The 57671-nt window shown below is 42.4% G+C and carries 52 protein-coding genes and 2 pseudogenes (1 of these 54 running past the window's edge); 29 read left to right on the top strand and 25 right to left on the bottom strand.

Annotated features, from left to right (window positions below):
* A protein-coding gene (locus tag EQU50_RS03895; RefSeq protein WP_130153840.1) for a hypothetical protein crosses the window boundary here: on the bottom strand, positions 1-72 show its 5' end (the start). It extends 441 nt beyond the left edge of the window; the window shows 72 of its 513 coding nt (coding positions 1-72); its start codon is at positions 70-72; its stop codon lies off the left edge, out of view.
* A gap of 177 nt (positions 73-249) precedes the next feature.
* Here EQU50_RS03895 and EQU50_RS03890 point away from each other — a divergent pair, with 177 nt between their 5' ends.
* Positions 250-570, top strand: a complete 321-nt coding sequence (locus EQU50_RS03890) for a hypothetical protein (RefSeq protein ID WP_130153839.1) — start codon at positions 250-252, stop codon at positions 568-570.
* A gap of 93 nt (positions 571-663) precedes the next feature.
* On the opposite strand, the gene EQU50_RS03885 is transcribed toward EQU50_RS03890, so the two are convergent.
* Positions 664-2304: a hypothetical protein gene (locus tag EQU50_RS03885; protein ID WP_130153838.1), complete on the bottom strand. Its 1641-nt coding sequence runs from the start codon at positions 2302-2304 to the stop codon at positions 664-666.
* A gap of 112 nt (positions 2305-2416) precedes the next feature.
* Positions 2417-4747 (bottom strand): hypothetical protein, encoded by a 2331-nt coding sequence (locus EQU50_RS03880; RefSeq protein ID WP_130153837.1) that lies wholly within the window; start codon positions 4745-4747, stop codon positions 2417-2419.
* A gap of 284 nt (positions 4748-5031) precedes the next feature.
* Between EQU50_RS03880 and EQU50_RS03875 the strand changes: the two genes are divergently transcribed.
* A complete protein-coding gene (locus EQU50_RS03875) occupies positions 5032-6189 on the top strand; it encodes a phosphotransferase family protein (RefSeq protein ID WP_130153836.1) in 1158 nt (385 codons plus the stop codon).
* A 154-nt stretch (positions 6190-6343) separates the two neighbouring features.
* Here the strand turns inward: EQU50_RS03875 and EQU50_RS03870 are convergent, their stop codons facing one another.
* On the bottom strand, positions 6344-8263 hold the full coding sequence (locus tag EQU50_RS03870) for an extracellular solute-binding protein (RefSeq protein WP_130153835.1): 1920 nt from the start codon (positions 8261-8263) through the stop codon (positions 6344-6346).
* A gap of 311 nt (positions 8264-8574) precedes the next feature.
* Positions 8575-9723, bottom strand: coding sequence for an ISAs1 family transposase (locus EQU50_RS03865; RefSeq protein WP_130153184.1), 1149 nt, complete (start codon positions 9721-9723; stop codon positions 8575-8577).
* Positions 9724-9990: 267 nt separating this feature from the next.
* Between EQU50_RS03865 and EQU50_RS03860 the strand changes: the two genes are divergently transcribed.
* From EQU50_RS03860 to EQU50_RS03820, 9 genes and pseudogenes are all read left to right on the top strand, one after another.
* Entirely contained in the window at positions 9991-11370 is a 1380-nt protein-coding gene (locus EQU50_RS03860; protein WP_130153834.1) for a rhomboid family intramembrane serine protease, read from the top strand.
* 100 nt (positions 11371-11470) lie between these two features.
* Positions 11471-12139, top strand: a complete 669-nt coding sequence (locus EQU50_RS03855) for a site-2 protease family protein (protein WP_130153833.1) — start codon at positions 11471-11473, stop codon at positions 12137-12139.
* Positions 12140-12197: 58 nt separating this feature from the next.
* Positions 12198-12443, top strand: a pseudogene (locus tag EQU50_RS03850) (type II toxin-antitoxin system Phd/YefM family antitoxin); the annotation flags it as partial.
* A 259-nt stretch (positions 12444-12702) separates the two neighbouring features.
* The gene (gene dut / locus EQU50_RS03845) at positions 12703-13149 is read left to right on the top strand and encodes a dUTP diphosphatase (RefSeq protein ID WP_130153831.1); all 447 of its coding nucleotides are present in this window, start codon (positions 12703-12705) and stop codon (positions 13147-13149) included.
* Entirely contained in the window at positions 13146-13760 is a 615-nt protein-coding gene (locus EQU50_RS03840) for an SH3 domain-containing protein (protein ID WP_130153830.1), read from the top strand. Before dut ends, EQU50_RS03840 begins: the two co-directional genes overlap by 4 nt.
* Positions 13757-14518: an ATP-binding cassette domain-containing protein gene (locus EQU50_RS03835; protein WP_130153829.1), complete on the top strand. Its 762-nt coding sequence runs from the start codon at positions 13757-13759 to the stop codon at positions 14516-14518. The genes EQU50_RS03840 and EQU50_RS03835 overlap by 4 nt, the downstream gene beginning before the upstream one ends.
* On the top strand, positions 14484-15296 hold the full coding sequence (locus EQU50_RS03830) for a metal ABC transporter permease (RefSeq protein ID WP_165380330.1): 813 nt from the start codon (positions 14484-14486) through the stop codon (positions 15294-15296). Before EQU50_RS03835 ends, EQU50_RS03830 begins: the two co-directional genes overlap by 35 nt.
* 135 nt (positions 15297-15431) lie before the next feature.
* Positions 15432-17150: a 30S ribosomal protein S1 gene (gene rpsA, locus EQU50_RS03825; protein ID WP_130153827.1), complete on the top strand. Its 1719-nt coding sequence runs from the start codon at positions 15432-15434 to the stop codon at positions 17148-17150.
* Between the two features lie 18 nt (positions 17151-17168).
* Complete coding sequence (locus tag EQU50_RS03820) at positions 17169-17447, top strand: HU family DNA-binding protein (protein WP_130153826.1); 279 nt, start codon at positions 17169-17171, stop codon at positions 17445-17447.
* A gap of 227 nt (positions 17448-17674) precedes the next feature.
* On the opposite strand, the gene EQU50_RS03815 is transcribed toward EQU50_RS03820, so the two are convergent.
* Positions 17675-18232, bottom strand: coding sequence for a hypothetical protein (locus EQU50_RS03815; protein WP_130153825.1), 558 nt, complete (start codon positions 18230-18232; stop codon positions 17675-17677).
* A gap of 129 nt (positions 18233-18361) precedes the next feature.
* On the opposite strand from EQU50_RS03815, the gene EQU50_RS03810 reads away from it, so the two are divergent.
* Entirely contained in the window at positions 18362-19510 is a 1149-nt protein-coding gene (locus EQU50_RS03810; RefSeq protein WP_130153184.1) for an ISAs1 family transposase, read from the top strand.
* 163 nt (positions 19511-19673) lie between these two features.
* On the opposite strand, the gene EQU50_RS03805 is transcribed toward EQU50_RS03810, so the two are convergent.
* From EQU50_RS03805 to EQU50_RS03785, 5 genes are all read right to left on the bottom strand, one after another.
* Positions 19674-20927 (bottom strand): hypothetical protein, encoded by a 1254-nt coding sequence (locus EQU50_RS03805; RefSeq protein WP_130153824.1) that lies wholly within the window; start codon positions 20925-20927, stop codon positions 19674-19676.
* Positions 20928-21012: 85 nt separating this feature from the next.
* The gene (gene tpiA / locus EQU50_RS03800; RefSeq protein ID WP_130153823.1) at positions 21013-21711 is read right to left on the bottom strand and encodes a triose-phosphate isomerase; all 699 of its coding nucleotides are present in this window, start codon (positions 21709-21711) and stop codon (positions 21013-21015) included.
* Positions 21708-22610 carry a GTPase Era gene (gene era, locus EQU50_RS03795; RefSeq protein WP_242508818.1) on the bottom strand — a complete coding sequence of 301 codons (903 nt, stop codon included), beginning with the start codon at positions 22608-22610 and terminating at the stop codon, positions 21708-21710. The genes tpiA and era overlap by 4 nt, the downstream gene beginning before the upstream one ends.
* Before the next feature lie 61 nt (positions 22611-22671).
* Entirely contained in the window at positions 22672-23133 is a 462-nt protein-coding gene (gene ruvX / locus EQU50_RS03790) for a Holliday junction resolvase RuvX (protein WP_207216307.1), read from the bottom strand.
* A gap of 52 nt (positions 23134-23185) precedes the next feature.
* Positions 23186-23890, bottom strand: a complete 705-nt coding sequence (locus tag EQU50_RS03785) for a 16S rRNA (uracil(1498)-N(3))-methyltransferase (protein ID WP_130153822.1) — start codon at positions 23888-23890, stop codon at positions 23186-23188.
* 29 nt (positions 23891-23919) lie between these two features.
* On the opposite strand from EQU50_RS03785, the gene EQU50_RS03780 reads away from it, so the two are divergent.
* The gene (locus EQU50_RS03780; protein ID WP_130153821.1) at positions 23920-24756 is read left to right on the top strand and encodes a 4-hydroxybenzoate octaprenyltransferase; all 837 of its coding nucleotides are present in this window, start codon (positions 23920-23922) and stop codon (positions 24754-24756) included.
* On the opposite strand, the gene EQU50_RS03775 is transcribed toward EQU50_RS03780, so the two are convergent.
* A complete protein-coding gene (locus EQU50_RS03775; protein ID WP_130153820.1) occupies positions 24734-25096 on the bottom strand; it encodes a hypothetical protein in 363 nt (120 codons plus the stop codon). The genes EQU50_RS03780 and EQU50_RS03775 overlap by 23 nt on opposite strands.
* Before the next feature lie 231 nt (positions 25097-25327).
* On the opposite strand from EQU50_RS03775, the gene EQU50_RS03770 reads away from it, so the two are divergent.
* Entirely contained in the window at positions 25328-26476 is a 1149-nt protein-coding gene (locus EQU50_RS03770; RefSeq protein WP_130153184.1) for an ISAs1 family transposase, read from the top strand.
* Positions 26477-27080: 604 nt separating this feature from the next.
* On the opposite strand, the gene EQU50_RS03765 is transcribed toward EQU50_RS03770, so the two are convergent.
* The 5 genes from EQU50_RS03765 to EQU50_RS03745 form a co-directional block, all read right to left on the bottom strand.
* Positions 27081-27932: a metal ABC transporter permease gene (locus EQU50_RS03765; RefSeq protein WP_130153819.1), complete on the bottom strand. Its 852-nt coding sequence runs from the start codon at positions 27930-27932 to the stop codon at positions 27081-27083.
* Positions 27929-28624 (bottom strand): metal ABC transporter ATP-binding protein, encoded by a 696-nt coding sequence (locus EQU50_RS03760; protein ID WP_130153818.1) that lies wholly within the window; start codon positions 28622-28624, stop codon positions 27929-27931. Before EQU50_RS03760 ends, EQU50_RS03765 begins: the two co-directional genes overlap by 4 nt.
* A 34-nt stretch (positions 28625-28658) precedes the next feature.
* A complete protein-coding gene (gene glmS, locus EQU50_RS03755; RefSeq protein WP_130153817.1) occupies positions 28659-30500 on the bottom strand; it encodes a glutamine--fructose-6-phosphate transaminase (isomerizing) in 1842 nt (613 codons plus the stop codon).
* A 90-nt stretch (positions 30501-30590) separates the two neighbouring features.
* Entirely contained in the window at positions 30591-30902 is a 312-nt protein-coding gene (locus EQU50_RS03750) for a hypothetical protein (RefSeq protein ID WP_130153816.1), read from the bottom strand.
* A 48-nt stretch (positions 30903-30950) separates the two neighbouring features.
* On the bottom strand, positions 30951-31820 hold the full coding sequence (locus tag EQU50_RS03745; RefSeq protein WP_130153815.1) for a hypothetical protein: 870 nt from the start codon (positions 31818-31820) through the stop codon (positions 30951-30953).
* A gap of 238 nt (positions 31821-32058) precedes the next feature.
* Between EQU50_RS03745 and EQU50_RS03740 the strand changes: the two genes are divergently transcribed.
* Entirely contained in the window at positions 32059-32286 is a 228-nt protein-coding gene (locus tag EQU50_RS03740; protein ID WP_130153814.1) for a hypothetical protein, read from the top strand.
* A 167-nt stretch (positions 32287-32453) separates the two neighbouring features.
* Here EQU50_RS03740 and EQU50_RS03735 read toward each other — a convergent pair whose 3' ends face one another.
* The 3 genes from EQU50_RS03735 to gpmI are packed head-to-tail and all read right to left on the bottom strand — an operon-like array spanning position 32454 to position 35503.
* Complete coding sequence (locus EQU50_RS03735; RefSeq protein ID WP_130153813.1) at positions 32454-33638, bottom strand: S41 family peptidase; 1185 nt, start codon at positions 33636-33638, stop codon at positions 32454-32456.
* 3 nt (positions 33639-33641) lie between these two features.
* A complete protein-coding gene (locus EQU50_RS03730; RefSeq protein ID WP_130153812.1) occupies positions 33642-33980 on the bottom strand; it encodes a hypothetical protein in 339 nt (112 codons plus the stop codon).
* Entirely contained in the window at positions 33977-35503 is a 1527-nt protein-coding gene (gene gpmI, locus EQU50_RS03725) for a 2,3-bisphosphoglycerate-independent phosphoglycerate mutase (RefSeq protein ID WP_130153811.1), read from the bottom strand. The genes EQU50_RS03730 and gpmI overlap by 4 nt, the downstream gene beginning before the upstream one ends.
* Positions 35504-35689: 186 nt before the next feature.
* Here gpmI and EQU50_RS03720 point away from each other — a divergent pair, with 186 nt between their 5' ends.
* The gene (locus EQU50_RS03720; RefSeq protein WP_130153810.1) at positions 35690-36646 is read left to right on the top strand and encodes a hypothetical protein; all 957 of its coding nucleotides are present in this window, start codon (positions 35690-35692) and stop codon (positions 36644-36646) included.
* A 65-nt stretch (positions 36647-36711) separates the two neighbouring features.
* Here the strand turns inward: EQU50_RS03720 and EQU50_RS03715 are convergent, their stop codons facing one another.
* Positions 36712-38307, bottom strand: a complete 1596-nt coding sequence (locus EQU50_RS03715; protein WP_130153809.1) for a serine protease — start codon at positions 38305-38307, stop codon at positions 36712-36714.
* A gap of 512 nt (positions 38308-38819) precedes the next feature.
* Here EQU50_RS03715 and EQU50_RS03710 point away from each other — a divergent pair.
* The 8 genes and pseudogenes from EQU50_RS03710 to EQU50_RS03675 all read left to right on the top strand — a co-directional run.
* Positions 38820-41351, top strand: coding sequence for a hypothetical protein (locus EQU50_RS03710; RefSeq protein ID WP_130153808.1), 2532 nt, complete (start codon positions 38820-38822; stop codon positions 41349-41351).
* 62 nt (positions 41352-41413) lie between these two features.
* Positions 41414-42889 carry a hypothetical protein gene (locus EQU50_RS03705; protein WP_130153807.1) on the top strand — a complete coding sequence of 492 codons (1476 nt, stop codon included), beginning with the start codon at positions 41414-41416 and terminating at the stop codon, positions 42887-42889.
* 406 nt (positions 42890-43295) lie between these two features.
* On the top strand, positions 43296-44708 hold the full coding sequence (locus EQU50_RS03700) for a hypothetical protein (protein WP_130153806.1): 1413 nt from the start codon (positions 43296-43298) through the stop codon (positions 44706-44708).
* Positions 44709-44867: 159 nt separating this feature from the next.
* The gene (rpsF, locus tag EQU50_RS03695; protein ID WP_130153805.1) at positions 44868-45281 is read left to right on the top strand and encodes a 30S ribosomal protein S6; all 414 of its coding nucleotides are present in this window, start codon (positions 44868-44870) and stop codon (positions 45279-45281) included.
* A gap of 103 nt (positions 45282-45384) precedes the next feature.
* The gene (gene rpsR, locus EQU50_RS03690) at positions 45385-45612 is read left to right on the top strand and encodes a 30S ribosomal protein S18 (protein ID WP_130154043.1); all 228 of its coding nucleotides are present in this window, start codon (positions 45385-45387) and stop codon (positions 45610-45612) included.
* Between the two features lie 36 nt (positions 45613-45648).
* Positions 45649-46593 (top strand): hypothetical protein, encoded by a 945-nt coding sequence (locus EQU50_RS03685; RefSeq protein WP_130153804.1) that lies wholly within the window; start codon positions 45649-45651, stop codon positions 46591-46593.
* 15 nt (positions 46594-46608) lie between these two features.
* On the top strand, positions 46609-47112 hold the full coding sequence (gene rplI, locus EQU50_RS03680) for a 50S ribosomal protein L9 (protein ID WP_130153803.1): 504 nt from the start codon (positions 46609-46611) through the stop codon (positions 47110-47112).
* 77 nt (positions 47113-47189) lie between these two features.
* Positions 47190-47360 (top strand): annotated as a pseudogene (locus EQU50_RS03675) (magnesium chelatase domain-containing protein); the annotation flags it as partial.
* A gap of 179 nt (positions 47361-47539) precedes the next feature.
* On the opposite strand, the gene EQU50_RS03670 reads toward EQU50_RS03675, so the two are convergent.
* The 4 genes from EQU50_RS03670 to EQU50_RS03655 all read right to left on the bottom strand — a co-directional run bounded on the left by EQU50_RS03670 (position 47540) and on the right by EQU50_RS03655 (position 52431).
* Positions 47540-48688, bottom strand: coding sequence for an ISAs1 family transposase (locus EQU50_RS03670; RefSeq protein ID WP_130153184.1), 1149 nt, complete (start codon positions 48686-48688; stop codon positions 47540-47542).
* 158 nt (positions 48689-48846) lie between these two features.
* Positions 48847-50115 carry a carbohydrate-binding module family 20 domain-containing protein gene (locus tag EQU50_RS03665; protein ID WP_130153801.1) on the bottom strand — a complete coding sequence of 423 codons (1269 nt, stop codon included), beginning with the start codon at positions 50113-50115 and terminating at the stop codon, positions 48847-48849.
* 97 nt (positions 50116-50212) lie between these two features.
* On the bottom strand, positions 50213-51211 hold the full coding sequence (locus EQU50_RS03660) for an NAD(P)H-dependent flavin oxidoreductase (RefSeq protein ID WP_130153800.1): 999 nt from the start codon (positions 51209-51211) through the stop codon (positions 50213-50215).
* On the bottom strand, positions 51208-52431 hold the full coding sequence (locus EQU50_RS03655) for an aspartate kinase (protein WP_130153799.1): 1224 nt from the start codon (positions 52429-52431) through the stop codon (positions 51208-51210). The genes EQU50_RS03660 and EQU50_RS03655 overlap by 4 nt, the downstream gene beginning before the upstream one ends.
* Before the next feature lie 186 nt (positions 52432-52617).
* Between EQU50_RS03655 and EQU50_RS03650 the strand changes: the two genes are divergently transcribed.
* From EQU50_RS03650 to EQU50_RS03630, 5 genes are all read left to right on the top strand, one after another.
* Positions 52618-53139: a hypothetical protein gene (locus tag EQU50_RS03650; protein WP_130153798.1), complete on the top strand. Its 522-nt coding sequence runs from the start codon at positions 52618-52620 to the stop codon at positions 53137-53139.
* 290 nt (positions 53140-53429) lie between these two features.
* Complete coding sequence (locus EQU50_RS03645; RefSeq protein ID WP_130153797.1) at positions 53430-54464, top strand: ABC transporter substrate-binding protein; 1035 nt, start codon at positions 53430-53432, stop codon at positions 54462-54464.
* A gap of 14 nt (positions 54465-54478) precedes the next feature.
* Complete coding sequence (locus EQU50_RS03640) at positions 54479-55483, top strand: ABC transporter substrate-binding protein (protein WP_130153796.1); 1005 nt, start codon at positions 54479-54481, stop codon at positions 55481-55483.
* A gap of 3 nt (positions 55484-55486) precedes the next feature.
* Positions 55487-56233 (top strand): class I SAM-dependent methyltransferase, encoded by a 747-nt coding sequence (locus tag EQU50_RS03635; RefSeq protein WP_130153795.1) that lies wholly within the window; start codon positions 55487-55489, stop codon positions 56231-56233.
* A 378-nt stretch (positions 56234-56611) separates the two neighbouring features.
* Positions 56612-57445 carry a hypothetical protein gene (locus EQU50_RS03630; protein ID WP_130153794.1) on the top strand — a complete coding sequence of 278 codons (834 nt, stop codon included), beginning with the start codon at positions 56612-56614 and terminating at the stop codon, positions 57443-57445.
* The last annotated feature ends 226 nt before the right edge of the window (positions 57446-57671 follow it).

The raw sequence follows: 57671 nt of genomic DNA, 5'->3' as shown, positions 1-57671 counted from the left end.
AGGCGTCACTGCCAACCCCTGCAAGCCAAATAATATGGCGCAGGTTGACATAATTTTCATGGTTAACTTCATAATTTATTCCTTACCAGAATTATTCTGTATTTTTATATTACAATTCAATAATTAAAATACCGTTAACAAGTTTCTAAAATATTTCTTGAGATTTTTTTGGGTTTTTTCTTTAACATATTGTTAATTTTTTTACTGTACAAACACTACATAGGCCAAAACAGAGAAAGGTTTCCATTTATGTACGTTGTATCTAAAATGCTGCTTTTGTTTACAGGCATTGGTTGCATTATAGCACCCGATCATTTGCAGGCACGTGTCAGCCTAGATCGAGATGACCTCTATGTCGATAATCTTATGCCCTCACCCCCAGCCATCTCTTCCCTTTTAGTGAGAAGAGGTATCATGAGGACTCTGGCTATTACCCCCGCTGCCCCGCCTTCTAGCCTTTTGCCAGAGGAAGCCAGGACACCGGCAGTATCGATGACGCCCAAGGAACAGGCAACGTGCACAGCAATGAGCATAAGCCCTTCGTCTGATCTGAAAGAGGAGGCAGGATAAACAAAAGGCTTCTTTGTTATGCCTTTGTAATATTGATGCTTTTCAGGAAGCACCTTAATACTCTTGAATCGTCTAAGATGCAGTTTCTAAAGATTATTTAGCTTGATCTGCCGGTGGGGTGAATTTTGCTTCAGTATCTGCAGGCATAATGGATAAACGTGAACGACGTTTGGCCTCCATCATTTTCAGAAACGCTCTTAAAACTTCTTCGCCTGTGTATGTCAGACGAAAATTAAGGGCGAGATTTTTGCAAAATACAAACGCATGGTAATCAATTTCAATTTTGAGAGACTTATTTTTTTCTGGAAAAATGAGTGTCCATATGACTTTACTTGAACTCTCAAGGCCCGCCTCCTCCATTCCATAAAAACCATTCCCAAAATGGACAAGTGACGTTGAATCTAAGCTTGCCTCGATGGGAGTTTGAATTGAGGGTTTAGGAATCTTCGGTTTGTCTACCAACGGGTCAACACATTTTGCCAACTCAGCTTGATCCGCTTTATCCACCAACAAAACGGTTGCAACATTGATGCTTTTAAAAAACAAACCCAGCACCCTTGAATCGTCTGACATCCCAAGTCCTAGGGGTGAGTTTGTTTGATCAACGTCCAAGGTGAATTTTGATACGGTATCTGTGGGTGTGTATGTAAACGTGAACGGAGTTTGGTCTTCATCGTGTTCTGCTGTGCCCTTAAATACTTCTTTGCTTGCATCTGTTAGGCGAAAATTAAGGGTGGGGTTTTTGCAAGATACGAAGGCATGGTAATCAATGCTAATTTTATAAGGTTTGGATTTTTCTGGAAAAGTGAGTGTCCATGTGGCTTTGTTCGAACTCCAAAGCCCCGGCTCCTCCATATCATAAAAACCATCCCCAAAAAGAACGGGTGACGTTGAATCAAAGTTTTTTCCTAAGGGAATATGGATTAACGGTTTAGGAGAATCTGAGTTGTCTATCAAGTGGTCGACGCACTTCATCAACCCAGCATGATCCCCCTTGTCCATTAAAAGAACGATAGGCTTTAAAAGCCCCTGGTGTTTCAAATATTCTGACACAACATGCTCGGATGTTTTTAAGGGGAAAACGTGTCTTTTTTGGGGGTCGCTAACAATCAAAGGCAGCCCATCACTATCTTCGATGATGGTACGATCTATTGTGTGATGGGATCCAAAAAATACATAAAATTCACACGAATTAAAATTTCTTGGCGCGTTAAAAATAGGCTGCAGGTTCAATAGTTCTCGCCATCTTGCATGGCCTGCTCTGTCTATGTCTTTAAATTGAAATCGTGGAGCAAAGGCTAGCACACGGTTGGCTTTCAATTGTTCTGAGAATAAGACGGCCCCATATCCCCCCATAGAAAGTCCATAAGTGATAACATTTTCATAAGATCGACCTTGAATGTATTTATTGATGATGTCTAAAACTGGTTGCATTTCAGGGGTTTGATACCAATGATTGGCTAGGTTGATAACGTTTATGGCATCAATGCGATTCTTACTGAGGAACGGCTGGCCCCATCGGTCGTTGCCTGGCTTAAAATGAGTTTGGCTGTGGTCTTGTAATGTGCAGCCCCATTGAGGGTCTTTTAGGGCGCTAAAACACACCCATATATTCTTGGAACCAAACGAAGTCGCCTCAACCAAAACATCTTTACCGTTATAAAGAATCTCAGAAGATTTTGAGGACGTTATGAAATAAAATAATGTCAACAATCCAAATATTATTTCCCTCATGAAAGGCATCCAAATCTATTATAATAATTAATTATATAGTCAGCCTTGGATGGTAAATATTTGATTAAAATCAAATATCAAATACATGGAAAGAATGATTGACAGACGTTTATCATACTTTTGTAATATTAATGCTTTTCAGAAATAAACCCAACACCCTTGAATCTTCTGAGATGCCAAGTTCTAGGGGTGATTTGGCTTGATCAATTTCTAAGGTGAATTTCGATATATTATCTGTAGGTATATAGGTGAAACTGAAGGATGGTTGGTTCTTTCCATATTCTGAAATGCCTTTAAATATCTCAACACTCCCATTTCTAAGACGAAACCCAAGGCTAGGGTTTTCAGATGGCACAAAGATATCGTAATTAATATCAATTTTGTATTTTTTGGCTTTTTCTGGAAGAGCAATGCTGAACGAAGCCTTGCTGCTACTCCAAACACCTTCTTCTTCCATCTCATGAAAACCATCTTCTAAATTAATTGGTGAGCTTAAATCAAAACTTTTTCCCAAAGAAATAGTGCCCATTCTAGAAGTGATCTCAAAGACGCCGAATCGAGAGATGTAAAGACCAAGTTCCCGCGTATCATTACCAACTCCGCACTCTTTTGGACTTAGAGGATTCTCAATCAAAATTTCAAAAATTTCCTCAGGTTGCTTCATTTCTGTTATAAAACCAAATTTCTTTTTCTCTGGATTAAAGAAGCTTAAAGAAGTGATCAACCCAATTTTTTGTTCTTTTTTGAACGAAAATTTTAATTGATCGTATGGGGCCGGCCGGAATGGAGAAGCTTCAAAGTAACAACGTATTAGTTGAGAATTTTGAGGCTTATAAATTCTAAATTGAGCTTTTTTACCGATTGTCCAAACCCCCTGAGGTTCCAGAACCCCGAACGAACTTACTAGGTCGGCAGGCAAAGAAAGGCTTTTGTCAATTTGGTTGAAGGGAACTACTTGATTATACGTTAAAGAACTTCGGTTAAGGCTTTTTTTCACCGGAAACAGACATGTCGCACAGGTCTTTCCGCCAAATATCGAAGTTAGATTATAGTGTTTATAAATATTTTCAAAATATTCAGAAAGCTTCTCTAGTCTATTGGCAAAATTTACTTTCCACAATGAACTTTCAATTTCTTGTGTTCCATCTACGTTTAATATTGGCTGCATATTTCTTGGAATTTTTACAACTTTCTTCCCGGCGGCAACAATCATTGCATAAGTCCACAAATCATCGTCCGTCGGACACAACGAGAAAAACAGGTCTTTTCTCGGAAAATCTTTGTGAAAAGTATGCGGGGGAATCAATATACCAAATACCCCTTCTGGAACGACATCACTCCTGGCAGCAAATTCGGGAGAGCTAGGTTGCCAGCCGCTAAAATGCCATGATGTTACTGGCAGTATGAAATTTCCTGTCGTCCCCACCACTCTCACATCCGATGCAATAACACAATCGGGATGTTGTCTGTATCCATCCAGCAAATTTTTCAAACGATCCTTTGGATAAATCACATCATCATCCACCGCAACAACCGCAACAACCGCAGCATCGGGGTATTTTTGGATGGTTGGAATAACTTTCAAATAAACTTTTAAATTCTCAGCATTCCAATTAATTTCCAAACCCCGTCGCATTTGTTGCTGAATAAACCACAGCAAGACACGCCCTAGAAACTCTCCTTCGAACAGGTTTAAAACAATCCGGTCGGGTTTTTCTTGTTGCCGCAGCAACGATTCAATTGCCAACCAAGTGGTTGAAAAACGGGCGGGATAGGACGTCAGACTTATGATCACCTCCTCGGCCCGTTTGGTTGCGGTAACGCCGGAGGGTTGCCGGATGAAATCTTGCCAAACGTCATTGCCTTCAACAGCTTGATCACTCAAGAAATACTTTTTATACAATTTCCTCTGATGATCCAGATCTTTTGGGTCGCCTACAAACTCTCTTGGATGAATTGCACTCAATCCAGGATCAGTTCCTACAACCTTAACGGAAAAGGCGCCCTTTTTGGTCGTATTATCAAAAAACACCCCATCCATCCCCACCGGTTTTAATTCAGAAATAAAATTGGGCCACTGGTTGACAGAAACCTGCACACTTTCGCCCGGATTGACCCTTAATATGATCTTCTCCAGCAATGTTAACGTTCTTGGGCTAATTGCGTAATTTTGAGTCCAAAATGATGAAACTGGATCTTTTACATTTTCAAAAATGAAGGTTCCCTGGCCGGTAATACGCTTTTTTTCCTGGGCCTTTAAGGTCTCGATACGCGTCAGCATTGCTTCCACATCAACCGGCCTGCCCAGGCTGTTCACGATCTTAACCGTCTGGGGGCGCGCTTGTTCTAACATCCTATTCATCACGGCTAGATTATCACCACCAGAGCCCATTGCCATGGATGCCGTCATCAACAGGAAAATCACGAAACCACTTTTCTTCATCACGCCATTACCAAAAAATTTAAAAAAACTTACTTTAAATATTTTAGGTTTCAATGAGTAAACAGATAGTTAACAGCCTTTGGAAAATTCCTTGGTTCTGGTCACCTTTCTCTTATGACGTCCCACTCTAACTTAAATAAAATTCAATCGTTTATTAACGTTATTTAAATATATTGCAGTTAAGATCTACGCATATCATAAGTAAAAAGGGAAGCTTAAAAATGTTGTTTTTTTTAAGAAAATTATTTTCTCTATCAATTCTATGCGTCGTTTCGGTGGGACTATTGAATCTGATTTCTGCCAAAATCATGGCCTCCAGCGCCGTTGAAATCCGGGCGAATCCTTATTCACATCCTTCGGCTCTCAAATACCAGACGTATCAATGGGATCCCACGCGCGTTCAGCATGCGATGGAGGAGGCGCTTAAGGACTGTGAAGAACAAAACCCAAATCAAGCAGAATTTCGGAACCAACCAGGGGGCGAGTGTTTTGCAGCCTTGATAGGCTCCAACCATGTGGTACGTCTTACGAAAGGCACAGAGGATTGCAAAGAATTGAACAATGCAAATTTCATTGTCAAAACTTTTTTGGAAAAAAAAATTGATTTTTCAAACGATGGCTTGACTATTTGTTTGCCTGTTCGCTCCTTTTTTCTGACGCCCGCTGATGGTTCCAATGAATACGCCAAACTTTTTATTTTGCCAAAAGCTAAAGGACAGTGTCTGAAAGACTCTGTGTGCCAAGGAACCCATGCCGATTGTATGGGCGATATTTTCTGGTCTGTGGGTCGAACATTGAGCATTTTTCAGATGTACTTTATGAAGGATCATGGCACCCACCTTACCACGGCCATACATGGGGATCTGCACCCGGGAAATATTTTTTACGATCGCAGTGAAATTATGGGAAAGAACCAATGGGATATTTCTTGGATCGACTGCACACATATGCATGTGCAAGATGGAAATCCCCTAAAGGAACTGGGGTATATGATAGCTCAGATGGAATATAATTTCTTGATCGAGGGGATAAAGCTTTCGCAAATTCGATATTTTCAAGAAAAATTTTTAGAAGGCTATACTGCCGGTGTTTCAAAAGACCTTATTCTTAGATTATATGAATCTTCTCATAGTTCCCAATGTTTTGAAGCTAAAGTATTGTTTTTGGCACAAAAGCTTGGTTTCATGGGGGACCCTAAAAAGTTGATAGGCCTCATTCACCAGTTTTTTGGCCGCCATCTTGAGAAGCAAAGTCAGAAAGAAAAAGCAGAGTCAGCCCAACCCATCACCACGATGCCATCTGTTGCCGAACAGCAGGAAGCGGCCATTTCTCAAACACATAGCGATGCTGTAAATATCCCATCAAGTTCAGGGCAGGGCTCCGTTCTTGCTGTGACTGAGCAGGTTGTCGCTGCAGTAGCCGTCCCTGCGTCAGAAAAGTAGTTAACTTTGATAAAACGATCGGCATAGGGCTTTCAACTCTTCACTTTAGGACCAGTTGAAAGCCACTGGAGTCGTGCGGCCATTGTATTTTTCCTGGAAACCCCCGCATCGGCTGGGGCTCTTCCCTATGACGCAACCAGGTTTTAAGATCGTCTTATTGGCCAGCCTTCGGCGACCAGCCCACGTTCATCACATCTAAACCAATTTTGGGGTCAATCTCAGGAGTTGCCAATTTATCCACCCAGTATGCCCATCGAAGGTTATTTTCATAGGACAAGGGAATCTGATAACACATGTGCATGACATACCGATCAAAGGCATGAACGGCCGCCTCTAGGGCTTCTATATCACGGGCGGTTGCGACACCCGTGGCCAAGGCTTCTGCCACTGGATCCTTAACACCAATGTAATTACTGCTTCCTTTAATGTCGGCATTTTTCGCACTGAAATAATAAACCTGTTCATTGCCAGGCGACAGGGTGTTGGTAAAGGCATGAATGATCATGTCAAAGTCAGATTCAATAACGCGGTTTTCATATTGCACGGTATCCATCATGCGAACCGACAAATCAATGCCCAGCTTTTTCAAGCTTTCCTTAAACGAAAGGGCAATCTTTTCCAAGCGCGGATCTTTAATCATAATCTCAAAGGTTAAAGGCTGACCCTTAACGTCGACGCATTTACCGTTTTGTAACGTATATCCGGCCTCTTTCAGTAAAACAGCAGCCCTCGCCAGGTTTTCGCGCTGATCCCCATCACCATTGGTTTGGGCGGGGGTAAAGGGCTGGTCTAGCATCATTTTAAGAAGCTCTGGTTTAATCTTGTCGGCATAATTTTTTAAGATCTTGGCCTCTTTACCGGTGGCCGGCCCTTTATGGGCTAAATAGGTGTTGGCGAACATACTGGATGGGCACAGCATGCTGTTACAAAACACCATTTTGTTCAGGGTGTTAAAATCAAGGGCCAGGGTCAAAGCTTTGCGCAGTTTCCATTCTGCGAAAATAGGCCGACGCATGTTGAAAATGATAGTCCGGACGGTCACAGGTCGTTGGTGTCGAAGTTCGGCCCTTTTCACGTGGCCATCTTTTAGGGCTGCAAAATTATACCCTGATTCCCATTGGTTCGGATTGCCTTCAAAATGGACATCAAATTCACCAGCGCTGAAGGCCTGAAATTGAACCTGGGCATTCTTAAAATATTCGATTTTTATGGTATCAAAATTGTAAAAGCCTTTTTTAACGGGCAAATCTTTACCCCAATAGTTCGGATCCCGTTCCAAGCTGATGGACCGCCCTTGATTGACAGCCCCAACTTTGTAAGGACCACTGCCAATAATTTTTGTAAGGCCGCTGTCGGCAAAGTTAATCGATTCGATCTGGTCTTTCTTTAAAACCCTTAACCCAGCGATGATAAAAGGAAGTTCAGGGTCATATCCGCCAGTTTCCAAGGGTTTTAGAGATATTTTAATCACGTGGGGGTGCAAAATCTCCATTTTCTCAATTCGCGTGTAATGCTGACGATAACGCGGCAGGCCTTTGTCCCTTAATGTCTCGATCGTCGCTTTGACATCAGCGGCTGTAACCGCAGATCCATCATGGAAACGTGCCTTTGGATTTAAATAAAAGGTAATAGATGATGCATCAGCAGCCAATACCACAGCCTGTGCCAACACGGCATAAAAGGTAAAGGGTTCGCTGGCTGACCGTGCCATTAATGGGTCGTAACATTCCAAAATACCCTGGGCACAAATGCCTTTTACAATGTCTTTATTGACGGTATCGAAAGTGCCGATGGTGCTAAGGCGCAAAGTTCCACCCTTAGGAGCATTGGGGTTCGCATGGTTGAAATGGGTAAACCCAGGCTTGTAGGCAGGCTCACCAAAGCGCGCAATCGCCGTTACGGCCGTTGGGGGGATAACCACCTCTGACACTGGTTGCGGTGACACAGATGCTTCGGGCGTTTTCTCTAAGGTCGCTTTTTCAGGCTTGGGACAGGAACATTGTTGATAATAATAGCCAACACCAGCCAGGATTAAAGCACCAAGAATGACAGGCAATTTTGTTTTTAAAGACATTTCGACTGGCTCTGAATTGTAAACTGAATAGTTGTGTTATACCCCATTCAGATGATTTTCGGGGATTTTTTGTGTTTGTGAAGAGGGCTTATTCGCCCCCCTCGTTCCCTTCAGAGGGGGCGTCATGATAGCATGGCGATTGCACTGACATCTCCTCAGCCTAGTTTTTAAAATTACGGTTTCTGCTATTTCCCAAACTTTTGTAGATTGATTTGATTTTGTAGGTTTTGAGAGATCTACTTCCTGTTTTTTTTATTTTTAGACACTATCCTCCCCTTTAAAAGACTTACCGTTTATATCAGTCAATCCGCTCAAACGCGCTTTAAATTGTGGTCAGCGGTTAGAATTTTCAATAAGTATTTGTTGTCCCAGCCTGCTACCTTCCGTCGACAGCTCACCCCTCGTTTATTCGTTTTTTCTTGCTTGAGTAGATTCAAAGCAATACGTCTCATGACAGCCAAATTCTTGGCCGCGTGGCCAACATGCACCTGGTTATGGTCTTCCCTAAAACCTACATCCAAAGACCAGTGCAGGTTAATTTCTATGTTCCAGTGTTTTCTGACAGCAACCATAAACTGATCAATATTTTCATAGGCTAAACTTGTTAGAAAGTAGCGGGTACTACGCTCAACCTGATTATTAGTTGTGCGTGTTGTTTCAAGCATGCCAACACCCTTTAACCCAGGCCAACGAAGTTGAAATACTGCCGGATCGCGTGCTGATACTAATGTATAGCGACGTGTTTCTATGCGACCATGATCATGGATCTTCTCTACTTTCCGTCGATTAAGCATCTTCTTGTACTGACGTGATTCTCCTATATGGAAAATTGCCTTGACCATTTCATGAAGCTTCGGTTGATTATCTTTTAGAGCTAATACGTAGTCTGCACCTTGAATTAAGATCTCTTCAGCAATTGACTGCTGACAACCCATGGCGTCAATGGTGACTGTACTACCAGTAACATCAATCATCTTGAGTAATTTTGGAATGGCTGTAATTTCATTGGATTTTTCATCCGTTTTAACTTGCCCTAAAAGAAGACTTTGATTGCTTGCCCAGGCACTTACAATGTGTAGGGCTTTTTTCTCTTTTCTTCTGTTGCCAGAACCCCGTAGCGTTTTTCCATCAATAGCAATAATCTCAGAATTAACATCGATAGAGAGTGACTTGATCCATGCATAAAAGCAGGATTCAAATTGCTCTGGGTCAAGTATGGAAAACACACGGCCAAAAGTATCATGAGATGGCACACCATTAGGCAGCTCGAGAAATGTTGATAACCAATCGTATTTGGCTTTGCCAAATTCACTAATATCAACCCAGTTATCAGCGCCACAAATTGTGGCCAATATTGTTATTACCAAGATATCGTGCAATTTGTGAAGCTTGTTGTGGTTATCAATACGAGGATCGGCAAGAGGTTCAAAATGTTTGAGGAAAGTATCTGATAACTGCATCCCTGTTTCCTTTTTCTTTATTGAGAAAAAAGAATAATAACAACGGATAGAACAGCAGAAAAGCCGAATAAAAAATTAGGAAATAATTTTTAGAATACTAAACTAATTTTCAGTGCAATCGCCATGGTCATGATAGTGGTGTTATAAGAGCCGTTTTTCCTTGAAACAGGAGAGGACCACCTTTACCATCAAGTGAGTCTAGGGGAATGCACGAACATAGAGGTTTCGTAAGCCGCTTCCTTTAATTATAACATTGGATTTTGGTGGATGACAGAAGAGTATTTCGTTAAACCCTCACAAAGGCATATTGTTGCTCCTATCCTTATCCTATTAATAAGTGCTGTATTTGCTTTGCAGTACCACTTTAGTTTTCTTCCTTCGGGGGAATCTTTGGAATTTCATATATCAACTTTGGTTGCAATGGGAGGATCAGGGAAAAACCTTGTAAACATGACGGGCGAATATTACCGGTTATTAACCTGCAATTTTTTACACAGTGGCCCTGCTCATTTTCTTTGCAATATTATTGCTCTTTTTTTTGCCCTCAAAATGCTTGAAATATATATATCCAGAAGCTGGATATTATTTATTTTTATGCTTGGGTGTCTAGGATCCTCTTGCCTTTCTCTATTTGTTAATGATCCAGCTATTGTTTCTATCGGAGCATCGGGTGGAATTATGGCCCTATTTGCTAGTATCCTGCTGGTTGCTTCTTCGCTGGTTAAAGATACACAAGAAAGAACCGATCTTTTTACCCACTCTCTTCGTGTTCTCATTCCAAGTTTAATTCCTTCTTCGAACGATGCGTATCATATTGATTTTGCTGGGCACCTTGGAGGAGCTATTACTGGAGGGATATTAACATATACCCTGATAATGCTCACCAAGAGGAATCTTATCAAATATACAATTTATTTGATGATGCTTTTCTTTGCAATAACTGCAGCGTACTTAACCTATGGCGTTATCGATTTATCCAATAAATTTAATGAAACTAAAAATGCATATTTTTCTCATACTATGGATGATATAAAAAAAGGAGATAAGTCTGCCCTTGAATGGATTAAGAAAGCTGCTGAGGAAGGAGAGTCAACAGCTCAACTTTATTTTGGGATTATATATTTAGAAGGTTATGGGTTAAAAAAGGATATTCAGAAAGGCCTAGAATGGATTCAAAAATCTGTCAATCAAGAAAATACACTTGCTCAGTGGTTATTTGGATTGATGTATATAGATGGAGTAGGAGTTCAGAAGAATTTAGAAAAAGCTTTTGAATTGATTAAGAAGGCGGCATTAAAAGGCAATATGAGAGCGCTGTCTTTCTTAGGGAAGGCATATCAGTTAGGAGATGGGGTTAATCAAAACCACGATGAAGCTATCAAATATTATAGGCTCGCTGCTAATCAAGGTTACGCTTTAGTATATAAAAATTTAGGTTATCTTTTGGAAATGCAAAAGAACTATAAAGAAGCCATTAAATATTATGAATTAGCTGCCGCTAAAAATATTGCTTTTGCCTGCAACAACCTTGGTTATCTTTACCAAAATGGTATTGGTGTAGAGAAAAACGAGGAAATAGCTGTGCAATGGTTTAAAAAAGGTGAAAAAGAATTTGAACAATGGAAAAAGGCGAGAGGAATTCAATAAATTTTGAAAGCGCATTTCCAAAAATACCCTCGCAAAATCATCTGAAAGATGTGTAGTCTAACCGCAAATAATTGGATACAGAATTTTGGGTAAGGGTTTCATGACTTTGTCGTATTTTATTGCCACCTTGGCATCGTTAATCGCCTTAGCATTCGCCATTACCAGTTATGCCGCTGTGCGAGGCATTGTCGCTGGCAAATTTGGCGATACGACAGCCAAAGCTGAACACCGTAATACCTTTAACCCTTTGGTTCATATTGACCCCCTGGGAACCTTTATTCTGCCAGGCCTTTTATTGTTGATGCAGGCACCTTTTATAATGGGCTGGCCAAAACCACTTCCCATAAACTTTAACCGTTTGCATCCCCATAAGTTGGGCACCGTTGTTGTGACTCTTTCTGGGCTTTTTGTTCATCTGTTTATCGCCTGGACCTCGGTTATGTTGATTCATTTGAACCCGACCGCGGACACTTTGGGCAATGAAATTTTGATTAACTCCTTTCGTATTAATCTTATGTTTATGGTTTTTAGCCTGCTGCCTTTGCCCCCTTTGGATGGGGGACGTTTGATTGCCAGCGCCCTGCCACCCGCGTGGGCTGAATCGTATCTAAAAGTGGAACCCTACACACCTATGATCATCTTGTTGATGTTATTTTTGCCAAGCGCCTTGGCAACGATAGGCATTCACTTTAACCCCCTGTTAATGATCTTGATGCCTTTGTTAAAGGCGTTGCAAATTGGGGTTTTGTTTTTAAGTGGGCATTTATAGAATTTAAATGTGCTATTTTCAAAAATCATAAATAAAGAACAAAGGGAGAACTTGAAGAGTGAAAAACCTGATCTTGACGCATCTTTCAGCCACGATCACAGAACTGAAAAAAAATCCCATGGCAACTTTCAAAGCGGCAGGTGGGGAGCCGATTGCTATTCTTGATAGGAATGAGCCCGTTTTCTATTGTGTCCCTGCCAAAACATTTGAGGGTATGATCGAGGCTTTGGACGACTTGTATCTTGCGAAAATTGCGCAAGAGAGGCAGGGGGAAGAAGAAATTGAGGTCAGCTTGAGTGACCTATGCCTAGAAGATTTAGAACGTCGTGAGGATAGAGCGCTTACTACTTTTGCTGAAAGCAGAGACGTCGAAAACATTAAAACAGTGAAACATGATGATGTCTGGGAAGTAAGCCATTATCACTATTAAACATCGAAAAGATGTGTACGACGCATAAACCCAGACTGGAGCAAAATGGAAAGTCGCAAAAAGATCAACATTTTCATCTGAAGGCAGTATAAGATAGGGGAAATTTTTAATTCTTTAATAAAGATATAATCAAATGACCCTAGCCGTCCCCATTCAAAAACTACCCCATGGCATTGACTTGGACTTACCTTTTTATGCAACAGAACAAAGCGCTGGCATGGACTTAAGTGCGGCTATTGTCGCTGACATAACCCTGAAGCCCGGTCATCGTCATATGGTGCCAACGGGAATCGCGCTTGCTTTGCCCGCGGGGTTCGAGGCTCAGATACGGTCCCGGTCAGGCTTGTCCGCCAAAAACGGCGTCGTTGTTTTGAACTCACCGGGCACCATTGATGCCGACTATCGGGGCGAAATTATTGTTATTTTGCATAACCATGGTGACCAGGATTTTACGGTGACACCCGGCATGCGGATCGCCCAGATGGTGATTGCGCCAGTGACAAAAGTTGTTTGGCAAGAACAAAGTGAACTTTCGACAACTCAGCGTGATGATAAAGGGTTTGGGTCCACCGGCCTATGAGTACCCTTCCACTTTCAAGAATTGGCCCCGAAAAATTTCGTCACCGGCGCTTCTCATGTAGTCGTCTACACTCCGATGCTCGTTCCTTATTTTTCGCCCCAATTCTTGAAACTGTTTGGGTAAAAAAAACCGTCCTTTTATTGATTCTATTGGTTTTTTGCCAGCCGATTTGGGCTCTACCGAATGCGCTTCCTCTTCCCCGGTATGTATCCCTGCGCTCAAACTCTGTCAATTTGCATGTGGGCCCTGGGAAGAACTACCCCGTGGAATGGCGCTATGTGCTGCAAAATTTACCCGTTGAAATTATCGCCGAATTCGACACATGGCGCCAAATTCGTGATTGGCAAGGGACCGAAGGTTGGGTTCACAAAAGCCTTTTATCTGGTAAACGGACGGTTTGGATTTTGCATAAACAAAGACCCCTTCGAAAAAAACCTGATGAAAAATCCACAATCATTGCGCATCTTCAGCCTGGGGTTATCGCAAAGGTCCTTGAAGGCCAAGGAAACTGGTGCAAAATTGAAATAAAATCCAACAACACCACCTACAAAGGATGGATCAAACGCCGCTGTTTGTGGGGTATTTACCCGAATGAAATGAAATTCGACTGATGACGTGCCTTATCCGTCTTGAGGGCGTCACCTATCAGCAACAGAACAAAACCATCGTTGAAGGGATCAATCTTCAGGTGGATTTGAGGGAAATTATCACGATCATCGGCCCGAATGGGGCGGGCAAGACAACCCTTTTAAAAATCATTTTGGGCCTTATTCAACCAACAGCCGGAACAGTTTGGCGCTCTCGCCCCCTACAAATTGGCTACATGCCGCAAAGAATCGACATTAACCCGTTATTGCCATTGACGGTGAAAGGCTTATTGGAATTGTCGCAACCAACCCCTATTCATAAGCGTGATTTGAAGGCAGCGCTGGAATTGGTTCGGGGTCATTACCTTATCAACCAATCCTTGCAAACATTATCGGGTGGCGAATGGCAAAGGGTTTTGTTGGCCCGTGCCCTTCTACGCCAGCCAAATTTATTGGTCCTGGACGAACCTGCCCAAGGGGTGGACATCATCGGCCAGACGGAGTTTTATCAGTTGCTGGCAAACCTCCGCACACAATTAAACTGTGCCATCGTGTTGGTGTCCCATGATTTACATTTGGTAATGGCCGCAACTGACAAGGTTATTTGCCTTAACCGCCACATTTGCTGTTCGGGACATCCTGAAATGGTCATGAATGACCCCCACTATCAAAAATTATTTGGGGTTGATCTGAATTCCAGCATCGTTCCCTATATTCATCATCACGACCATCGCCATGACGGCCACAATGGCTATGAAGGAGAGTGTTCTGAACCTTTATAATTTTTTAATTGTGCCGTGGATAGCCGGAATCGGTTTGTCGGTGATGACAAGTGGCATTGGCTGCATTTTGGTATGGCGCCGCCTTTCCTTTTTTGGTGACGCGTTGGCTCACAGCACCCTTTTGGGGGTGGCCTTAAGCCTGGTTTTAAACGTGTCGTTGTTTTGGGGCGTCCTTGCCATTTGCATTATGGTGGGGCTTGTCTTAAGTTATTTCCCCAAACAGACCCAGTTGGGGTCAGACACGGCGCTGGCGATTTTGTCATATGGATCTTTAGCCATCGGCATGGTTCTGATGGGTAAAATTTCTGCCAAACCCACCGACCCTGCCAGTTACTTATTTGGTGATATATTAACGGTCACCTTTGGGGACTTAGCCGTTATTTTTGTGGCCGCCAGCTTAGTGGCGGTTTTCCTGTATTACAAATGGCAGCCACTTTTGTTGATCACACTCAATCCAGATTTGGCCCAGGCCGAGGGGATTAACCTGACCCTTCTGGAGCGCCAGTTAACCGTGATTGTGGCCATTACCGTTGCCGCGTGCCTGAAATTCATTGGTGCATTGTTGGTGCCCGCCTTGTTGGTGATACCACCCGCAACAGCCGCATCGTTTGCCCGGTCTCCAAAGTCCATGGTCGTGTTAACCTTCTTCATAGCCTTAATCAGCATCAGCTTGGGACTATTTTTATCAGTTCAGTTCAATACAGCCAGTGGAGCGATGATTGTGGTCACTGCACTATCTTTGTTTTTGATAAGCCGACTTAAAGTCTATCGTTCATGACAATAAAGACAGGAAAGAATGCTTGTGGCTGATTACTCTTTGGTCTAATATCTGGTACGATTATCTTATTAACCCTTAGCCGTTTGTTTTGGTTGGGAAACCAAAACAGGCGTTAGTTTATTTTCAAGGAACCCCATGTCTAATCTTACTTCCCAAGCCCCTATCGAAAAAGAATCATTCTTAGCTTTGCTAGAAGGATCCTTCGCTGGCCAGAAAAATTTTGAAAACACCGTTGTAAAGGGCACCATTGTTGCCATCCGTAACGACTTGGCAATCGTTGACGTCGGACTTAAATCAGAGGGTCGTGTTCCCTTAAAGGAAATACAGACCAAGGATCAAGAAGAAGTCCGCGTCGGAGATAAAATCGACGTTTACGTTGAACGGTTGGAAGATAAAAATGGCGAAGTTGTTCTAAGCATCGAAAAAGCCCGTCGTGAAGCGGCTTGGGATGAATTAGAGAAAGCCCATGCGGAAGGTCTGTTGATTAACGGAACGATCTTTGGACGCGTTAAAGGCGGTTTTGCGGTTGATTTAAATGGCGCCATTGCGTTTTTGCCAGGCAGCCAAGTCGATATTCGACCCATTCGCGATATCTCTGCATTAATGAATATTCTACAACCCTTTAAACTGTTGAAAATGGACAAGGCACGCAGCAATATCGTTGTGTCGCGCCGTTCCGTTTTGGAAGAATCAAGGGCAGAGGCTAGAACAGAATTAGTATCGCAGCTAACTGAAGGCCAGATTCTTGATGGTATTGTCAAAAACATTACTGATTATGGTGCGTTCGTAGACCTTGGTGGTGTTGACGGTTTGCTGCACGTAACAGATATTTCTTGGAAACGTATTAATCACCCAAGCGATATGTTGAAAATTGGTGAGTCAATCAAGGTTCAGGTCATTCGCTTTAACAAAGAGACCCAAAGAATTTCCCTTGGCATGAAACAGCTAGAAAATGATCCATGGAAGGGAATCGAAGAAAACTATGCAATCGGCTCACGTCACATGGGCAGAATAACCAACATCGCTGATTATGGTGCCTTCGTTGAGTTAGAGAATGGAATCGAAGGGTTGATTTACGTCACTGAGATGAGCTGGACCAAAAAGAATGTTCATCCAAGCAAGATTGTAACCGTTGGTCAAGAAGTTAACGTGGTCATACTAGAAGTTGATACAAACAAACGACGCATTAGCTTAGGTTTGAAACAATGCAGTGAGAACCCATGGCAAAAGTTCATGGAGCAACACCCAGCGGGCAGCACCCTTGATGGCGTTGTCAAGAATGTAACCGAATTTGGTTTATTTGTGGGCGTTAGCGAAGAGCTGGACGGCATGGTTCACTTGTCTGATTTGTCCTGGGATAAGCCTGGTGAAGAAGCCATGGCTGATTTCACGAAGGGCCAGACCATTACGGTTAAAGTTTTAGATGTGGACTTTGAAAAAGAACGTATCAGTTTGGGTGTCAAACAGCTGTCTGTTGACACGTTTGCCGAAGCCAGCGATAAAGTTCAAAAAGGCCAGGTTGTAACTTGTACTATTACTCAAACCACAGATAAAGGACTGGACGTTTCAGTTGCTGAAGGATTAACAGGTTTCATTAAAAAGATCGATTTGTCACGTGACCGTGCCTATCAGAATCCTGATCGCTTTTCTGTTGGCGAGAAAGTTGATGCGAAAGTATTAACAGTTGATCGCCAAAGCCGAAAGATCACTTTGTCAATTAAAGCGAGAGAGATTGATGAAGAGAAGCAAGCCTTGTCCGAATATGGTTCTTCCGATAGTGGAGCCAGCTTGGGTGATATTTTAGGTGCTGCTTTGAAAAAGAAAAAGGGTAACGACGAATCTGCTGGGGCATAAGCTACTGGCGGCATCTTTATGAATCCGGGCGAGACTAAAGCCACTCAAGAAGGCCAAAACTTTAGCCCGGACCTTGTGAAAAAGGCTTTGGATGTGTTTTTTGAAACCATCCAAAGCGCCCTTCTTGAAAAAAGACGTGTTGAAATAAGACGTTTTGGTATTTTCTCCCTCTGCACACGTCCCGCACGCAAAGCCAGAAACCCTGGCACGGGCGAAACTGTTTTCATCCCAGAACGAACATATCTACAATTCAAAATGGGAAAACAGCTTCAAAGTGATATCAATCAAAGCAAATGACTTCAACAAAGTAACCTTATAAATTTTAGCTATACCTAATTCAAATCATTTTGCGGGATTTTCATGACAGAGATTTTTTCCAGAAACAACGCGAGAAAGTCGCGAATAGTCATTCTATTAAAGGCTTTTGAGCCGCCGTTTATGGGAAAAAGATCAAACAGAAAAACCGGGGAAATGGTTTGAATGGGCTATATTGCCTTGGATAAGACCTCCAGAAACTACGGCGGCTATTCGTAATCTGTCGAGCTAGCTCGATGTTTTTTATATGGATATGCGGCAGCACCAGCAGAGTACGATGAACTTTCATCAGCTCCGCAACTAGTAGTGTTTATATGGTCTATTTTTTCTTGCTGAACATCTTCTTCTACTAAAGAATCATCTAATTCACCTCGTCCCTCTATCTCTTTATTTGTTTTTACCAAAAAGTCGAGGTTGCTCATCAATGCCAGTTTTACATTTTTAATATTCTTTAATGCCGCGGTTCTAGCCGTGGCTCTGTCAGTCGGTAAATTTGTAAATTTTATTTTTATTCCTGCCCCACTCAAAAGTCTAAGATTGTCTTTAGCATTTTCATATTTATGGTACAGGGTGGGGAAAGAATAATACGACGATTCTCCACTGTTATTGCTGATAAGCACATCGATAAATCGGCGCGATTTTTTGATGCCCAAATCAGCTTCTTTCTGAGAAAAGGGGATGAAGCCGGTGGGCACCAAAAATGGCTTAGCTGCATCCAAATTCCTCGAAACGAGCTGCACAATTTCCTTGTCTGAAAGATTTGGCACCCCCATGGCGATTGCACTGAAAATTAGTTTAGTATTCTAAAAATTATTTCCTAATTTTTTATTCGGCTTTTCTGCTGTTCTATCCGTTGTTATTATTCTTTTTTCTCAATAAAGAAAAAGGAAACAGGGATGCAGTTATCAGATACTTTCCTCAAACATTTTGAACCTCTTGCCGATCCTCGTATTGATAACCACAACAAGCTTCACAAATTGCACGATATCTTGGTAATAACAATATTGGCCACAATTTGTGGCGCTGATAACTGGGTTGATATTAGTGAATTTGGCAAAGCCAAATACGATTGGTTATCAACATTTCTCGAGCTGCCTAATGGTGTGCCATCTCATGATACTTTTGGCCGTGTGTTTTCCATACTTGACCCAGAGCAATTTGAATCCTGCTTTTATGCATGGATCAAGTCACTCTCTATCGATGTTAATTCTGAGATTATTGCTATTGATGGAAAAACGCTACGGGGTTCTGGCAACAGAAGAAAAGAGAAAAAAGCCCTACACATTGTAAGTGCCTGGGCAAGCAATCAAAGTCTTCTTTTAGGGCAAGTTAAAACGGATGAAAAATCCAATGAAATTACAGCCATTCCAAAATTACTCAAGATGATTGATGTTACTGGTAGTACAGTCACCATTGACGCCATGGGTTGTCAGCAGTCAATTGCTGAAGAGATCTTAATTCAAGGTGCAGACTACGTATTAGCTCTAAAAGATAATCAACCGAAGCTTCATGAAATGGTCAAGGCAATTTTCCATATAGGAGAATCACGTCAGTACAAGAAGATGCTTAATCGACGGAAAGTAGAGAAGATCCATGATCATGGTCGCATAGAAACACGTCGCTATACATTAGTATCAGCACGCGATCCGGCAGTATTTCAACTTCGTTGGCCTGGGTTAAAGGGTGTTGGCATGCTTGAAACAACACGCACAACTAATAATCAGGTTGAGCGTAGTACCCGCTACTTTCTAACAAGTTTAGCCTATGAAAATATTGATCAGTTTATGGTTGCTGTCAGAAAACACTGGAACATAGAAATTAACCTGCACTGGTCTTTGGATGTAGGTTTTAGGGAAGACCATAACCAGGTGCATGTTGGCCACGCGGCCAAGAATTTGGCTGTCATGAGACGTATTGCTTTGAATCTACTCAAGCAAGAAAAAACGAATAAACGAGGGGTGAGCTGTCGACGGAAGGTAGCAGGCTGGGACAACAAATACTTATTGAAAATTCTAACCGCTGACCACAATTTAAAGCGCGTTTGAGCGGATTGACTGATATAAACGGTAAGTCTTTTAAAGGGGAGGATAGTGTCTAAAAATAAAAAAAACAGGAAGTAGATCTCTCAAAACCTACAAAATCAAATCAATCTACAAAAGTTTGGGAAATAGCAGAAACCGTAATTTTAAAAACTAGGCTGAGGAGATGTCAGTGCAATCGCCATGTTGGCACCCCATCCAAAGGCGACGTCTCAAAAAACTCATACTCGCTTTCCCAAGACCAATAAGCGCTTATTGATTCTTTTGCCTGTTCTGATATGTACCCCAATGTTTCGTGGAATTGATCTTTCTGTAAAGTCCCATTTGGTAACAAATTAGATTCCAAAATCAACCAATATAAACCGATCACACAACGGCAATACTCTGATTCGTTCATTTTATTCCCGACAAGCTGATAGTCTAAATCAATTAAAAGAGATTTGAATTGATCTAATAATTTTCCATATTTAATTGATATTTGTTGAACAACTTCAGGGGTTACTTTTTGGCGATCAGAACCTTTTGAGACGGCATCTTCTATTAATGAAGCTGCGGCCCTTCTTAAGACGTTATGAGGATTACACTTTAAATATTTCACCCATCCACACACACTAAAACCAAAAGCCGACATATCAACCCCATAGGCTCTAATGTGCTGCCCTTGCTTTGGTACCGCGATTGGGTGGCGATGATTCAGCAAACAATCAAGCATGTAACGATGGCCAAGCGGGCTTTCGCCTGATACGGGGAAATAGCTTCTTTTTGGCAACACCTTTGTAAGTTGTTGGCTTAAATCATCAGCAATTAAGAAAGTTGACTGCGGCTGCAATCCTATAATTGCGTCAATAGCTCGCACGATTAATGCTTCGGTTAATGGTTCGGTTCGCACACGCCTGGGTTCAGTCTGGTGCAGATATACTTCGATCTCATCCGGATACGGATGTTGTTGTGTGGCCTGATTTTGCAGAAAGGGTATAAAAGTTTTGGAAGTAAAGTCTGCAAATTGGGATGATCGAGCCTCACCCGTGAAAAATTGCGGGTAGATATCTCTAATTTCTTCCGCAATTTGATCATCATCTAACCCCTCCTCCCCAAGTTCATCTTCCTCATCCTCAATGTCATCACTCAATCCTCCTAACTGGGCGTAGGAAGCTTTATTAACATGAACCATGGAAACAGATTTATGGATTCCCTTGGGGTCTGAAGGGGAAAAAGAGGATAGAGGACTGAAATTAGTGCCATTTGCGGGGCTCAGCTGCGAAGTTAAAGATGGAGGACTGGCAGTAGAGGAGGCAAGGCTGAGGGGTGAACTGGCAAACAAAGGATTAAAATCACCAGAATCTAAAGAACTTGAAACAGATGATATCGACGACGCTACTAACGAAACGGCCAGAAAAAAACACCTCTGCCATAATAAAACCATACAATCTCCAATATAAATACCGGATAAAATTGTAACAAAATTTTTATTAATCTAGCAAGTTTTTTTCTTAAACTTTAGATACCTATCAGAAGCGGACCATTTTCCCTAGATCATCGATCTTTAAGCTGGCGCCTCCAACCAAAACGCCGTCAACATTCTCCAAACTTAAAATAAAGGCGTGATTATCCGCAGTCACCGAACCGCCATAAAGCAGTTTTACACCAACACCCAGTTGTTGCTTCAAAAATGCATGCACCTGCTGAATGTCCTCCAGGGCAGCAACGCGACCCGTGCCAATGGCCCAAATCGGCTCATACGCCACGTAAAAGTCGGTGGCATTGTCAGGTATAGACTGCTCAACCTGCTCTTGAAGGACAGAAAGAGCCAACCCTTGTTCCCGTTGCTCCAGCGATTCCCCAACACAAATAATTGGCGTTAAACCAGCGGCCACGGCAGCCTGAGCCTTGGCTTTGACCATCGCATTCGATTCATGGTGATGCTGGCGACGCTCAGAATGACCAACCAGCACGTAACGACACCCCGCATCATACAAATGGTGCGCACTGGTATCCCCCGTGAAGGCGCCTTGAAGAGCAGCATGGCAGTCTTGCCCACCAAGGAAAAAATTCGGCTGCCGCAAAAGAGTATGGGCTGCGGACAAAAAGACAGATGGCAGACACAAAATTACTTTATTGGTGCCGGATTTCAGCTGCCACGCCTCCATGGCCTGATTTAGCAAATCCAAGCTGCCATTCATTTTCCAATTTGCAACAATAGTTTTCATGAGTCTAAAATCCCTGCTTCTCTTAACAGATGGGGTTTGTCCATCCAATCATCGGTTACTTTAACAAACAAGAACAAGTGGACCGGGTGACCCAGATGCTTTTCCATTTCAATGCGCGCCCGTTGGCTGATGGCTTTGATGCGTTGACCTTGGCGGCCCAGAATAATCCCTTTTTGCGCCAACCTGGCCACCACTACCGCCTGTTGAATTTTGACGCTGCCGTTTTCAAAGTTTTCCCACGTTTCCGTCTCAACATACGTTTCATAAGGCAATTCGTGTTCCAATTGCAAAACCAGTTGTTCCCGGGTTATTTCTGCAGCCCACAGTCGCAAGGGCAGATCAGTCATCTGATCCTCTGGGTACAACCAAGGGCTTTGGGGCATTCTGACGGCCAACCATTGCAACAGGTCCGAGACCCCCTCTCCCGTCAAGGCAGAAATCATGAAGGTATCGCTAATTTGGGGGAAAGCTTGAAACTTTTGGATAATGGCCAACAGCCGTTGACGATCTATCAGGTCAATTTTGTTCAAGACCAAAACAATCGATTGATGTTCGCCCAGTTGTTTTAAAACGGCAAAACTGGCCTCGAACGATTTTTGCCGCGCGTCCACAATCAACAACACTTTGTCGGCACCTTGACGGGCCTCCAGCGCAGTTTTGACCATGCTTTTTTCCAAAGATCGTTTGGGCGTAAAAATACCAGGTGTATCCACAAAAATCAGTTGGGTCTGCTCGTGAATGGTCAGCCCCAAAATTCTGCGGCGGGTGGTTTGAACCTTGGGCGAGACAATCGAAACCTTGCTTCCCACAAAGGCATTCACAAGGGTTGACTTGCCCGCGTTTGGTTGGCCCAAAACGGCTATAAAGCCACACCTTTTGGCAGCGTCATTCATATTCATCAATACCAGCCTTATTTCTAATCTTAGCCATTTATAGAGGTTAATTTCCTAAATTCAAATTTTAAAAATTAAGAGAATCCAAAACGCCTTGTAAAATAAAAGTTGCGGCCAATTTATCAACGGCCTTTTTCTGTTTTTTACGCGATACATCGGCCGTTATAAGGGTACGGGTCACCGCTGCCGTTGACAACCGTTCATCCCACAGCAAAAGGGGGATCTTGTGATTTGTCAGCAACTTTTCAGAGAACTGAACAACTTTCTGGCTTTGAGGGCCGGCGCTGCCGTTCATGTTCAAAGGATATCCCATCACAATGGCCATAATCGAAAATTCTTGAATGACCTTTTTTAAGTCGTCTATGGCCTTTTGATCTGATGAACGCGCCAAAGTCTGATAGGGACTAGCAATGGTCCAAGTAGTATCAGACAAGCTTAGGCCCACTGTCTTGTCACCCAGGTCAATTCCCAGCAAACGCATCAGCGGCTTCTTTTCAGTCTTAAGGGCTTGTAAATCAGCTAATAACATAAAAGTCTAGTACCTCATCAACCTTCGATTTTGGGGTAAATTAATTTTCATCTTATACGCTCTGCGCTACGGCCAAAACAGTAAGGGCGGCGGTTTCAGCCCGCAAGACACGCCATCCCAAACTGATAATCTGCAGGGAAGGATGCTGCCGGAATGCCTGTTGCTCAACGGCTGAAAATCCCCCCTCTGGCCCGATAATAAATCCATATGGACCCTGCGGTTTTTTTTGAAGGGCGCTCAACAAAGGCGTCTGATCTGACCGCTCTAATGCCACGAACCACAAAGGCTCAGAGGGCAGATTGCCCAAAAAATCCATTAACTTTAAACTGGGCAGTAACACAGGTATATCTTGACGTTCGCATTGTTCTGCCGCCTCTATCATGATTTTTTGCCAGCGTTCCTCATTCAGGCGTTGGGTGTTTGAATGATCCATCCATAACGGTTGCACGTGGGTCACCCCAAGTTCTGTCGCCTTTTCCAGAACAAAGTTGGTCGCCTCTTGCTTCAAAGGGGCAAACGCCAGCCAAAGGGGATTTGTTGGAACAGCCGGCTTTATTTGTGAGTTAATTTCAAGAACAATTTGTTTCCTCACCGATTCCCTAACGACAGCAGACCAATCCCCATTTTCTGCGTTAAAGACAGTCACCTTATCCCCTGCCCGTTGCCTTAGCACATGCAACAGATAATGAGATTGCTCTAGGCTTAATGTGATTAAGGTCTTTTCTGTCAGGGGCTGGTTCAAGTACAGTCTGGGCATATATATAAAAAGTTAGCGATAATCTTGGTATGGTTATAGCCCGTTTGACGCCGATGATCCATCTTTGTCGCCTTCACCGGCCCATCGGCATTTGGTTATTGATGTTGCCGTGTTGGTGGGGGGTGGCATTGTGTTTATCACCTTTTACCAAAGAGTTTTGGCAATGGCTGGGGCTGTATTTTATTGGGGCGCTGTGTTTACGAAGTGCAGGGTGCGTTGTCAATGACTGGGCCGATCAATCCTTTGATGCGCGAGTCGCTAGAACACGCAATCGTCCCCTAGCCAGTAAAGCCGTGTCAAAAACCCAGGCCATCTGTTTGTTTTTGGTCCTGATGATGGGGGGCATCGGTGTTTGGATGTGCCTAAACCCCACAGCCAAAATTTTATCCATCCTGGCCTTTGTCTTGTTGTTCATCTATCCTTTTATGAAACGGCTAACCCATTGGCCCCAATTGGTTTTGGGATTTGCCTTTAATAGTGGCGTTTTAATCGCGTGCGCCAACCAAGATGCCTTGCACAGCAGTCGACCCTGGTTGCTTTACGGTGTGGGCATTTTGTGGACCCTGGCGTACGACACAATCTATGCCTTTCAAGATATCGAGGATGACCAGCTGCTGGGTCTAAAATCCACCGCCCTTCTTTTCAAAAATCGACCGCGTTTGTTGCCAGCGGTTTGTTATGGGGGAATGTTTTTTGGGCTGTGTACGTTGAGCTACTCAACGGTATCTTTTCTCATTCTTGGGGTGGTTTTTGGGGGGGCTTTTGTTCGGTTAAAACGATGGAAGCCTCATGATGCCATGGATTGCATGGCCTTTTTTAAAGGCCATATTTATCTGGGATTGTTTATTCTGTTTTTGTTGTTGTAGATGTTATGAATGAAAAAAACAAGCGCGTTAAGAAGCTGGGGGTTTTTTTCTGTGCATCGATGTTGCCAGCGTTTAAGTCCATTGTAGCCAAAGAATCAAGCATCTGCTGAACATGCTGTTCTTCAGGGTTAGTAGCGTTAGCCATAAGATTTGCGCGCACTACCTCCATAGAAGACTCAAGTTGAGCGTTTGTTAAGCTAACCCCGTTATGGGGCATCTGTGAACCTGTCTGAAGGAAACCTGTTGATCCATTTTCATTTTGTATAAGGGGTGAAGATGAAGCCTGCGCACCCATGTTGATGAACAAAGACAGCAGCATTAAAAGAGTTTTGTTTAGCATGTAATTCCTTTTATTAAAATGGGCCCCTTTGATTATCGTATGATGCGCCATCTGTCCTTTTCAATAAAAAAACAGCCCGTTTTTCGTTCAGATTGGGTGTTTAACCATGGCGATTGCACTGAAAATTAGTTTAGTATTCTAAAAATTATTTCCTAATTTTTTATTCGGCTTTTCTGCTGTTCTATCCGTTGTTATTATTCTTTTTTCTCAATAAAGAAAAAGGAAACAGGGATGCAGTTATCAGATACTTTCCTCAAACATTTTGAACCTCTTGCCGATCCTCGTATTGATAACCACAACAAGCTTCACAAATTGCACGATATCTTGGTAATAACAATATTGGCCACAATTTGTGGCGCTGATAACTGGGTTGATATTAGTGAATTTGGCAAAGCCAAATACGATTGGTTATCAACATTTCTCGAGCTGCCTAATGGTGTGCCATCTCATGATACTTTTGGCCGTGTGTTTTCCATACTTGACCCAGAGCAATTTGAATCCTGCTTTTATGCATGGATCAAGTCACTCTCTATCGATGTTAATTCTGAGATTATTGCTATTGATGGAAAAACGCTACGGGGTTCTGGCAACAGAAGAAAAGAGAAAAAAGCCCTACACATTGTAAGTGCCTGGGCAAGCAATCAAAGTCTTCTTTTAGGGCAAGTTAAAACGGATGAAAAATCCAATGAAATTACAGCCATTCCAAAATTACTCAAGATGATTGATGTTACTGGTAGTACAGTCACCATTGACGCCATGGGTTGTCAGCAGTCAATTGCTGAAGAGATCTTAATTCAAGGTGCAGACTACGTATTAGCTCTAAAAGATAATCAACCGAAGCTTCATGAAATGGTCAAGGCAATTTTCCATATAGGAGAATCACGTCAGTACAAGAAGATGCTTAATCGACGGAAAGTAGAGAAGATCCATGATCATGGTCGCATAGAAACACGTCGCTATACATTAGTATCAGCACGCGATCCGGCAGTATTTCAACTTCGTTGGCCTGGGTTAAAGGGTGTTGGCATGCTTGAAACAACACGCACAACTAATAATCAGGTTGAGCGTAGTACCCGCTACTTTCTAACAAGTTTAGCCTATGAAAATATTGATCAGTTTATGGTTGCTGTCAGAAAACACTGGAACATAGAAATTAACCTGCACTGGTCTTTGGATGTAGGTTTTAGGGAAGACCATAACCAGGTGCATGTTGGCCACGCGGCCAAGAATTTGGCTGTCATGAGACGTATTGCTTTGAATCTACTCAAGCAAGAAAAAACGAATAAACGAGGGGTGAGCTGTCGACGGAAGGTAGCAGGCTGGGACAACAAATACTTATTGAAAATTCTAACCGCTGACCACAATTTAAAGCGCGTTTGAGCGGATTGACTGATATAAACGGTAAGTCTTTTAAAGGGGAGGATAGTGTCTAAAAATAAAAAAAACAGGAAGTAGATCTCTCAAAACCTACAAAATCAAATCAATCTACAAAAGTTTGGGAAATAGCAGAAACCGTAATTTTAAAAACTAGGCTGAGGAGATGTCAGTGCAATCGCCATGGAAGCTTATTACTACGCGCCATCTCTTACCTGGAGGAGGTAGAGGTATATGAGATCCCTGAATCGCACACAATACTGACATTATTTGGGACCCACCTGGCAATCCCAAAAAAAACGGCACCGCAAAACAATTGGCAATTGTTTTGCCAACCGCTCCACCTCAACATAACCTACCTTTACCCTTTAATCTCTCGATTTTTGGGCACATCTCGTCACCGGGTTCCAATCCGGTGAAAATTCGTCTACAGTAACAAAGCGCTTCGTCACCTCAACAAGGTAACCTTGTGAAAAAATCACAAGGGGGCTTTTATATGCCCAATCATGCACCCACCGATGTGTGGGTGTTTCTAGCTCCAACCACAATCAGACTATCATGAGGAACGTTAAAAAATGATTAAAAAGGTGTGTTGTACTAATGGCAGCAGTTAATGCCGCCTGATGGCCAAAACATACACCAGGCTCCCTATATACAATCCACCCGCCACCAAAACAATGGTCGGGCCAGAGGGCCAATTGAAGTGGTACGACAGCAACAACCCCGCATAACTGGACATTAGGGCGAACAGAATGCTGATAAGAAAAATGCTTTTTAGGCGATGCGCCAATAAGCGCGCCGCCACAGCTGGAATCATCATCAGACCCAGCGCCATCAACGTTCCCAATGCCTGATAGGCCGCAACAAGATTGCCCACCATTAACGTCAAAAACGTAAAGTTATAGAAATGCGTCGGCCCCTTTAAAGACCGCATGAACAAAGGATCAAAACATTCATAAATAAGCGGCCGATAGATAATCGCAAAAATGACCAGGGATACAACCGAGGTCGCAACCATAAAAATTAAGGAGGGGCCATCAACGGCCAAAACATTGCCGAACAATAAATGGACCAGTTTAATAGATCCCTCTTGTAACGACAGAATCAGAATACCCAAAGCGAAGGCGATCATATAAAAACTGCTGAAGCTTGCGTCCTCCTTCAAACACGTATTTTGCGATACAAAATGGCTAAAAAAGGCAACCATTAAACCCGCAAGGGCACCGCCCAAGATTAAGGCGGGCAACCACATGCCGGCGACTAGGTAAGCCAGTGCAATGCCAGGCAACGTGCCGTGGGACAGCGCTTCGCCAATAAGGCTCATGCGTCTTTGAATCAGAATAACGCCCAAAGGGGCACTTGAAAGAGAGATAGCAATGCATGCCGCCAAAGCCCGCTGCATGAACAGATAATCATAAAACGGAGCAAACAAGTTTTCATACAACACAGCAAGTATCGTCATAAAGCACCCATCATAATACCGTGCGTTCGCAAAAGATTGTCGGTTGTTAAAACCTCTTGACTGGGGCCATAGGCCACTAAATTCCTGGCCAATATAATTGTGTCGGAAAAAAAACGTCGCACCAACGATAAATTATGCATCACGGCCAAAATTGTTTTGCCCTGTCGGTGCCATTCTTGCAGTAACCCCAAAAGGTCCTGGGTCGTTGATTCATCAACGGCGGCAAAGGGTTCGTCCAACAATAACACATCCGCATCCTGAAGCATCAACCGGGCAAACAGAACACGCTGAAACTGCCCCCCACTTAGGTCGTCAAGACCCCGGTTTTCCACATTCTTCAGCCCCACCCTTTCAAGGGCCTGTTCAAGGGAAGCGTGTTGGGCGTGACTGATGCTTTTGCCAATACCAAGCTTCGGCCACAATCCCATTGCCACGACATCTTTTACCGAAAAAGGAAAGGTTTTGTCCAAGCTAGATTGTTGGGGCAGATAAGCCAAGTTGAAAGGGTCTTGGTGGATAAATTGCCCTTGGCTTGGCTTCACAAGGCCGGCGATAATTTTTAAAAACGTACTTTTTCCAGCCCCGTTTGGGCCAACAACAGCAGTCAGGGTGTGCGCAGGTATGCTTAGGCTGATATCTTCTAAGGCCGCCTTTTGCCGATAAAAATGTGATAATTTGGAAAAATGGATCATGGGTCCTTGTGTATTCCTGAAAGCATAAACGCATCTATTCGACAGTAACCGACTTGGCTAAGTTTCTTGGTTGGTCAATATCTGTCCCTTTGTGCAAGGCCGCATAGTAAGCCAGCAATTGAACCGCGACCGTGTAGACAAACGGACTCGTCAAGCTTGCCACTGTTGGCAAAATAATTATGTCCAACGTTGATTTGTTCGAAACCTGTTGATGAATATGATCAGAACCGATCGCATCGGTTAAAATAATCACCTGAGCATTACGGGCCAAAACTTCTTGCATATTCGACAGGGTTTTCTCAAACCACTCGTCATAAGGGGCCAAAACAACCACGGGCATCTGGCCGTCAATCAGCGCGATGGGGCCATGCTTCAGCTCACCCGCCGCATATCCCTCCGCATGTACATAGGACAATTCCTTCAGCTTCAAAGCCCCCTCCAGCGCAATGGGGTATTGTAACCCGCGCCCCAAATAAAGGGCATGCTGAGCCTGAGCCAGTTTCAAAGATACCTGTTGATAGTGCGACTGATCGTGCAAAACTTCACCCACAAGCCTTGGCAGCAACCTCAATTCCTGGCACAAATCCTGATTATTTTCCCCTTTTAAATAAAGCGCTAAACCCAGTAAATTAACCAGTTGAGCTGTGAAAGCCTTTGTCGAGGCGACTCCAATCTCTGGCCCCGCAAGGGTATAAAAAACCTGATCGCTTTGACGCGCGATTGAACTTTCTGGCACATTAACAATAGCTAACGTCGCACAACCATGGTTCTTGACCAACGTTAAAGCGGCCAGCGTGTCAATGGTTTCGCCTGATTGAGAAAGAAACAGGTACAGAGCATTTTTATCCAAGCAAGGCTGCCGGTACCGAAACTCAGAGGCGATTTCGACTTGGGTTGGTAATTGAAAATACTTTTCAAACCAATATTTGGCAACCAAGCCAGCATAGTAGGACGTTCCACAGGCAATAATATACACCTGGGTTATCGCCTGACGGTCAAGCCTCAGGGATGGCAAATGAACGGTTGTCCCCTCCACCCCCATAAGGGATTGGATGCTATCACTCAGGACACCGGGCTGTTCAAAAATTTCCTTTAGCATAAAATGGCTGTAATCAGCTTTGGTAACGGCAGCGGCTGACAGTTGACTGGGGCGCCAGTTTCTTTCAACTGACTGCGCCTCGCTGGTGTACAAGCTGGTCGAAAGGCCAACCTCTGTCTTTTCCAGAACGGCTATATCCCCCTCCTCCAGATACCAAAGTTGGTCGACCCATCCCACCAAAGCTAAGGCATCGGAGGCCACAAACAGTCTATTTTGCCGTTCATCTTGATTGCGACCCACAACCAAAGGGCTGCCACGGCGGGTTGCAATCATCAAATCTGGATAATCACGGAATAAAATCACAAGAGCAAAAGCCCCTTGCAACTGATGAAGTGTTTGTTGAACGGCCTCAAAAGGCGGTAATCCGTTCTTTAAAAAATCGGCAATTAAATGAACAACAACTTCCGTGTCTGTTTCGCTTTCAAAGACGACCCCTTTTTCTTGAAGGGATTGTTTCAGGGTGGAAAAATTTTCAATAATACCATTGTGAACCACCGCCACATCGGGGCTGCTGTGGGGGTGCGCGTTGGTTGTATTCGCAACGCCATGGGTTGCCCAACGGGTATGACCGATGCCGATGGTTCCGGTCAAAGGGTTCGCGTCGACAAGGGTTTTTAGATTCTTTAATTTGCCTGCCGCGCGACGACGCTCAATTTGTCCATCATGAACGGTTGCTATACCCGCAGAATCATACCCGCGATATTCTAAACGGGACAATCCCTCTAACAATTTGTCAGCAACTGTTTGAGAACTGAGGATACCTAAAATGCCACACATAGTAAGTTGATCTGGTAAGTGAAATGTTAGGCAGAGTATATACCCCTTGTATCACAAGGGGCTAGGAGAATATAAACTGTCTATAAAAGTTCAGCTAAACATTTCTTTGGTAAATCCTGCATCAACCACAGAAGGCCTAATAAAGTGATGTAAAATTGCTGGATAAAAAGGGTCATTTTCTTCATGGGGAAGGTGGACATGGAAGAGCATAAGCTCTGTCCCCGCATTGGCGTTAAGATTTGGCAGCTTATAGTAGGTCATCCCCTTGGGGCGAGGCCGGGCGATCTGTCCTTTTACCTGGTTCAAAAAAGCCTTAAAATCCAAGGTATTAACCGTCCCGCGTTCATGTCTCACAACAACGTCAGAGAAAGTAGACTTTGAAAATTTTGTTGTTTTATTCAAAACTGCAGAATCTTCCTCTTCTTCAACAGGCGTTTTCTTAGCCTCTTTTTATGAATGAAGCGCTGCAGCCAAGTCAAATTCTTCATCCTCTCTGTCTAGCTCATCCTCTTCATCCTTTTTAGATGTCTCATCCTCTTCATCATCATTGGCCTCTTTTTTTGGTTGTGTTGCCACAGAAGAGGAGGAAGCCAAATCAGAAGCTGCCTTGGATTCTTTTGCTGCTAGGGTTTTCTTAAGTTTTGCCTTTTCCTTTTTTTTTCGATTTTTTAATGCCTTCTTTGCTTTTGCTTCTTCCTCTTTTAACTGCAATTTTTCTTTTTCAGCAAATTCAGCAAAGGGCTTTAAAAGCCTTTGAATAAATATAGTATTTGGAACCACAAGTCCACGCATCATTTGGTTACGAATTTGATCTATAACAAAGCGTCGATCCGATGATGAATTAGAAGTTTGTTTATTCAATAGCCCTAAATCAGAGGCATTTAAACCCATCGCATTGCAAATAACCGTCAGAAGATCATCAGCCTTAGCATCAACAGGTGGTTTTTCCATACATGATGCGATAGCCATATTGACTTTCTGATAAAACATCAATTCTTCAAATCCTTGGGCGGCAAGAGTATTATCTCCGCATAATTGATAAAATTCTTCTTGGCCTGCTTCAGAAGACAACTGACTAAATGCGCGTTTATCTTTACCAAGAAGGTTTAGAAGGTCTAACTTTCTTTGCACACCTTCTGTGGTTAAGTCTCCAGAATACTCAATATTCCGAGAGAAAAAAGTTTGCGGGGAAATAACCCATTTTGGGTCTTTCCTTTGCCAACCCCCAGCAAGTAATGTCATAAGGTCAGCTGCTGTTCTATTGGATGCTTCGTTAATTTCTTGCCATAAATTGCCAAGATATTCATCCTTTGCTTTCATATAGTCTGCTTGCCTATTTTTAACCTGGGCATGTATTTCTAAAAACCCTTTTAAGCTTTGATACATGAAGTCAGAAAAGCGGGCTGTATTATGAGCATCCAACTTTAACATGCGTTCAGTAACCTCATCTCCCACACATCGCCTTATTATTTGTGTGTAGTGTACTGAGTCTGTATCCCTAGCAGCTGTTAAGGCAGCAAAGCTGTGGCTAAAGTTCACTTGGCTATGCACAAGCGGCATGACAGAAAATATGGCTTCTTCAACCCCAAGTTTTTGTGAACTGTTAGAAGATTCGCGTGTCTGCTTAGCGTTTGTTATAGAAGAATACAAGGCACAAAAAGCTTCGAAATCTAAGGAGTTGGACACTTTCCTGTCGTCTGCGCACAAAGCTGGAAAAGCAGATAACAACAAAAACGAAAAAGCCAGAAACTTATATGAAATGGATTTAGGCATAATTTTTAGATAAACTCCAAAAGAGAGATGATGAAAGAAGCACACACATTGCAATAATAAATATTATATAAACAATTCATAAATATAATGCAAATACTTCTCGATCTTATAAAACATTTAATTCTGCAGATTTTTACTAAAATCACAACAGATAAAGATCTGTCTTCTCTCTGCAAAGCGTTAGCGCCTTTGAAATACCGACAGTCCCCGCAACAGATCAATAGCCCTTTGCAATTGGGCATCGATAAGATCAGCCTTGGTCGATTTAGAATTTTCCTGGGGTACAGTGTTTTCAATTGTAATATCCGGCTCTACCCCCCGTTCCTGAATGGCATGACCTTTCGGTGTATAGAATCGTGCCGTTGTTAACCGCACCCCCCCATGCCCTGGAATGCTAAATAAGGTTTGGACGGACCCTTTTCCGAAAGACCGCGTCCCCATAATAATCGCCCTTTTATGATCGCGAAGTGCGCCTGAGACAATTTCCGATGCTGAAGCCGTCCCTTTGTTTATAAGAACCACCATCGGCACCCCTTTCAACAAGTCATACCCCTTACTGTATAATTTTTGGTTATAGGCAGGATTGCGACTTTTGATCTCAACAATAAGGCCAGAATCCAGAAACTGGCTAGCCACCCCAACGGCTTGATCCAAGGCACCGCCAGGGTTATCCCTTAAGTCAAGGATCAACCCCTGCAATTTAGTGGGGGACTTTCTTAACCCCTTTAGAATCTCACCCAATTTGTAAGAGGCGTTCTCGCTAAAAAAGCTCAGGCGAATATAAGCCACCGTTTCTTTCATGACAAACCGTACGGGACTAACCTCGATCACAGCCCTTTTAAGCGTCACCACAAAAGGTTCGGCATCTTGGCGAACGATCGTGAGGGTTACTTCTGTACCAGGCGCCCCTTGCAAAGATTGCAAAACAATCTGATTGGAAAGCTTATGAACTTCTTGGTTGTTAATGTGCGTGATGGTGTCACCAGCCTTAATACCTGCCTTAAAAGCAGGGGTTTCGTCGATGGCAGCAATAACTTTGATAACCCCTTTGGTCACCAAAATCTCTAACCCCAAACCAGCAAAATCACCTTTCACCCGATCCGTCAAAGATTTGTAATCTTGGGCATTTAAGTAACCTGAATAAGGGTCCAGATTTGCCAAAAGCCCATTCAACGCCCCTTCAATAAGCTTTTCCTGAGGAACATCATCCACATAGTCTTGCCGGATTTTGTCAATAATTTCAGAAATCAAAGCTTCTAAATTTAAGCTGATCGCTTCTGAATCTTGGTCTTGTTCTTGATTGCAGCCAGTTAATGCCCACCCCAAAAGAAATAATATGATAAGGAATTTTGAGGATATCATCATGCCTTACCGCCCCAACAAGGTTTTTAACTCACGACGCACCTGGGCAATATCGTTACACAGCTTTATGATCTGCTCATTTTGATTTCTAAAGGGGCCCTCTAAAGACCGCATGGCTAAATTCTGGTGAACCAAAGCTTTAAGGTTTTTAAAGCATACCATGTGAATATGATGTGTGGAGAATTGTCTTTGCCTTAACCGATGTAGAACTTTTCCAATTTGACTTTGCTGTTGATGCCATTGTTCCAAAAGGATGCCCTCCCGTTGTTGAAGGGACACAATAGAGGGGTTAGCTGCGTACAGGTTTTGAATAAGACATAAAATAATGAAAGATAGTACTTTCATGGCTTCACAAGCAAAGATTGCCCGGTCATCTCAACCGGAATGGGATGCCCCAATATTTCCAGAATTGTGGGTGCTATATCACTTAATGCCCCCCCCGACCGTAATGTCCCTTCCCCTTGGTCCATCACCAAAAAAGGCACGGGATTGCACGTGTGGGCCGTATGAATATGCCCCTTATCGTCGGTCATTTGTTCCGCATTCCCATGGTCAGCTGTAACAATAACAGTCCAATTGTTGATAAGAGCCTCTTTTTCCAATTGCTTCAAACACCCATCAATCGTTTGAATCGCTTTTTTTGTGGCTTCTAAATTGCCTGTATGACCTACCATATCAGGGTTCGCATAGTTCACAATAACCAGTTCATGCTTACCTTGCTGAATGGCTTTAACCACGTTCTCTGTTACGACAGCCGCCGACATTTCTGGGTGCAAATCATACGTAGCCGCATCGGGCGATGGAATCAAAATCCGATCCTCTTGGTCAAATGGTTGTTCACGCCCACCATTAAAAAAGAAAGTGACGTGGGCATACTTCTCGGTTTCGGCTATGCGCAGTTGAGCCTTACCGGCACGGGCTATCACCTCGCCCAAACTGTTGTGCAAAGGGATTCTTGGGAAAATGGGAGGCAAATAGGGGGTCAAGTCATCCGAATATTCCGCCATCCCAATGGCAGCGGTCCATTTAATAAAATTAGAACGATCAGGAAAAGTTGGATTCACCAGCATGGTCAACAATTGGCGCACGCGATCAGCCCGAAAATTCACCATAAGAAGTCCCTGCCCATCCTCCATACCTTCATAAGACGGATCAATTACGCATGGAGGGATAAACTCATCCATAATACCCTGTTCATAAAAGAAATCAATCGCCTCAAACGCATCTTTAAAATGATGATCCGACTGGCCGTGAGCAATAGCCTGATAAGCCTTGGTCGTTCTATCCCATCGTTGGTCACGATCCATCGCGTAATAACGACCACTTAAAGTTGCCAGCTGAATTTGATCGTTCAAAAAGGGTTGCAAGGCTTTAATCGAATCTGTGGAGCTCTTCGGAGGGGTATCTCGGCCATCCAAAAACGCATGAATTTTGACAGGGATTTTAGCTTGATTCAAAATTTCCAACAAAGCAAAGAAGTGATCTTGATGGGAATGCACGCCGCCAGAGGATAACAACCCCATCACGTGACAAACACCTTTGTTTTGACTTAAGTCTGCGATCAAATCTTCAAGGGGCTCTTGGGTCTGTAAAGTTCCATCCGCAATCGCCTGATTAATCCTTGGTAAGTCTTGCATCATGACCCGTCCCAAGCCAATCGCCATATGACCAACTTCGGAATTGCCCATCTGTCCCTGGGGTAATCCCACTTTTGTTTCAGAGGCGGCAAGGGTTGTGTGGGGATATTTTAAGAGCATCTGCGCCCAATAAGTGGCAGCTAAACTGATGGCATTCGTTTCACTGGCCTCGGCAACACCCCAACCATCCAAAATACATAAAACAAGGCCCTTGGTTTTTGAATTACTCATTTTTAAAAAACAAAGTTATTTTTATTTGGTTAACCCTAGCAGAGTTGGATTTTCTTGCCCAGTGATTGTAGAAGGGACCCTAAAGCTGAAACAGCTAAAGGCACGACACATCGCCCCTCTTTTAACTTGATTTAAGCTTAACCCACCCTTATATCTGTGAATAATTCATAAAGGAGTTACATCATCATGAACATATTTTCAAAACCCCAGAAAAAGTTGAATATATTATTGTTTTCTTTGGTTTTAGCATTAAACTCTAGAGCAATAGCTTCATCAGCCTCGTCTTCTTCATCAGACTCCTCTGAAGTCATTCCAAATGAGCAAGTCATAAAACCACTACTGACGGAATACTCTCCTAGCGACGTTACGCTTATCAACCAAGATCTCGATAACATTCGAAAATTCTTCTTCGCAGGTAAGAAAACACTGGAAAAGCCCGTTTATGTGGCAACAGCAGGGGGGCCTGGTTCTAGTAAAACTACAATCCTTGAATCCTACATGCAGAATCATCCCGATCTGGATCTTACCTATATCGATCCTGACCAAGCTGCCCTTAAATACATGTTCACCTATATGATGGCTAAATCAAATTTCCAGATTGCACGAAGTCAAGCGGAAGGAAAGGATTACGCAGCCGTCTCAAGTCTTGCTTATAACAAATGGCGTGCGGCATCTAACTACATCGCAAACACCCTTCTCAATGAAGCAGTTAAGAATCGCTTTAATGTCAGCCACGGCACCACTTCTACAGGTGGCGCAATTGAGAATCTTTATAAGAACCTTAAACGTAACTGTTATAGAATTGTCCTCCTTCTGTGTGGCTCTGGTGATGAAAATCGTGAAAATGCCTTAAACCATCGCGAAAAAGTCCAAGCCTTTTACCAGGCTACCCATACTGATAGTGTTGAGAAAGGAAAGCTTTTTTATTCTCGGTTCCCAATTTACTTCCAGAACGCGGATGAGATAGAGATTTACTGGACAGGGGATTTTCTAAGGGGATCTAAAAAAGTCGCAACATTTGACCGTACAAAAGGCCTGAACGTTATTGATACGGCAGGCTTCAATATGTTTAAGGATGAGTACGAAAGGAATAAAGCTAAAGATTTACCTACTTTAGATGTGCTCACCACTTTAAAAACTTGATAGTTTTTTTCCTAAAGCCCCCGCCTTTTCGCGGGGGTTGATGACTAGATATTCAGATTTTCTTCTCACTTAATCTCTTGAATACCCCATTGTTCTTTATCAGTATCAAATCGATAGAATTTAGGCGTATCAAATTCAGCCTGGTATTTTACCAATCCTTGCCGTTCAAGACGATCACTCAGCAGCATCGCATCGAACCCTAAGGTTCCAATCAAATCCACATATTTAACAACCAATATTCTTTTGCTCTTAATCGCTTTAATGGCTTTTTCCAGATCTTCAAGGTTTGTTAACTTATACCCTTCTATGGCGGTTATTTTAATCGGCTGACTTGGGAAAAGAGGCATGTTACTTAAAAGTTCTTTAAAAGGCGACACAGAATCGCTGGGCGACATGTAAACGCTTGGCCCCAGATCGCCAATCATCAACCGTGATTGTTCGTTATCGGCAAACCAAGTAGCCCCCGCAAAACGAATAAAATGTTGTTGTTTATATGTTGTCAACACATAGGGGGTGATTTTGATTTCTTTAAGCTGACCGCCTCTATAAACGTGTAGGGTAATTTCCCTGTTTTTACCGCTGCCAACTAAATTTTCCAGTATGCTAGTATCTTTAACTTTGCTTTGATTAAGGATGGCTTCAAATTTATACAGTTCCGGACCTATCAGCTGGCCATCTATTTTCCAAATGATGTCGCCTCCCTCCAATTTGGTAAGGGCCTCAGATCCTGCGGCTCGCGAATCAACTATCAAGACTTTGTTATTTGCCTCTGGAAAAGCTGTCAGGTATTCCTCTGCAGCCTTAGAAGGAATCAACCCGGCTTCCACGCTGTCTCTAAGATCGCCATACGTCAAAGTAGTCCCAATGGAATATCGCGGAGGAGTTGTTTTCTCCTGCACATATTTCAAGGCATCTTTCACATATTGAATAGGTAAGGCAGCGCCAGAGACAAACTTGCCCCCACAAATAATTCCAACGACCTTACCATCCTCAGAGAAAACAGGGGAACCGCTGGCACCGCCGACCGTTAAACCAGAAAATCGAAAAGATTGGTCTGAAAAGGGTCCCATGTTTTCATAAATGCTAAACACCGTGCCCTTAAAGGTTGAGAACTCATCATTGGCTGAATTCCCCATGGAATAAACAGTGTCGTTTACTTTGGGACTTTGGTCGCTTAGTTCAAGCGCTAAGCTTTTTTTGGGAAGCTTTTCAGGGTCAACCCTTAAGAAAGCAAAATCGTGAAGAGGGTCAAAATATGCCAGTTTTGCTGGTGCCGTGGTGCCATCAGAAAATTTGATTTCATAGGTACAAACTGTATTGCCCACCACATGGTGATTGGTTGCAATCAATCCTTTTCCTAAATGAATAATGAATCCGGTCCCTGACCAAGAGGCCGCATCGCCGCTGCCCCCAATCTGGGCCTTTGTCTTAATGATCACAACACCTTGGCGAATGGTATCTAAAAGCTTTCTGCGATCGGAAAATTTTGATGTATCTTTTTTGTCAGTCTCTGACTTATCATTCTCCGGTTCTGCCATAGGGGCTGATGGTTGAGGAGAAGGTGTAGGCGCTTGCGGTGCCGCAAAAGGTGTGGATGCCATCAAAGGAGATGCCATTAATAATCCGATTACCGCCCCTGTCATATGTTTGAAAATACGCATAATCCTCGTCCTTTTTCTTAAAAATTCTTGGGCCCAAGATACACAAAATTGAGAGCTTAGAAATCAAAAAACAAAATTATGCCATGAAAGCGAAGGTTTGGGTTGCATGGCTAAATCCCAAAACATTTTTTGAAATTATGGGATTTTAGCTGCAACAACACTCTTAACTATAAATTAATTATTTCGAGTTTAAAATAAATCAATTGATCCATTTAAATCGAATTTATCATGAAAATAAAATTCATATTATTTAATATTTTTTTAATTTATTTCACTGTACCGTATCGACCGGGACTGAATCATCCTCCATCATTCGTGTCCATAATTTTGATATTAACCTAAAACCTAAATCATCAGGCTTAAACCATACAGAGTCAGATTTTCTAAAATGTCTGACACCTGCTGAACAGGCTTCATCTTATGGTGGTGAGCTGAAGCTTACCGATACGTCACTTCTTCCAGGCGCTGCCGTTAATAACCCAAGTCTGATAGAATATGCAGGAAACAAGTATATGACCTTTCGAGTTCATGTTCCAAAACATAACCCACCGCATTACGCAGAAACGTTTTTCGCAGAAGTTGATCAGAATTTTGGGATAACTTCCTATTGCCCACTCATTCGACTACCTAAAATCCAGGAGGATGAATGGTTGGTTGTTTTTCACGAAGATGCACGTTTGGTCGTTTTTAAAGATAAACTTTATGCAAGCTATGTCTCAGATGTTTCTTATCAAGATGATTCCTACCATTACCAATCATGCATGCAGGTCGGATCTTTTTCACCAGGTTATCAAATTGTAACTTCTTTTAGACCAAATATAGCTAATAATAACGCCAAAAACTGCTTACAAAATAACTGGTTATTTTTTGAAAAAGATCAAAGACTTCTGATCATGACCATTCTTGACCCAATGGTTGTTTATGATGCGACTGACAGCTTAGAAAATCCTAGAAAAATCACCGAGCAACCCAAAGTTATAAAGAACTGGCATTTTGGGCACATTAAAGCCTCTACCAATCCTATTTTCATTAATGAACTTGAAAGGTATTTATCATTTTTCCATTCTAACCTTCTTACAACTGACGGCATTAGGCAACATTTCTTAGGCGCTTTACTTTTTGACAGAAATTTCAATATAACCGAATATTCTAAAATCCCATTGTTTATGTCTACCCCTCACACACCAAGACATATGACAGCCAACACAATAATGCCTCATGGCTGCATTCGTGAGAACGACAATCTTCTATTATCTGTCGGCATCAATGATAAAATTTCTGGAATTATGAAATTACCGTTAAAAAATATACTAGCTACGCTTAGCCCCAGTCCCCCACAATCATTAAAAAGTGAAGTTGTCAGTCTCTCTGGAAAAACAACAGAAGATATAACCGATAAGATATTGGAAGATTTCTGTAGAGTCAATTTCACACCCTCCATTCGTGTCCATAATATAGATATTAAATTTCATCCTTCAGAATCATCACGGTTAAGCCATGCCGAGTCGGATTTTCTAAAATGTATAACACCCGCTGAACAGGTTTCTTCTTATGGTGGAAAATTGAAGCTTATCGATACGTCGGTTTTTTTAGGAACAGCAGCCCATAACCCAAGTCTGATAGAATATGCAGGAAACAGGTATATGACCTTTCGAGTTCATTTTCCAAAACATAACCCCCCTTATTACGCAGAAACGTTTTTTGCAAAAGTTGACCAGAATTTTGGAATAACTTCCTATTGTCCACTTATACAACTTCCAAAAATACCTGAGGATCAATGGCCGGTTGTCTTTCACGAAGATGCTCGATTGATGGTTTTCAAAAATAAACTTTATGCAAGCTATGTGTCGGATGTTTCTTATCAAGATGATTCCTATCATTACCAATCATGCATGAAAATAGGATCTTTCTCACCAGGTCAACAAATTATAACCTCTTCCAGGCCATGCATAGATAATAATAATACTAAAAACAGTTTACAAAAAAACTGGGCCTTTTTTGAAAAAGATCAAAGATTAATGATCATTACCATGCTTGATCCAATGGTTGTTTTTGATGCAACTGATAGCTTAAAAAATCCTAGAAAACTTATTGAAAAATCCTTAGTGATAAGAGATTGGCTTTTCGGGCGCATTAGAGCCTCTACCAATCCTATTTTCATTAATGAATGTAAAAGATATTTAACATTTTTCCATTCTCACCTTGTTACAACGGACGGCATTAGGCAATATTTCTTAGGGCTTCTACTGTTTGATAATGAATTCAATATAACCGATTATTCTAAAACACCCTTATTCGTTTCTACACCCCACCTAGAAAGACACATGGCAGCCAATACGATACTTCCATATGGTTGTATCCGGGAAAAAGACAATCTTCTATTATCTATCGGCATCAATGATAAAATTTCTGCCGTTATGGAACTGCCCTTGAAAAAGGTTTTAGAAACACTTAGCCCACATCCTTGTGAAAAAGAAAAAAAAGATATGACCGATAGAACAGCTGAGGATCCTTCCTCGGTCAACCTTGAGACTCCAACCTTTGCGTCTTTAGAAAGTAATTTTGTCAGTCCGCCTGCGCCAATTCTATCGCCAAGTTCATTAAATTCTCAAATAGCCGTTACGTTTATAGTCTCAGGAATTGACTTCAATTCAAGAAAGTACCTTACACAGCCAGGTGAAGGTTTATTAATAAGATATGGTCGCCCAAAACCTTGGAGACGAATATCAATTGATCCTTTTTTTGATGAGAATGCACCAACTTGTTCTGTTATTTTAAGCAACCGCAAGAGTATGTGCTTTTCTTTAAGTAATGGTAATCAAAGAGATGAGACTGTTATCGAATGGTCTTGGTCCGGGTCCGTAATGTTGACGCCTGAAATTTACGCATGGCAATTATGGAAAACTCACGGTTATGGAACCGCTATTGCAAAAGATCAAATTGATGACTGTGACGGTTGGTTGGCCCAAGGGAAAATAGACCTTACACAAGATAACATCCAAACTCTAACATACCAAATTCAACCCGGCGAAGGATCAGAATAAACCACCTTCTCAAAACAAAAAAAATACGCATAACATGTTTAAATTTATATTTGGAGATAAAAATGAATAAAGTCAAAAACTACATTTTACTATTAAATATTATAGCTTTTATATTTTGTGCACATATCGGCCATAGTACTACACTTTCAAAAAATGATGAGAAGCCAGTAACAGACGATTCGGCATTGCCTTCCTATTTTGATGATGGTTTCTACCAGGCACAATACGCTGATCAGTTAAAAGCTTCAGGGCAAAAACCTTTAGATCATTTTCTTTCCATTGCTTTTACCAAAGATTGGAACATCCACACGGACCCTAACGACTGGTTTAATACAACGTTGTACCTAAGAGCTTTTCCATGTGAAAGCAATCCCCTTAAAAACTTTTTAAATCAACCCCCCTTATCCATTAATGATTCCGCAGAGGTGATTGATGTCTACACAACAGAAACTGAATTTACCCGAACATGGCTTGCTGTTGAGGCGCTTATAAGACTCAATCAATTTAAAATTCATTTACATACTCCTGCAGACTTTAATCCAGAAATATCCAAGCGATTTATCCCTCAACAAAAAAGAGGGGTCAACGTGTTGCCTGACAATTCATCAAAGAAAAGCTTTTACCAGAGCCCCTTTTTGGATCGAATATTAGATCAAAGTGTGTACCATAAAGACAAGTGGTGGCATCGTGCTATATCTGCACACGATTATCCACGACCGTATTTGATGCACAGAGCTTATGGATATATTGAGATTGGGGAATGGCACAAACGATTACTTAACCCCTTAAGGGTCAATTTTCTTCATGCAGTAGAAGAACCTTTTCTTTATGCGTCTTATCCCTATTTTTCAACCAAACAATATAAGGAATATATCAAAAGAATTTCCAAGGGATTCGATCTGGTGTTTTTCCCTATCATTTTTGGGGAAAACACAAAAGTTATACCGGGTTATATGCAATCTTGGATTGACGTCAATACATTGAAAATCAATAAAGAATTTTCTATATCAAATTTATTGAGCACATCCCTAAATGGAGATGGAACTAATTTTAATAACCCTGAGTTTTTATATCAAGTCAGAGCTTTAATATGGAACGCTGAAAAAAGCCTAGAAAAGCCCACACGTTTCTATGTTTCCAAGCGTGATATAGAAAAATATCCTCAAGAATACCAAAGCCGCGTCTTGCCAACAGACACAAAGAAGTGGATTTTTGATAGTCAATTTAATATTGCCATAGAAAATTGCAGGCAAGTGAATTACATGACGGAAAAGTTATTGGGTTGTTTTGTGTCCTTAACAATTCCCATATATTTAGGCTGTCCTAACGTCCGTGATTACTTTGATGAAAGGGGCATGTTCATAGCCGAGACGGTTGAGGATATCATCTCAATGGCTCAATCGATCCAACCAGACACGTATGAGAAGATGCTGCCCTATTTACAAGAAAACAAAAAAAGAGCCGAAGCGTTAATGGAATTAGAATCAAAATATAAAGCTGAATTTTTTGAACGTATGGTGCCTTTGGTCAAAGGATAAAAATATTCAAAACCACGGGATAGCTCTCAAATCCGAGAAACTATCCCCTTTAAGCCATTTATTTAATATTGCTTTGCCTTAGCTTTTTCTTTCAAGTCTGCCAAATCCCCTTTACCAGCTATACGCATAATCCTCATCCTTTTTCTTAAAAATTCTTGGGCTCATGATACACAAAATTGAGGGCTTAGAAATCAAAAAAACCAAGTCATTTCCTGGTTTGTGGGTTTCTCCAAATATATTTCTAATAGAAAGAAATGGAGGTCACCTCAAAAACCACAGAAGGACATAAAAAAAGCAATTGATCTATTATTGACGCTTATATGTTTAGATGCTATTATGTAATATAAATTTTATATTTGAGTTTTATATGGGCGCTGTTAGGCACTTTATACTTGTATTATATATCATGTGTTTTAGCTTTTATACCCATGGTTCTGATTTTGAAAAAGCTGAGGATGAGACTAAAAAAGATGCAATTGCGTTGTCTTCGTATTTCGATAGTGATTTCTATCAAGCACAATACGCTGACCAGTTAAAAGCTTCTGGAAAAGAACCTTTAGATCATTTTCTTTCCATTGATTTTCATAAAGGTTGGTATACCCACACGGATCCAAATTCTTGGTTTAACACAACTTTGTACCAAAGAGCCTTTCCTTGTGAAGGCAATCCGCTTAAAGATTTTTTAAATCGACCCCCATTATCCATTAGTGATTCTGCAGAAGTCATTGATGTTTACGCAAAAGAAGATGAATTGACCAGAGCATGGCTTGCCGTTGAGGCGCTTATCAGACTCAATCGGTTTAAAATTAATCTACATATTTCGCCAGATACCAGTTTAAAAATGTGCATGCGATTTATCCCTCAAGTCAAAAGAGGAGTTAACCTTTTACCTGACAATTCATCGAAGAAAAGCTTTTACCACAGTATGTTTTTGAATCAAGTAATAGATCAAAACGTTTATCCTGAATTTGCGTGGAATCATGCTGTTTCTGCATGCAATCACCCACGACCACATTTGCTACACAGGGCCTATGTTTATAATAAGTCGTGGCATAAAGAATTGATTAACCCCCTAAGGATTAACTTTTTTCATTCTGTGGATGAACCTTTTTTCAACATATATTTTGAACGATTCACTGAATATGTCATGAGAATCTCTATGGGGTTTGATCGTGTATTTTTTCCTACTATCCTTGGCGAAAACACACGCGTAATACCAGGCTATATGCAGACCTGGATTGATTCTAGCTCCTTAGCGGAAAAGAAGGAGTATTCTATTTCCTTCCTTTTAAGTATGGGGGAAAATGGAATCGACTATAACCTCGAAGGGACTTCTTATAAGATAAGAGCCTCAATATGGAATGCGGAAAAAGATTTGGGTAACGGTAAGGGTAAGGATAAGACCACGCGTTTTTATGTCTCCAGACGAAACATCGCGAAATTTCCTGAATACGAGGGCCGTGCCCTCCCAACAGATTCAAAGAAACCAGTTTTTGACAGTCAATTTAATATAGCTATGGAAAATTGCAGACAAAAAAATTATTTCACAGAAAAATTACTGGGTTGTTTTGTGTCTTTAACAGTTCCCATATATTTAGGCTGCCCTAACGTCCGTGATTACTTTGATGAAAGGGGCATGTTCATAGCCGAAACAGCCGAAGAAATTATTTCGATTGCTCAATCGATCCAACCGGATACGTATGGCAAGATGTTGCCCTATTTGCAAGAAAATAAAAAAAGAGCCGAAGCATTATTAGGATTGGAAGCAAAACATAAAGCTGAATTTTTTGAACGTATGTTGCCTTTGGCCAAAGGGTAAACTGTTCAAAATCACGGGCCATCCCTTTCTGATTACTATTTAAGATTGCTTTGTCTTGGCTTTTTCTTTATTGTTTTGAGCATAACAAAGCCTCCTTGCTTAAAGAATGTTTAAGCTGTTGCTTGTTGCAAGTTACCAACCATAAGGAGTTTATTTAAGTTGAGATACTACGAGACCGTTTTTATTGTTCGACAGGATGTCACATCATCCCAGGTCGAAACCATGACCCAGCATTTCACAGCCCTTGTCAAAGAGCACGGCGGTGAAGTCACAAAGACCGAGTTCTGCGGATTAAGAGCCTTAGCCTATCCCATCAAAAAAAATAAAAAGGGGCATTATGTCCTTTTGAATATTGCTTGTCCTTTTAAAGGAATTGCAGAGATGGAACGCCAAATGAAATTAAACGAAGATATTTTGCGTTTCTTAAGTGTGCGTGTAGAAGCATTGGATAACAATCCATCAGCGTTAATGCAGCGTAACTACCGTGAAGATAGTAATTACTCATCTTTTAACGATAGTGAATTTGAGGGTGAGACTCCGCCCAATCGGCCAGCACAGCAGCAAGCTTATTAATTTTTGATGAGAGAATAATTTCATGTACAATAATCAATCCAATAGAAATCAAGATTCAGGCGCTGGTCGTGGCGAAGGCAACCGTGGCGAAGGCGGGAAGCCTATGGTTAAACGTCAGTTTTTTCGTCGGCGGAAAAGCTGCCCATTCTCAGGACCAAAGGCTTTAGTAATAGATCATAAAGATGTGCGCCTTTTGTCAAAATTCGTTTCAGATCGTGGCAAAATTATCCCCAGCCGCATCAGCTCTGTTTCATTAAAAAAACAGCGCGAGTTGTCTCAAGCTATTAAACGTTCCCGTTTCTTGGCCCTTATGCCATACGTTAATGGTTAAAAATTGCAGGAAGGGGCAGCCCCCCTTCCTCTTCTTATGATAACTTCTTTTTTTAATTTACCACCGCTTCTACAAACCACCTTAGCTGGCTTGGTATCGGCTTTGTGGGCAGTGATTATCCCCCAAATTCCAGTCATTGGTTTGATCCTAAGCCCTTTTTTACTGGTACCCTTGTTTTTTGTCAGTTTCAGCCTTGGCTTGAAAAGTGGACTACAAGCCGGATTAAGCGCCGTTTTTTTTGCTTTCCTTATTAGCAGTCCTTTGGCAGGCTACGCCTTTTTTATTCTTCATTTTATGCCTTTTATGGCCATTTCGGCCCTCTTCCTCTACCAGAAAAACGATCACTGGACGCATGCGCCTGGTATGATTTTGTCAAAAATGACGATGACTTTTTTGTTGTTGGTTCTAGGCGGGCTTGCCCTCTTGAACGCCCAAGAAATTGACTGGCAACAAAGCATCCTGCGGCATTTAGACCAAATGACAACGGCTTCCCCTTCCCTTTCCCCCATGATCGAACAAATGGTGGGTTGGCTGCCCAGCCTTGTGGGACTATCCATGATGGCCTCTTTAACCGCAAACGTTTATACAGCACAAACCCTCTTAAAAAAGGTTCATCGCAACCTTAGACATTTTCAAGGTGAGGCCTGGCAAGTCCCGACGTATTGGGACATTATGGTCGTTGTGAGCATGATGGCGTGGATGTTGTTCAAATTTTTATGTTTACCCCAAACCTTACTTATGGCCAAAACAGCGGCCCTTTTAAGCTGTGTCCCCCTTGGGTTTACGGGCTTTCGTATTTGTTATTTGCGTCTTAGCGCCTTGGCTTCAGGGCGCCTGTGGTTCCGCGTCCTTTGTATGGCCTGCTTTCTGCTTGTTTGGCCACTTGTTTTTATTGTATTGCTTGGGTTCATAGAACCATGGTATGCCTTAACACAGCGTTTTTCTCAAAATCAACGCAACACACACCATAACGACGATTAGTAGGGAGCTTCTAGGATGCAGGTCATCTTACTGGAAAGAATAGAAAAATTAGGGCAAATGGGACAAACTGTCACCGTAAAGCAGGGGTATGCGCGCAACTATTTGTTGCCCAAGAAAAAGGCATTGCGTGCCACAGAATCTAACGTAAAGCATTTTGAATCACAACGCGCTCAATTAGAGGCGCGCAATTTGACGCATCGAGCAGACGCTGAGCATGTCGCCAAAAAGATGGCCGGTCTGACCGTCACCTTGATCCGCCAAGCCAGCGAGGTCGGACATCTTTATGGTTCCGTTCGGGCGCAGGATATTGCTGAGGTTGTGCAAAACAAGGGCTATACGGTTACCAAAGGCCAAGTGGTTTTATCAGTTCCAATTAAAACATTGGGCATGCATCAGGCAAAAATTATGGTCCACCCAGAAGTTGAAGTCCTAATCACTGTTCAGATTGCCCAATCGGAAGAAGAAGCAAATGCGCAATTAGAAAAGCAAGCAGCTGCTAAGACTACTGAAGAAGCTTAAGAGTTACTAATTTTAACGATTCGTTAAACCCTTTAAGTTTAGACTTGTTTTAGCTTTATTTTAACAAGTCTTCCTCCATGATTAGTAAAATCTCAACGGTTGCTTTCCAAGGCATTCAGGCTGAAGAAGTAACCGTTGAAGTTCAAATGTCCCCTGGACTGCCGGCTTTCAATATCGTTGGATTGGCCGATAAAGCAGTTGGCGAATCACGCGAACGCGTTCGTGCCAGTTTCCATCATTTGGGCCTCATGGCGATTGCACTGACATCTCCTCAGCCTAGTTTTTAAAATTACGGTTTCTGCTATTTCCCAAACTTTTGTAGATTGATTTGATTTTGTAGGTTTTGAGAGATCTACTTCCTGTTTTTTTTATTTTTAGACACTATCCTCCCCTTTAAAAGACTTACCGTTTATATCAGTCAATCCGCTCAAACGCGCTTTAAATTGTGGTCAGCGGTTAGAATTTTCAATAAGTATTTGTTGTCCCAGCCTGCTACCTTCCGTCGACAGCTCACCCCTCGTTTATTCGTTTTTTCTTGCTTGAGTAGATTCAAAGCAATACGTCTCATGACAGCCAAATTCTTGGCCGCGTGGCCAACATGCACCTGGTTATGGTCTTCCCTAAAACCTACATCCAAAGACCAGTGCAGGTTAATTTCTATGTTCCAGTGTTTTCTGACAGCAACCATAAACTGATCAATATTTTCATAGGCTAAACTTGTTAGAAAGTAGCGGGTACTACGCTCAACCTGATTATTAGTTGTGCGTGTTGTTTCAAGCATGCCAACACCCTTTAACCCAGGCCAACGAAGTTGAAATACTGCCGGATCGCGTGCTGATACTAATGTATAGCGACGTGTTTCTATGCGACCATGATCATGGATCTTCTCTACTTTCCGTCGATTAAGCATCTTCTTGTACTGACGTGATTCTCCTATATGGAAAATTGCCTTGACCATTTCATGAAGCTTCGGTTGATTATCTTTTAGAGCTAATACGTAGTCTGCACCTTGAATTAAGATCTCTTCAGCAATTGACTGCTGACAACCCATGGCGTCAATGGTGACTGTACTACCAGTAACATCAATCATCTTGAGTAATTTTGGAATGGCTGTAATTTCATTGGATTTTTCATCCGTTTTAACTTGCCCTAAAAGAAGACTTTGATTGCTTGCCCAGGCACTTACAATGTGTAGGGCTTTTTTCTCTTTTCTTCTGTTGCCAGAACCCCGTAGCGTTTTTCCATCAATAGCAATAATCTCAGAATTAACATCGATAGAGAGTGACTTGATCCATGCATAAAAGCAGGATTCAAATTGCTCTGGGTCAAGTATGGAAAACACACGGCCAAAAGTATCATGAGATGGCACACCATTAGGCAGCTCGAGAAATGTTGATAACCAATCGTATTTGGCTTTGCCAAATTCACTAATATCAACCCAGTTATCAGCGCCACAAATTGTGGCCAATATTGTTATTACCAAGATATCGTGCAATTTGTGAAGCTTGTTGTGGTTATCAATACGAGGATCGGCAAGAGGTTCAAAATGTTTGAGGAAAGTATCTGATAACTGCATCCCTGTTTCCTTTTTCTTTATTGAGAAAAAAGAATAATAACAACGGATAGAACAGCAGAAAAGCCGAATAAAAAATTAGGAAATAATTTTTAGAATACTAAACTAATTTTCAGTGCAATCGCCATGGGTGTTTAACGAAGAAGTTATCTTTAAGAAGGCTAATTTTTCCACTCATCCGGAGTCAGATTTTGAGGGCTTGTTGTCGGACTGAAAGACAAGTTGTCTCCAGACATCCAAATAACCTTCCCCTTTGCATCCTTTTTGATGTATTTATAATTTATTATGGGCTTGCTAGCTGCAATAGTACGACTGCCCGTCCAGTTTGGATAATTTGGGCAAGTTAATCGAAGCGCTTGATTAATATCCCAATTTCCCAATTCTGGAATATCACCTACCAGGTAAATATTTTGACCCCAAACCGTATTAGCAGTTACAGAAAAATTTACATTTATATTGGCCCCAGAACTTGAAATAAACCAAAAATCAAAACATAAATAAGGGGATGCGACGTAATCATACGGCATGGAATAGTAACCCTTGTTACCATTCCATGTTCCCCAAGAGTTTCGTGCTGTAAATCGCCGGCTCACGTCATCATACCCAACCAGCATCAGCTCGTGCCCCCCATTCAGTGATTCATTCGCTGGGTCAGGTATGGGCACAACCCCACCATTCCATAAAGAAGACCAGAAAGAATTGTACACCAACAGGCCAATAAGGACAGGAACATTTCTGCTTAAATATTGTTTGATGGTATCTAAATCTTGAGGGACTGGACCGTAAGCCAGAGCAACATTACTGAGTCCGGCGCTATAACACGGGTCGTTTGGTTGTTGGCTAAAAAAGAGGGGTGATGGACCATACGAAACATCACTGTAAGGCCATGACGTTTCATAACACGCCCCGTATTCTGCTATGGCAAGAACGCTGGTGGAGACAAAGGCCCCTGTGTCTTGGGTAGGATCCCATCCCAAAATACGGGCTCTTTCATTATAATAAATAAATAAACGGGATGGAGCATTAGGTCTTACCCCTTGCAAGATACTTAGATATTGTAAAGCCCCCGCTGAAGCATTGGCCGTGCAAGATCCAAGCCCGGCTTGGTCGTATACAGGAAAAATTTCTGCAGCCTTGTCGACGCCTCCAATAGCAGTGCGCATATCATAAGAGGGCGGAAGCGGCGCAGACGTTCTCTTAAGCGCCTCAGCAGTAGCCTTCCCTCTTTTCGCAGCTGGATGCTGCAATAACTTCTCAAGAACTTGGGGTGGGACGCCATCACGACGCAGATTACATTTATATCGAATTTGAGAGGTTGGATTTTTAAGGGCTTGCCCATCTTCTGTGGCTGAAAAACCTCCTGAGGAAGAAAGCAGCGATAAGACGAAGACTGCGGTCTTTATAAAATATTTATTGAAACTAAAAGCCATTTAATATTGTGATTTACAGATTTGTGTTAAATATATTATATGCCTCTATATGTTAATATTTAATTAAAGAAGAATTTTTTTCACAAGGCCTATTAGATTAATTCTTCGTTAAAAACCCCCTGGCTTGATCCGTCAACTCATCCATAATTTCTTGAACGGTTTGCTCTTTCGTAATCAGCCCTACGCTTTGCCCCGCCATCAGGGAACCATTCTCGATATCCCCATCAATAACAGCTTTTCGCAAAGCCCCCGCCCAATAGTGTTCAATTTTTAACTGGGCCTGTTTTAAATCAAGTTGGCCGGCATCAAACTCTTGAATGACCTCGGCCTGAATTTTCATGAACTGTTGACTGGCTGGGTTGGTCAGCGCCCGCACGGGAATAACGGGGAATCGGGGGTCAAGCTGAACCGATACGGCAGCATCCCGGGCCTGGGCACGAATAAAGGCTTTTTTGAAATCAGGGTGCGCCGGCGATTCGGTCGCGCACACAAAACGCGTCCCCAACTGACAACCGGCCGCCCCCATCCGCAAATAGCTGACAATCGTCTCACCGCGACCAATACCACCAGCCACAAAGACCGGAATATCGTGAACGTGGGGAAGGATTTCTTGGGCCAAAACACTGGTCGAGACGGGCCCAATATGCCCACCGGCTTCATTACCCTCTATTATCAGGGCATCGACGCCCATTTTTCCAAGCTTTCGGGCAATGACCAAAGCAGGGGCAAAACCGATAACCTTGCACCCATGATCTTTCAACCGTTGAATACTGGCAGCTTTGGGAAGCCCACCGGCCAGGACAACATGACCTATTTTATAACGCCCGCACACATCAATCAAATCATCCAAATCTGGGTGCATGGTAATCAAATTCACGCCAAATGGTTTTTGGGTCAGATGTTGGGTTTTATCTATTTCGGCTGCTAACAATTCTGTGTTCATCGACCCACAGGCTATGACGCCAAAGCCACCTGCATTAGAAATTGCCGCCACTAACGTGTGATTGGAAACCCACGACATGGCTCCCGCTAATATGGCTGTTTTGGTCCCTAAAAACGTCGTCCCTTTTCCCCACAGCTTTTCTAAGGTCATCATGCAGCAACCTTTTCTAATTCATACGCTTGGTGAAGGGCGTTCAAGGCCACATCTGTGTGGTGTTTATCGATAATGACGCATAGTTTAATTTCCGACGTGGTCATCAACTGTACAGAAATATTGTGAATAGCTAAGGTTTGAAACAAAAGCTGAAGGCTGTTCAAATCGCTTCGAATGCCAACGCCAATAATAGAAATCTTGACGATGTCTGTATCAATATCCAGCTGAGAATAAGGGATGATCTTTTGAACCTCCTTCAACACGTGCTGGGCTCGTTCAAGGTTGGAATGCAACAAGGTAAAGGTCAAATCCACGTGATCATGGACGACACTGGTTTGAACAATCATGTCAATCGGGATAGCGTTCTCTGCCAAGTGCGAGAAAATTGTCGCAACACTTTGGGCGTGGTTTGGAATATTTTTGATGGTGATTCTTACATCATTTTGACTGTGGGCGATGCCACTGACCAATGTACTTTCCACATTTTCCCTTTCTTTGACGATATCTGTGCCTGGGGTTTCCACAAAACTTGATAAAACGCGCAGCTTAACACCATGTTTCATGGCTAATTCGACGGATCGCGCCTGCAAGACTTTAGCACCTTGGGCTGCCATCTCAAACATCTCATCATACGTAATGCGCGATAATTTGCGCGCATTTGCCACCAATCTAGGGTCAGCGTTGTACACGCCATCAACGTCCGTATAAATATCACATCGATCCGCATTTAAGGCGGCGGCCAAAGCCACAGCGGTCGTATCTGACCCCCCACGGCCCAATGTTGTCAAACGCCCCTCAGAATTAACACCTTGAAACCCAGCCACTACGGGGATTCTTTTGTGCCGCAGGCATTCTTCTAAACGCGCTGTGGAAATATTTGAAATGCGACCTTGTGATGGCGTGTCATCGGTCTGAATGGGAATTTGCCATGCTAGATAGGAACGTGACTGAAACCCCAGTTGGGACAAGGCCAAAGCAAGTAAGCCAGATGTTATCTGCTCTCCTGATGATAAAACAACGTCATGTTCATTGGTTAATTTATCGGGACATAGGCTGTGGGCATATTCAACGAGTTTGTTGGTAATACCCGCCATAGCAGAGACGACAACAACCAATTCATGGCCTGCATCGGCTTGCTTTTTGATGATATGGGCGACATGCTGCAATCGTGTGACATTCGCCACCGACGTGCCCCCAAATTTTAAAACATAACGGGCCATAACATACGTTGAATAACTTTATTGTTTAATCGTGGAGACTATATTAGTAGCGTATCTACCCTAAGAAGTCATCGTAAAAAAACCGATGAAGGGGTGATCAAAAAATTTTGAAATTAATTTACTTTAATTTAGCTGAAAATGCTATAAACATGAGGTCAATTTTTAATATTTTAAATAAGAGTATTTATGAGTAAGCGTTTTAGTTTTTTAATAATAACCAGTGCCTTGATGTGTTCCGGCTATGCGAGTGGGGCCTCCAGCAGCACTCAAAATCTGAATTATGATAATCCAAATGATTGGGCAGCCAAGTATAACTACATGAAAACACATCATCCCGCTGAGTTAAGACAGTATAAAGAAAGGGTTGGAAATATTAAAACCCAGAGTCGCCAAAACTTAGAAAATGCTTTTAGAAAAAATGGATGGAATGCCGTGCTGGAAAATGGATGGGAAGAAGTCGCTGACTGGGAATATGATTACCAATCTTTTTTTAACGAAGAAACGATAGAAGATTCTGAGATGGAAGCTATTTTGAAAAGCTCTGTAGATTGGTGCAGTATTAGTGCAACAACAACCCGGAATGGATTGTTTAATGTGCATTTTGAGCGAACTGCCCATGACAAAGATTCGATACCCTGTGAACATTTAACCGTAACAAGAACCTTCCGTTACAAGATGCCTTCTTTCAAAGATACCAACACAAAGTAACCCTTTTAGCTGAAAACATGAAAAAGCGCGCCCATCAGCGCGCTTTTTTGTCGCATGCAACTGATTGTGAGGATTAGGATGTTAGTGACATTCATGACAAAACATATTGCATTTTCCAACAACGGCGTCTATCCTGAAACAGTATTTACATGAGGTTATCTGTGACTTTACTTATCTTAAAACGACATTGGCGATGGCCAGCCAGCTGCTAAATTCAGCACACGCATTCCTATGTCTGTCGCGCTAGACGGTATTTCTAGCCGATATTTTTTAAGATAAGAGAGATACAAATGTTTACGAAACCTTTCAATTCAATTCTTAAATACATTCTGTTCACATTTTTAATCGCCTTTTCGGCATACTTGACGTTTTCCCTCACCAAGGATCTTTATCTGTCGACCCCTGGTAAACCCCACAGAATTATTGCTATTACGCAAATTGCCCCTCATCCCTCTTTGGACGAGATTCGTCGTGGTATTATGGATGTGCTCAGTGCTGAAAATCTGAAGGCAGAAAAAATCAAACCTGTTGAAATTTTGTTTGAAAATGCCCAGGGAAATGTGGCGACGGCCACACAAATTGCCACCAAATTTGTCGGCCTAAAACCTTTGGTGATGGTCCCTATCACCACGCCATCTGCGCAAAGCATACACAGTGCCGCGAAAGGTCATGATTTGCCAATTGTTTTTGCCGGAATCTCTGACCCAGCAACGGCTAAGCTTTTGCCGACCGAAGAGGCACCATTCATTACAGGTGTCAGCGCTTTGGGCCCGATAGAACAGCAGGCTAAGTTGATTGTTGATGTTTTGGTAGACACTCCTTTGAAAACAGTTGGGATTATTTTCAATCCTGGGGAGGCGAACTCCGTGCGGATGGTTGAATTGATTACCCAATATTTAGAAGCCTTTAAGATAAAGGTTATCCAGGCGACAGCTACCAACACCAAAGAAGTTTCAACGGCTGTCCAATCGTTGGTGGGCAAGGTGTCCGCCCTTTATCTGCCGAATGACAACACCGTTATTTCCGCATTAGAGACTGTTTTGAAAACAGCCCAGCTTCACAAAATACCCGTTTTCTCCTCTGATCCCGAATCAGTTTCTAGGGGATGCTTGGCCTGTATCGCACCTGACCAATATGCGGTAGGTGAACAGGTAGGACACTTGGTTATAAAACTTTTGAAAGGGGATTCCATCAAAAGTTTGCCCGTGGAAGTTGCCCATGAAAATGTTTTTGTTTTGAACTTGAAGGTGGCTAAAGACTTGGGCATCGTCATCAAGCCAGAGCTTATTGAAAAAGCTGATTCTCTTATCAAACCCCTTGCCTAAAGCGGAGACCCCTTATGTTTAAAATTCTAAAATGGCTGATCGTCATCGTTATGATGGGCGGTATTTTATTAATGGCCCAAAAATACTTGCGCGATGATCAAACACTGCCTAAAGAAAAAATGCTGTCCATAGGTGTCATTCAAGTTATTGAACACCCGGCCCTTGATCAAACACGACAAGGTATTTTAGATGAATTGAAAGAGGCGGGCCTGATTCCCTTGGAAACGATGCAATGGGTTTATGAATCAGCCCAAGGTAACCCGGCCTTAGCAGCCCAAGTGGCTCAAAAATTTGTCGGTCAAAAAGTCGACCTGATCGTGACATTGGGGACAACCCCTTCCCAGGCTGCCGTTCAGGCCACTCAAACTCCACCCCACATTCCTGTTGTTTTTGCCTCGGTCACAGATCCGGTTTCGGCCAAGTTGATAACCAATCCCCAACAACCAGATTTAAATGTTACTGGCGTTTCCAATTACGTTGATGTCGATAAACAGTTTGAAGCCTTTTTGAAAGTATTTAAACCATTAAAGAAATTGGGTATCTTGTATAACCCGGGCGAGGCGAACTCGGTGATTTTGGTTGAGAAAATGCAAGAAAGTGCGAAAAAGTATGACATCACTTTGATCTTGGCCCCAGCTGGTAAAGCGACTGAAGTCCTGGCCGCAGCCCAAAACCTGGTTGGAAAGGTCGATGCGATATTTATCAATAATGATAACACGGCCCTGGCGGCTTTTGGTGGAGTCGCCAAAGTTGGCGAGCAAAACAACATTCCGATCTTTGTCAGTGATGTGGACTTTATTGCCAAGGGTGCTGTCGCCGCGTTGGGTCCTGATCAATATGCGTTGGGTCGTCAAACAGGAAAAATGATCATTAAAGTACTGAAGGATCGTCTGCCAATTAATCAAATTCCAGTAGAATGGCCGTCCAAAGTTGAGCTAAAAATCAATTTCGACATTGCCCGCAAACTTGGGCTGCAACTTGTTGGAAATTTAGCGAATGATGCGCAAGCTGGCAATTAGACAATGAAAGAACCCTTAACCGATTTTGGTTTTGAAGATATTCCCGTTGGTGAAAAAACGGGGAGGGTTCGGGATTTGTTTTCTAAGGTTTCTTCCCGGTATGATTTAATGAATGACCTGATGAGTTTGGGTCTTCATCGGTGTTGGAAAAAGTCGTTTGTTCATCGCTTGCCGCTTCAGACAGAATTTCGCATTTTAGATGTGGCGGGAGGGACAGGCGACATCGCCCTTTTGATCCAAAAAATGTACCCTCATTTAAGCTTACAGATTTCTGTTGTTGATTTAACGCCTTCCATGTTGGAAGAAGGGCGGGACAAAGCCGTCAACGAGGGGCTGTTAAAGGGCCTAGAATGGTTTTGTGGCAATGCTGAGCAATTGCCGTGGCCCGATGGTACGTTTGACATTTACACCGTTGCGTTTGGCATGCGCAACATCACCGATAAAGATCAAGCTTTGAGGGAAGCCTGGCGCGTTTTGAAGCCGGGTGGGTGGTTTTTTTGCCTGGAATTCAGTCAAGTGACGATTCCCTCTTTGGCAAAACTTTATGATCTGTATTCTTTTCAGGTTTTACCCAGAATCGGCCAGTGGGTCTCTAAAAACGAAGCCGCATACCAGTATTTGGTGGAAAGCATTCGTCAATTTCCCAACCAAGAGCAATGGAAACAAAACATTGAACAGGCTGGATTTGAAGGCGTCAGCTTTGAAAACTGGTCGGGAGGGATAGTTTCCATGCATCGGGCTAAAAAATAACTAAATTTTTAAAATAAATGTTGTAAAAATAAACTAAATACCTGACAATTCCTCTGTTCTTATCTAACCAACAGAGGATTCCATATGTGTTCATTGGAAATTGTGCGTTCTTTTTTTATCTTAATTTTTTTCACCTGTCTGTCTTCGGCGGCTTTTTCAAGTCATTCGAATGCTTCGGGCTATTCAAGTTGCGAAGACAACTCTCCTACTTTTTCTGGGATAGCAAGCCAAACCGCTACCCCCATGTCAATGTCAGCAAGTGTATCACCCTACAGCTTGTGTCGTTCAACCCCTGCTTCTGTCGATATGTCTGGTTCACCAGCCCTCAAGCTCCTGCAACTTCCGACGCCAATTTTTCCAAGCTTAAATGAGGGGTCTGTGACGAAAACACCAACAACTTTCAATTTGGATAGGTCCATTTTTCATACCGAGGAGAAAAAAGCATCTAGAACTATGGTTAAGGAAATTTTCTTTTCAGGTTTACCGGCTCTAAAAGGCTTGACGGCAACAGAATCCATCACGGCCTATCGGATTCTTGTAGAAAAGGTTGAAGTATCCTTGCAAAACAAAAAAGGCGATGCTCTTTTTCAGGGACTTTCACTGCGTATTCGTGACCTAACAACGTGCACTGTTTCTTCAGGAATGACCATATTATCAAGACTGCAAAATATTGACGGTTGGTGTTCTAAAACTATGGATCATCATTGGTCTGTTTATCGTCACGCTTGCCATTTATTAGATATAGCTGCTCAAAATGAGGTCGATTGGAAACAAGCCTCCTATGGTATAGCAGAAGCTGTGGCAGGACATTATGAAGTTATTGCATCAACCCTTGATTCTCTATTGCATAAATTTGATGAATTAGTCCTTGAACAAAAAGAAAATGAAGAATCAGTAGAACAATATAAGGCTGTATTAAAAGTTTTTTCAGCACTGACTCATGACACGCCTGGCCTGCTGGAAGGAGCTTTTGATAAAAAAACCTTACCTGAGTTTTTAGACCATATTGGAGCACAAACTTTGAAAGGTAGAGACGGTATGAAACGATTGATCGACTTATTTTTTTCGATAAGCAAGTCTTTTATTGATCTGCCAAATGCACAAACAGGCACCCAACTGAGTCGAAAGTTCCAAAATGATATAACGCCCATACTGGCTAAATATAGAGATATCGCGACCAAAAAGCATCCTTTTGGCAGGTGCTGTCCTTAATCCAGGAACAAGGTGACAGGTTCCAGAGTTTCCCAACGATCAGGATTCCCTTCGCTCAAGATGGGAATCCCAACACTAACCTAAAGCGCTCATCACGATGAGCGATGGGCGAGGCAACTATTGTATTTCCTGGTGTCTATCACCAGGAACCATGGCGATTGCACTGACATCTCCTCAGCCTAGTTTTTAAAATTACGGTTTCTGCTATTTCCCAAACTTTTGTAGA

Source organism: Candidatus Finniella inopinata (assembly GCF_004210305.1).
GTDB lineage: Bacteria > Pseudomonadota > Alphaproteobacteria > Paracaedibacterales > CAIULA01 > Finniella > Finniella inopinata_A.
This window is presented reverse-complemented; position numbering and strand designations above follow the sequence as displayed.

Excerpts from the sequence above, each read along its gene's own strand:
- EQU50_RS03855 (WP_130153833.1), top strand. The coding sequence starts at position 11,471 with ATGACTTTGTCGTATTTTATTGCCACCTTGGCATCGTTAATCGCCTTA.
- EQU50_RS03760 (WP_130153818.1), bottom strand. The coding sequence starts at position 28,624 with ATGATCCATTTTTCCAAATTATCACATTTTTATCGGCAAAAGGCGGCC.
- EQU50_RS03650 (WP_130153798.1), top strand. The coding sequence starts at position 52,618 with ATGAGTAAGCGTTTTAGTTTTTTAATAATAACCAGTGCCTTGATGTGT.
- EQU50_RS03685 (WP_130153804.1), top strand. The coding sequence starts at position 45,649 with ATGATAACTTCTTTTTTTAATTTACCACCGCTTCTACAAACCACCTTA.
- EQU50_RS03665 (WP_130153801.1), bottom strand. The coding sequence starts at position 50,115 with ATGGCTTTTAGTTTCAATAAATATTTTATAAAGACCGCAGTCTTCGTC.
- EQU50_RS03640 (WP_130153796.1), top strand. The coding sequence starts at position 54,479 with ATGTTTAAAATTCTAAAATGGCTGATCGTCATCGTTATGATGGGCGGT.
- era (WP_242508818.1), bottom strand. The coding sequence starts at position 22,610 with ATGAATATGAATGACGCTGCCAAAAGGTGTGGCTTTATAGCCGTTTTG.
- rplI (WP_130153803.1), top strand. The coding sequence starts at position 46,609 with ATGCAGGTCATCTTACTGGAAAGAATAGAAAAATTAGGGCAAATGGGA.
- EQU50_RS03670 (WP_130153184.1), bottom strand. The coding sequence starts at position 48,688 with ATGCAGTTATCAGATACTTTCCTCAAACATTTTGAACCTCTTGCCGAT.
- dut (WP_130153831.1), top strand. The coding sequence starts at position 12,703 with ATGACCCTAGCCGTCCCCATTCAAAAACTACCCCATGGCATTGACTTG.
- EQU50_RS03810 (WP_130153184.1), top strand. The coding sequence starts at position 18,362 with ATGCAGTTATCAGATACTTTCCTCAAACATTTTGAACCTCTTGCCGAT.
- EQU50_RS03710 (WP_130153808.1), top strand. The coding sequence starts at position 38,820 with ATGACCTTTCGAGTTCATGTTCCAAAACATAACCCACCGCATTACGCA.
- gpmI (WP_130153811.1), bottom strand. The coding sequence starts at position 35,503 with ATGAGTAATTCAAAAACCAAGGGCCTTGTTTTATGTATTTTGGATGGT.
- EQU50_RS03720 (WP_130153810.1), top strand. The coding sequence starts at position 35,690 with ATGAACATATTTTCAAAACCCCAGAAAAAGTTGAATATATTATTGTTT.
- ruvX (WP_207216307.1), bottom strand. The coding sequence starts at position 23,133 with ATGTTATTAGCTGATTTACAAGCCCTTAAGACTGAAAAGAAGCCGCTG.
- EQU50_RS03770 (WP_130153184.1), top strand. The coding sequence starts at position 25,328 with ATGCAGTTATCAGATACTTTCCTCAAACATTTTGAACCTCTTGCCGAT.
- EQU50_RS03775 (WP_130153820.1), bottom strand. The coding sequence starts at position 25,096 with ATGCTAAACAAAACTCTTTTAATGCTGCTGTCTTTGTTCATCAACATG.
- glmS (WP_130153817.1), bottom strand. The coding sequence starts at position 30,500 with ATGTGTGGCATTTTAGGTATCCTCAGTTCTCAAACAGTTGCTGACAAA.
- EQU50_RS03805 (WP_130153824.1), bottom strand. The coding sequence starts at position 20,927 with ATGGTTTTATTATGGCAGAGGTGTTTTTTTCTGGCCGTTTCGTTAGTA.
- EQU50_RS03820 (WP_130153826.1), top strand. The coding sequence starts at position 17,169 with ATGAATCCGGGCGAGACTAAAGCCACTCAAGAAGGCCAAAACTTTAGC.
- EQU50_RS03645 (WP_130153797.1), top strand. The coding sequence starts at position 53,430 with ATGTTTACGAAACCTTTCAATTCAATTCTTAAATACATTCTGTTCACA.
- EQU50_RS03700 (WP_130153806.1), top strand. The coding sequence starts at position 43,296 with ATGTGTTTTAGCTTTTATACCCATGGTTCTGATTTTGAAAAAGCTGAG.
- EQU50_RS03705 (WP_130153807.1), top strand. The coding sequence starts at position 41,414 with ATGAATAAAGTCAAAAACTACATTTTACTATTAAATATTATAGCTTTT.
- EQU50_RS03865 (WP_130153184.1), bottom strand. The coding sequence starts at position 9,723 with ATGCAGTTATCAGATACTTTCCTCAAACATTTTGAACCTCTTGCCGAT.
- EQU50_RS03660 (WP_130153800.1), bottom strand. The coding sequence starts at position 51,211 with ATGATGACCTTAGAAAAGCTGTGGGGAAAAGGGACGACGTTTTTAGGG.
- EQU50_RS03890 (WP_130153839.1), top strand. The coding sequence starts at position 250 with ATGTACGTTGTATCTAAAATGCTGCTTTTGTTTACAGGCATTGGTTGC.
- EQU50_RS03860 (WP_130153834.1), top strand. The coding sequence starts at position 9,991 with ATGACAGAAGAGTATTTCGTTAAACCCTCACAAAGGCATATTGTTGCT.
- EQU50_RS03735 (WP_130153813.1), bottom strand. The coding sequence starts at position 33,638 with ATGATGATATCCTCAAAATTCCTTATCATATTATTTCTTTTGGGGTGG.
- EQU50_RS03765 (WP_130153819.1), bottom strand. The coding sequence starts at position 27,932 with ATGACGATACTTGCTGTGTTGTATGAAAACTTGTTTGCTCCGTTTTAT.
- EQU50_RS03840 (WP_130153830.1), top strand. The coding sequence starts at position 13,146 with ATGAGTACCCTTCCACTTTCAAGAATTGGCCCCGAAAAATTTCGTCAC.
- EQU50_RS03830 (WP_165380330.1), top strand. The coding sequence starts at position 14,484 with ATGGCTATGAAGGAGAGTGTTCTGAACCTTTATAATTTTTTAATTGTG.
- EQU50_RS03655 (WP_130153799.1), bottom strand. The coding sequence starts at position 52,431 with ATGGCCCGTTATGTTTTAAAATTTGGGGGCACGTCGGTGGCGAATGTC.
- EQU50_RS03715 (WP_130153809.1), bottom strand. The coding sequence starts at position 38,307 with ATGCGTATTTTCAAACATATGACAGGGGCGGTAATCGGATTATTAATG.
- rpsR (WP_130154043.1), top strand. The coding sequence starts at position 45,385 with ATGGTTAAACGTCAGTTTTTTCGTCGGCGGAAAAGCTGCCCATTCTCA.
- EQU50_RS03780 (WP_130153821.1), top strand. The coding sequence starts at position 23,920 with ATGGTTATAGCCCGTTTGACGCCGATGATCCATCTTTGTCGCCTTCAC.
- EQU50_RS03885 (WP_130153838.1), bottom strand. The coding sequence starts at position 2,304 with ATGAGGGAAATAATATTTGGATTGTTGACATTATTTTATTTCATAACG.
- EQU50_RS03785 (WP_130153822.1), bottom strand. The coding sequence starts at position 23,890 with ATGCCCAGACTGTACTTGAACCAGCCCCTGACAGAAAAGACCTTAATC.
- EQU50_RS03880 (WP_130153837.1), bottom strand. The coding sequence starts at position 4,747 with ATGAAGAAAAGTGGTTTCGTGATTTTCCTGTTGATGACGGCATCCATG.
- EQU50_RS03635 (WP_130153795.1), top strand. The coding sequence starts at position 55,487 with ATGAAAGAACCCTTAACCGATTTTGGTTTTGAAGATATTCCCGTTGGT.
- rpsA (WP_130153827.1), top strand. The coding sequence starts at position 15,432 with ATGTCTAATCTTACTTCCCAAGCCCCTATCGAAAAAGAATCATTCTTA.
- tpiA (WP_130153823.1), bottom strand. The coding sequence starts at position 21,711 with ATGAAAACTATTGTTGCAAATTGGAAAATGAATGGCAGCTTGGATTTG.
- EQU50_RS03740 (WP_130153814.1), top strand. The coding sequence starts at position 32,059 with ATGACAGAAAATATGGCTTCTTCAACCCCAAGTTTTTGTGAACTGTTA.
- EQU50_RS03730 (WP_130153812.1), bottom strand. The coding sequence starts at position 33,980 with ATGAAAGTACTATCTTTCATTATTTTATGTCTTATTCAAAACCTGTAC.
- EQU50_RS03745 (WP_130153815.1), bottom strand. The coding sequence starts at position 31,820 with ATGAAAGCAAAGGATGAATATCTTGGCAATTTATGGCAAGAAATTAAC.
- EQU50_RS03870 (WP_130153835.1), bottom strand. The coding sequence starts at position 8,263 with ATGTCTTTAAAAACAAAATTGCCTGTCATTCTTGGTGCTTTAATCCTG.